The sequence below is a fragment of the Atopomonas hussainii genome (genome assembly GCF_900109735.1).
In the GTDB taxonomy this organism is placed as follows: domain Bacteria; phylum Pseudomonadota; class Gammaproteobacteria; order Pseudomonadales; family Pseudomonadaceae; genus Atopomonas; species Atopomonas hussainii.
The window spans coordinates 115,344-168,888 of sequence record NZ_FOAS01000008.1; the positions used below are offsets into that span (position 1 = coordinate 115,344).

61 protein-coding genes and 1 pseudogene (2 of these 62 only partly in view) are annotated in these 53,545 nt (G+C 58.1%); 29 read left to right on the forward strand and 33 right to left on the reverse strand.

Annotated elements, in window-relative coordinates; all coding sequences use genetic code 11:
- The 4 genes from BMX80_RS09340 to BMX80_RS09355 form a co-directional block, all read right to left on the reverse strand.
- Positions 1–122 carry the 5' portion of a hypothetical protein gene (locus tag BMX80_RS09340; RefSeq protein WP_074867524.1) on the reverse strand. The gene continues 61 nt to the left of window position 1, outside the view, so 122 of the gene's 183 nt are visible here — the first part of the coding sequence; the start codon lies at positions 120–122; its stop codon lies beyond the left edge, outside the window.
- Positions 119–616 carry a RadC family protein gene (radC, locus tag BMX80_RS09345; protein ID WP_074867527.1) on the reverse strand — a complete coding sequence of 166 codons (498 nt, stop codon included), beginning with the start codon at positions 614–616 and terminating at the stop codon, positions 119–121. Before radC ends, BMX80_RS09340 begins: the two co-directional genes overlap by 4 nt.
- The gene (locus BMX80_RS09350) at positions 588–1,526 is read right to left on the reverse strand and encodes a recombination directionality factor (protein ID WP_074867530.1); all 939 of its coding nucleotides are present in this window, start codon (positions 1,524–1,526) and stop codon (positions 588–590) included. Before BMX80_RS09350 ends, radC begins: the two co-directional genes overlap by 29 nt.
- A gap of 85 nt (positions 1,527–1,611) precedes the next feature.
- A complete protein-coding gene (locus BMX80_RS09355; RefSeq protein WP_074867533.1) occupies positions 1,612–2,616 on the reverse strand; it encodes a YqaJ viral recombinase family nuclease in 1,005 nt (334 codons plus the stop codon).
- 156 nt (positions 2,617–2,772) lie between these two features.
- Between BMX80_RS09355 and vapB the strand changes: the two genes are divergently transcribed.
- A complete protein-coding gene (gene vapB, locus BMX80_RS09360; protein WP_074867537.1) occupies positions 2,773–3,003 on the forward strand; it encodes a type II toxin-antitoxin system VapB family antitoxin in 231 nt (76 codons plus the stop codon).
- Positions 3,003–3,407, forward strand: a complete 405-nt coding sequence (gene vapC / locus BMX80_RS09365) for a type II toxin-antitoxin system tRNA(fMet)-specific endonuclease VapC (RefSeq protein WP_074867541.1) — start codon at positions 3,003–3,005, stop codon at positions 3,405–3,407. The genes vapB and vapC overlap by 1 nt, the downstream gene beginning before the upstream one ends.
- A 68-nt stretch (positions 3,408–3,475) precedes the next feature.
- Here the strand turns inward: vapC and BMX80_RS09370 are convergent, their stop codons facing one another.
- The 5 genes from BMX80_RS09370 to BMX80_RS09390 all read right to left on the reverse strand — a co-directional run bounded on the left by BMX80_RS09370 (position 3,476) and on the right by BMX80_RS09390 (position 9,155).
- Complete coding sequence (locus BMX80_RS09370) at positions 3,476–4,444, reverse strand: DUF932 domain-containing protein (protein ID WP_074867544.1); 969 nt, start codon at positions 4,442–4,444, stop codon at positions 3,476–3,478.
- Between the two features lie 101 nt (positions 4,445–4,545).
- Complete coding sequence (locus BMX80_RS09375; RefSeq protein WP_175474895.1) at positions 4,546–4,818, reverse strand: hypothetical protein; 273 nt, start codon at positions 4,816–4,818, stop codon at positions 4,546–4,548.
- A gap of 635 nt (positions 4,819–5,453) precedes the next feature.
- Positions 5,454–6,413: a viperin family antiviral radical SAM protein gene (locus BMX80_RS09380; RefSeq protein ID WP_074867550.1), complete on the reverse strand. Its 960-nt coding sequence runs from the start codon at positions 6,411–6,413 to the stop codon at positions 5,454–5,456.
- A gap of 120 nt (positions 6,414–6,533) precedes the next feature.
- Positions 6,534–8,663: a hypothetical protein gene (locus BMX80_RS09385; protein WP_074867553.1), complete on the reverse strand. Its 2,130-nt coding sequence runs from the start codon at positions 8,661–8,663 to the stop codon at positions 6,534–6,536.
- Between the two features lie 231 nt (positions 8,664–8,894).
- Complete coding sequence (locus tag BMX80_RS09390; protein ID WP_074867556.1) at positions 8,895–9,155, reverse strand: hypothetical protein; 261 nt, start codon at positions 9,153–9,155, stop codon at positions 8,895–8,897.
- Between BMX80_RS09390 and BMX80_RS09395 the strand changes: the two genes are divergently transcribed.
- Positions 9,154–9,411 carry a CopG family ribbon-helix-helix protein gene (locus BMX80_RS09395; RefSeq protein ID WP_074867559.1) on the forward strand — a complete coding sequence of 86 codons (258 nt, stop codon included), beginning with the start codon at positions 9,154–9,156 and terminating at the stop codon, positions 9,409–9,411. The two genes, BMX80_RS09390 and BMX80_RS09395, sit on opposite strands and share 2 nt — an antisense overlap.
- Positions 9,399–9,692: a type II toxin-antitoxin system RelE/ParE family toxin gene (locus BMX80_RS09400; RefSeq protein ID WP_074867561.1), complete on the forward strand. Its 294-nt coding sequence runs from the start codon at positions 9,399–9,401 to the stop codon at positions 9,690–9,692. The genes BMX80_RS09395 and BMX80_RS09400 overlap by 13 nt, the downstream gene beginning before the upstream one ends.
- Here BMX80_RS09400 and BMX80_RS09405 read toward each other — a convergent pair.
- The 6 genes from BMX80_RS09405 to BMX80_RS09430 all read right to left on the reverse strand — a co-directional run bounded on the left by BMX80_RS09405 (position 9,686) and on the right by BMX80_RS09430 (position 14,539).
- On the reverse strand, positions 9,686–11,095 hold the full coding sequence (locus tag BMX80_RS09405; protein WP_074867564.1) for a tyrosine-type recombinase/integrase: 1,410 nt from the start codon (positions 11,093–11,095) through the stop codon (positions 9,686–9,688). The two genes, BMX80_RS09400 and BMX80_RS09405, sit on opposite strands and share 7 nt — an antisense overlap.
- A 315-nt stretch (positions 11,096–11,410) precedes the next feature.
- On the reverse strand, positions 11,411–11,812 hold the full coding sequence (locus tag BMX80_RS09410) for a GFA family protein (protein WP_074867567.1): 402 nt from the start codon (positions 11,810–11,812) through the stop codon (positions 11,411–11,413).
- 20 nt (positions 11,813–11,832) lie between these two features.
- A complete protein-coding gene (locus tag BMX80_RS09415; RefSeq protein ID WP_074867569.1) occupies positions 11,833–12,969 on the reverse strand; it encodes a low temperature requirement protein A in 1,137 nt (378 codons plus the stop codon).
- A gap of 17 nt (positions 12,970–12,986) precedes the next feature.
- Complete coding sequence (locus tag BMX80_RS09420; protein ID WP_074867572.1) at positions 12,987–13,550, reverse strand: carboxymuconolactone decarboxylase family protein; 564 nt, start codon at positions 13,548–13,550, stop codon at positions 12,987–12,989.
- Positions 13,547–13,936: a cupin domain-containing protein gene (locus tag BMX80_RS09425; RefSeq protein WP_074867573.1), complete on the reverse strand. Its 390-nt coding sequence runs from the start codon at positions 13,934–13,936 to the stop codon at positions 13,547–13,549. Before BMX80_RS09425 ends, BMX80_RS09420 begins: the two co-directional genes overlap by 4 nt.
- 12 nt (positions 13,937–13,948) lie before the next feature.
- Positions 13,949–14,539, reverse strand: a complete 591-nt coding sequence (locus tag BMX80_RS09430; protein ID WP_074867576.1) for an NAD(P)H-dependent oxidoreductase — start codon at positions 14,537–14,539, stop codon at positions 13,949–13,951.
- 109 nt (positions 14,540–14,648) lie between these two features.
- Here BMX80_RS09430 and BMX80_RS09435 point away from each other — a divergent pair, with 109 nt between their 5' ends.
- Positions 14,649–15,023: a winged helix-turn-helix transcriptional regulator gene (locus tag BMX80_RS09435; protein ID WP_074867580.1), complete on the forward strand. Its 375-nt coding sequence runs from the start codon at positions 14,649–14,651 to the stop codon at positions 15,021–15,023.
- A gap of 65 nt (positions 15,024–15,088) precedes the next feature.
- Here the strand turns inward: BMX80_RS09435 and BMX80_RS09440 are convergent, their stop codons facing one another.
- Entirely contained in the window at positions 15,089–16,306 is a 1,218-nt protein-coding gene (locus BMX80_RS09440) for an MFS transporter (protein ID WP_074867583.1), read from the reverse strand.
- A 98-nt stretch (positions 16,307–16,404) separates the two neighbouring features.
- Here BMX80_RS09440 and BMX80_RS09445 point away from each other — a divergent pair.
- A pseudogene (locus BMX80_RS09445) lies at positions 16,405–17,313 on the forward strand (LysR substrate-binding domain-containing protein).
- Positions 17,314–17,387: 74 nt separating this feature from the next.
- On the opposite strand, the gene BMX80_RS09450 reads toward BMX80_RS09445, so the two are convergent.
- Positions 17,388–17,969 carry a TetR/AcrR family transcriptional regulator gene (locus BMX80_RS09450; protein ID WP_074867585.1) on the reverse strand — a complete coding sequence of 194 codons (582 nt, stop codon included), beginning with the start codon at positions 17,967–17,969 and terminating at the stop codon, positions 17,388–17,390.
- Between the two features lie 143 nt (positions 17,970–18,112).
- Here BMX80_RS09450 and BMX80_RS09455 point away from each other — a divergent pair, with 143 nt between their 5' ends.
- Positions 18,113–18,529, forward strand: coding sequence for a 4-oxalocrotonate tautomerase (locus BMX80_RS09455; protein WP_074867588.1), 417 nt, complete (start codon positions 18,113–18,115; stop codon positions 18,527–18,529).
- A gap of 150 nt (positions 18,530–18,679) precedes the next feature.
- Here the strand turns inward: BMX80_RS09455 and BMX80_RS09460 are convergent, their stop codons facing one another.
- From BMX80_RS09460 to BMX80_RS09470, 3 genes are all read right to left on the reverse strand, one after another.
- A complete protein-coding gene (locus BMX80_RS09460) occupies positions 18,680–19,729 on the reverse strand; it encodes an AraC family transcriptional regulator (RefSeq protein WP_074867590.1) in 1,050 nt (349 codons plus the stop codon).
- A 32-nt stretch (positions 19,730–19,761) separates the two neighbouring features.
- Complete coding sequence (locus BMX80_RS09465) at positions 19,762–20,622, reverse strand: enoyl-CoA hydratase-related protein (RefSeq protein WP_074867594.1); 861 nt, start codon at positions 20,620–20,622, stop codon at positions 19,762–19,764.
- Between the two features lie 225 nt (positions 20,623–20,847).
- Complete coding sequence (locus BMX80_RS09470) at positions 20,848–22,020, reverse strand: iron-containing alcohol dehydrogenase (protein ID WP_074867597.1); 1,173 nt, start codon at positions 22,018–22,020, stop codon at positions 20,848–20,850.
- A gap of 180 nt (positions 22,021–22,200) precedes the next feature.
- Here BMX80_RS09470 and BMX80_RS18005 point away from each other — a divergent pair, with 180 nt between their 5' ends.
- A complete protein-coding gene (locus BMX80_RS18005) occupies positions 22,201–22,323 on the forward strand; it encodes a hypothetical protein (protein WP_268875131.1) in 123 nt (40 codons plus the stop codon).
- 15 nt (positions 22,324–22,338) lie between these two features.
- Entirely contained in the window at positions 22,339–23,088 is a 750-nt protein-coding gene (locus BMX80_RS09475; protein WP_268875132.1) for an AraC family transcriptional regulator, read from the forward strand.
- Between the two features lie 5 nt (positions 23,089–23,093).
- Here BMX80_RS09475 and BMX80_RS09480 read toward each other — a convergent pair whose 3' ends face one another.
- Positions 23,094–24,083 (reverse strand): GlxA family transcriptional regulator, encoded by a 990-nt coding sequence (locus tag BMX80_RS09480; RefSeq protein ID WP_074867601.1) that lies wholly within the window; start codon positions 24,081–24,083, stop codon positions 23,094–23,096.
- A 159-nt stretch (positions 24,084–24,242) separates the two neighbouring features.
- Here BMX80_RS09480 and BMX80_RS09485 point away from each other — a divergent pair, with 159 nt between their 5' ends.
- The 3 genes from BMX80_RS09485 (at position 24,243) to BMX80_RS09495 (ending at position 26,556) form a co-directional block, all read left to right on the forward strand.
- Positions 24,243–25,433, forward strand: coding sequence for an aromatic ring-hydroxylating oxygenase subunit alpha (locus BMX80_RS09485; protein ID WP_074867604.1), 1,191 nt, complete (start codon positions 24,243–24,245; stop codon positions 25,431–25,433).
- A gap of 13 nt (positions 25,434–25,446) precedes the next feature.
- Entirely contained in the window at positions 25,447–25,614 is a 168-nt protein-coding gene (locus tag BMX80_RS09490) for a rubredoxin (RefSeq protein WP_074867607.1), read from the forward strand.
- Positions 25,615–25,773: 159 nt separating this feature from the next.
- Positions 25,774–26,556, forward strand: a complete 783-nt coding sequence (locus BMX80_RS09495; protein ID WP_074867610.1) for a thioesterase family protein — start codon at positions 25,774–25,776, stop codon at positions 26,554–26,556.
- 93 nt (positions 26,557–26,649) lie between these two features.
- Here BMX80_RS09495 and BMX80_RS09500 read toward each other — a convergent pair whose 3' ends face one another.
- Both BMX80_RS09500 and BMX80_RS09505 read right to left on the reverse strand, forming a co-directional pair.
- A complete protein-coding gene (locus tag BMX80_RS09500; protein WP_074867612.1) occupies positions 26,650–29,157 on the reverse strand; it encodes an ABC transporter permease in 2,508 nt (835 codons plus the stop codon).
- A gap of 1 nt (position 29,158) precedes the next feature.
- Entirely contained in the window at positions 29,159–29,842 is a 684-nt protein-coding gene (locus BMX80_RS09505; protein WP_074867615.1) for an ABC transporter ATP-binding protein, read from the reverse strand.
- An 11-nt stretch (positions 29,843–29,853) separates the two neighbouring features.
- Between BMX80_RS09505 and BMX80_RS09510 the strand changes: the two genes are divergently transcribed.
- From BMX80_RS09510 to scpB, 10 genes are all read left to right on the forward strand, one after another.
- A complete protein-coding gene (locus BMX80_RS09510; protein ID WP_074867618.1) occupies positions 29,854–30,474 on the forward strand; it encodes an arylesterase in 621 nt (206 codons plus the stop codon).
- Entirely contained in the window at positions 30,471–30,740 is a 270-nt protein-coding gene (locus BMX80_RS09515; RefSeq protein WP_074867621.1) for a hypothetical protein, read from the forward strand. Before BMX80_RS09510 ends, BMX80_RS09515 begins: the two co-directional genes overlap by 4 nt.
- A gap of 45 nt (positions 30,741–30,785) precedes the next feature.
- On the forward strand, positions 30,786–31,748 hold the full coding sequence (locus BMX80_RS09520; RefSeq protein ID WP_071872639.1) for a L,D-transpeptidase family protein: 963 nt from the start codon (positions 30,786–30,788) through the stop codon (positions 31,746–31,748).
- Positions 31,748–32,851, forward strand: a complete 1,104-nt coding sequence (locus BMX80_RS09525) for a substrate-binding periplasmic protein (RefSeq protein ID WP_074867624.1) — start codon at positions 31,748–31,750, stop codon at positions 32,849–32,851. Before BMX80_RS09520 ends, BMX80_RS09525 begins: the two co-directional genes overlap by 1 nt.
- Positions 32,852–32,853: 2 nt before the next feature.
- A complete protein-coding gene (locus BMX80_RS09530; protein ID WP_074867627.1) occupies positions 32,854–33,201 on the forward strand; it encodes a DUF4398 domain-containing protein in 348 nt (115 codons plus the stop codon).
- Positions 33,198–34,013 carry an OmpA family protein gene (locus tag BMX80_RS09535; protein WP_074867629.1) on the forward strand — a complete coding sequence of 272 codons (816 nt, stop codon included), beginning with the start codon at positions 33,198–33,200 and terminating at the stop codon, positions 34,011–34,013. The genes BMX80_RS09530 and BMX80_RS09535 overlap by 4 nt, the downstream gene beginning before the upstream one ends.
- 45 nt (positions 34,014–34,058) lie before the next feature.
- Entirely contained in the window at positions 34,059–34,685 is a 627-nt protein-coding gene (locus tag BMX80_RS09540) for an L-threonylcarbamoyladenylate synthase (RefSeq protein ID WP_071872643.1), read from the forward strand.
- A gap of 94 nt (positions 34,686–34,779) precedes the next feature.
- Positions 34,780–35,994, forward strand: a complete 1,215-nt coding sequence (locus BMX80_RS09545) for a tryptophan--tRNA ligase (RefSeq protein ID WP_071872644.1) — start codon at positions 34,780–34,782, stop codon at positions 35,992–35,994.
- Between the two features lie 8 nt (positions 35,995–36,002).
- Positions 36,003–36,824 (forward strand): segregation and condensation protein A, encoded by an 822-nt coding sequence (locus BMX80_RS09550; RefSeq protein WP_071872645.1) that lies wholly within the window; start codon positions 36,003–36,005, stop codon positions 36,822–36,824.
- Positions 36,824–37,609, forward strand: a complete 786-nt coding sequence (gene scpB / locus BMX80_RS09555; RefSeq protein WP_074867632.1) for an SMC-Scp complex subunit ScpB — start codon at positions 36,824–36,826, stop codon at positions 37,607–37,609. Before BMX80_RS09550 ends, scpB begins: the two co-directional genes overlap by 1 nt.
- A 2-nt stretch (positions 37,610–37,611) precedes the next feature.
- On the opposite strand, the gene BMX80_RS09560 is transcribed toward scpB, so the two are convergent.
- Together BMX80_RS09560 and BMX80_RS09565 are read right to left on the reverse strand one after the other, a co-directional pair.
- Positions 37,612–38,886 carry an alanine racemase gene (locus BMX80_RS09560; protein WP_074867635.1) on the reverse strand — a complete coding sequence of 425 codons (1,275 nt, stop codon included), beginning with the start codon at positions 38,884–38,886 and terminating at the stop codon, positions 37,612–37,614.
- On the reverse strand, positions 38,886–40,232 hold the full coding sequence (locus tag BMX80_RS09565; protein ID WP_083394290.1) for a D-arabinono-1,4-lactone oxidase: 1,347 nt from the start codon (positions 40,230–40,232) through the stop codon (positions 38,886–38,888). Before BMX80_RS09565 ends, BMX80_RS09560 begins: the two co-directional genes overlap by 1 nt.
- Positions 40,233–40,355: 123 nt before the next feature.
- On the opposite strand from BMX80_RS09565, the gene BMX80_RS09570 reads away from it, so the two are divergent.
- Together BMX80_RS09570 and BMX80_RS09575 are read left to right on the forward strand one after the other, a co-directional pair.
- Positions 40,356–41,018 (forward strand): TetR/AcrR family transcriptional regulator, encoded by a 663-nt coding sequence (locus BMX80_RS09570; RefSeq protein WP_074867638.1) that lies wholly within the window; start codon positions 40,356–40,358, stop codon positions 41,016–41,018.
- Positions 41,019–41,054: 36 nt separating this feature from the next.
- Positions 41,055–41,612 (forward strand): nitroreductase family protein, encoded by a 558-nt coding sequence (locus tag BMX80_RS09575; protein ID WP_074867641.1) that lies wholly within the window; start codon positions 41,055–41,057, stop codon positions 41,610–41,612.
- A gap of 51 nt (positions 41,613–41,663) precedes the next feature.
- Here BMX80_RS09575 and BMX80_RS09580 read toward each other — a convergent pair whose 3' ends face one another.
- The 6 genes from BMX80_RS09580 to BMX80_RS09605 form a co-directional block, all read right to left on the reverse strand.
- Entirely contained in the window at positions 41,664–42,974 is a 1,311-nt protein-coding gene (locus BMX80_RS09580) for a sensor histidine kinase (protein ID WP_074867644.1), read from the reverse strand.
- On the reverse strand, positions 42,974–43,291 hold the full coding sequence (locus BMX80_RS09585; RefSeq protein WP_074867647.1) for a hypothetical protein: 318 nt from the start codon (positions 43,289–43,291) through the stop codon (positions 42,974–42,976). Before BMX80_RS09585 ends, BMX80_RS09580 begins: the two co-directional genes overlap by 1 nt.
- Before the next feature lie 133 nt (positions 43,292–43,424).
- Complete coding sequence (locus BMX80_RS09590) at positions 43,425–44,114, reverse strand: response regulator transcription factor (RefSeq protein ID WP_074867650.1); 690 nt, start codon at positions 44,112–44,114, stop codon at positions 43,425–43,427.
- A 3-nt stretch (positions 44,115–44,117) separates the two neighbouring features.
- A complete protein-coding gene (locus tag BMX80_RS09595) occupies positions 44,118–44,561 on the reverse strand; it encodes an SH3 domain-containing protein (protein ID WP_074867652.1) in 444 nt (147 codons plus the stop codon).
- Between the two features lie 71 nt (positions 44,562–44,632).
- A complete protein-coding gene (locus tag BMX80_RS09600; protein ID WP_074867655.1) occupies positions 44,633–44,932 on the reverse strand; it encodes a YciI family protein in 300 nt (99 codons plus the stop codon).
- A gap of 1 nt (position 44,933) precedes the next feature.
- Positions 44,934–45,524 carry a septation protein A gene (locus tag BMX80_RS09605; RefSeq protein WP_071872655.1) on the reverse strand — a complete coding sequence of 197 codons (591 nt, stop codon included), beginning with the start codon at positions 45,522–45,524 and terminating at the stop codon, positions 44,934–44,936.
- 67 nt (positions 45,525–45,591) lie between these two features.
- Between BMX80_RS09605 and BMX80_RS09610 the strand changes: the two genes are divergently transcribed.
- Entirely contained in the window at positions 45,592–46,434 is an 843-nt protein-coding gene (locus BMX80_RS09610) for a PHP domain-containing protein (protein ID WP_074867658.1), read from the forward strand.
- Here the strand turns inward: BMX80_RS09610 and BMX80_RS09615 are convergent.
- Entirely contained in the window at positions 46,423–47,442 is a 1,020-nt protein-coding gene (locus BMX80_RS09615) for a lipase secretion chaperone (protein ID WP_074867661.1), read from the reverse strand. The two genes, BMX80_RS09610 and BMX80_RS09615, sit on opposite strands and share 12 nt — an antisense overlap.
- A 73-nt stretch (positions 47,443–47,515) precedes the next feature.
- Complete coding sequence (locus tag BMX80_RS09620) at positions 47,516–48,454, reverse strand: triacylglycerol lipase (protein ID WP_074867665.1); 939 nt, start codon at positions 48,452–48,454, stop codon at positions 47,516–47,518.
- Positions 48,455–49,189: 735 nt separating this feature from the next.
- Between BMX80_RS09620 and BMX80_RS09625 the strand changes: the two genes are divergently transcribed.
- The 4 genes from BMX80_RS09625 to BMX80_RS09640 all read left to right on the forward strand — a co-directional run.
- Positions 49,190–49,561 carry an MbcA/ParS/Xre antitoxin family protein gene (locus BMX80_RS09625; RefSeq protein ID WP_074867668.1) on the forward strand — a complete coding sequence of 124 codons (372 nt, stop codon included), beginning with the start codon at positions 49,190–49,192 and terminating at the stop codon, positions 49,559–49,561.
- Positions 49,562–49,565: 4 nt separating this feature from the next.
- Complete coding sequence (locus BMX80_RS09630; protein ID WP_074867671.1) at positions 49,566–50,324, forward strand: RES family NAD+ phosphorylase; 759 nt, start codon at positions 49,566–49,568, stop codon at positions 50,322–50,324.
- Between the two features lie 151 nt (positions 50,325–50,475).
- Positions 50,476–52,158: a ricin-type beta-trefoil lectin domain protein gene (locus BMX80_RS09635; RefSeq protein ID WP_074867674.1), complete on the forward strand. Its 1,683-nt coding sequence runs from the start codon at positions 50,476–50,478 to the stop codon at positions 52,156–52,158.
- 84 nt (positions 52,159–52,242) lie between these two features.
- A protein-coding gene (locus tag BMX80_RS09640) for a UDP-glucose dehydrogenase family protein (RefSeq protein WP_074867676.1) crosses the window boundary here: on the forward strand, positions 52,243–53,545 show its 5' portion. The gene runs 44 nt beyond the window's last position; only the first 1,303 of its 1,347 coding nucleotides appear in the window; its start codon is at positions 52,243–52,245; the stop codon falls past the right edge of the window.

The window sequence follows — 53,545 nt, forward strand, 5'->3', positions numbered from 1 at the left end:
ACTGCAAGCAATAGCAGCGGGAAGCGCAGCATGACTAACAGCAAGGCTATGACTGCACAGCATCCAACGAAGATGCCGATAGAGAGCACCGTGTTAATAAATAGCTGAACGAGTGCTTTCATAACTGCCCCTGTTCCGCCAACGACACACAACCCTCATGCCCGACCACGATGTGGTCGAGCGTGCGGATGTCTACCAGGCTCAGTGCTTCTTTGAGTTTGCGGGTTAGGGTGATGTCCGCTTGGCTGGGTTGTGGGTCGCCGGAGGGGTGGTTGTGTACCAAGATGACCGCAGCAGCGTTGTGCTCCAGTGCGGTTTTGACCACTTCGCGTGGGTAGACGCTGGCGGCATCTAGCGTGCCGCGAAATAGCTCAGTGAAGGCAATCACACGGTGCTTGCTGTCTACCATCAACAAGGCAAACACTTCGTGCGGGCAGTCAGCCAGCAGTGCTTGTAGATGACTAAACACCTCCTTGGGGCCTGACAGAATTCGGCCTTTACGCAGGCGTTTGCTGGCCAGTTGTTTGGCCATCAGCAGGATGTCGTCTTCGGTTACCGGAGACTCCACGACATAGCAGCCATGGCTATCACTGGCTTTGAGTTTGTGCAGTTTCATGGCGGTCTCCTTGCGTTGAGTTCGGGGTGAGTTTGTGGGCTTGTGCTTCCAATTTGGTTGCCAAACTGGGCTTTGCACTTTGGCTAATGGCGGTTGGTTGTGGGGCTTCCTCAGCGGGGTAGAACTCTTCGACGATGGCGCTGAGGTCTTCTTCGCTGTCTTCAAACGCGCCATTGGCAAAGCCTTGCTGCGCGGCGTTATCCAGTGCGGCCTGGTAAAAACCGCTGGCTTGGCGTTGAGCGTCTAGCTCGCTGGCTTGTTGCAGGGCTTCGGCCATGTCCATGCCGTTGCGGATGGTGAGGTCGACGTAAAAGATCGGCGAGCCATGACTCTGGCGGGTGGATTTGCCGCGCAGACGCAGTTCCAGCGGCAGGCAGGCCAAGCGGTTACCCGAGATGGCTTGGAAGTAATGCAGGCGCGCCGCCAAGGTGCGGATGCTGTTAAAGCCGGTGGTGCGGTAAACGAAGCTGCCCAACGGGTCTTCATCACCAATCACCACGTTGAGTCGGCCATAGGGCTTACAGGCGCCGCCTTTGGCCAAGGGGCAGGCATCCGGGGAGTGGCAGGGCAGCGCTTGAATGCCGTTTGCGGTCACGCGCTTGCAGGTTTCGCCATTGCCGACGCACAGTGGTCGTCCGGTTTGCCGGTCGAACAGGCTGTATTCGGCCCTGAAGTTCAGCTCCGGTTCGTTGAACAGTAAGCGCACGGGAATGCTGCGCAGTTTGTCATCAGGTTTGCTGCGAAGTTGGTCATTTAAGGGGTGGATCAGCCAGCTGTCTTTGGTCTGGATCTGTGAAGTGATGGTGAATTGGTCGTCTTTCTCAGGCAGGCGCTTGCCGTTCTTTTCGACCACTTTACCGATGGAAATACGCCCCAATACAGGTGGGGTGATGGACAGGCCTTTCAGCATGAGCGTGCTCCTATAACAAAAAAGCCAGCCACACGCGGGGCATGGCAGGCTTAGGGAGTGGTTTGTGGGAATGTTTGGCTGGCGCTCAGTTAACCAAGAAGCGCCGTGAGCCAGCTTTAACTAGCGGGTATTTGGCTTGCAGGTAGGGTTTGTCTTTGAGCATCTGCACGGTGTCTAAGCCGATGCTGTCTTTGGCTTTGCGCCAAGTGATGTGGCCGTGCGTGAAGTTGGCCCGGCTGGCATCGCCCATGGCTTGCTGCAATACCTGCTTCAACTCAGCTTCGCGTTGTTGCTTGTCGGCAATGATTTGGCGCAGGGCTTTAAGCTCGACGTAGGCTGCGGTTAGGCCTGCGTTTTGGCTTAGGTCTAACGCTTGGCCGTTGTCCTCTGGGTACAAGCAACGCAGCGCGGCATCGCTAGATGTGGAGCCATCCACCGGTGGTGGCGTGTCAGTTTCCACGTAATGCCAGAACTGGCGTTCCAGCTCGATAAGGCGGGCGATCATCTGCTCATCCCGCTCGATGCGATGAACCTCCAGCGTTTGCCCGCCGAGTAGCACCGCTACATCGGCCGCCTGCTTGCCGGTGACGGCGAGTTGGTGCATCACCTGCAGTTGCACGTACTCCGGCACACCGTCTTGCCATAAACGCGCGCCGTTGATGCCGGCGGTTTTGCATTCGAGGATTTGCACGTCGTCAGTGCCGATGACCTCCCGATCCAGATTAGCCAGCATCCAGGGCAACTCAGGATCAGGGTGCTGCAACACGGCATTTACCCGGCGTACCTTGTGGCCGATGCGTTTGCTGTAATGCCAAGCAACCACAGGCTCTAACACGGTGCCCCAGTACAGCGGGCTTTGTTCATCTTGAGGGTCGGCCTTGGGCAGGTCGGCATCACGACCGGTTTTCTCTAGCCACAACTCCAGTTGCGACTTGTAAGGGTTTAAGCCCACCGCAGCAGCGGCATCTGAACTGCCAATGCCTTGCTTACGAATGGCGAGCCAGTCTTCGCGGGGCAGCTCTTTGGTGCTGACCAAGCGCAGGGCGGGGCGGGGTTTACTGGGGTTAACAGGCTGTGACGTGGTTTTCATGCGGGATACCTATCGATGTGAAAACGCCCAACCAGCTCAAGGCTGGTCGGGCGCTTTGTGGGATTAAAGTGGTAGTGACTTGGTGGGATGTACTTGTGGTATATCCCTTTGTTTTACATGGGGATATACTGGCGGCATATCCCGTGGAGGTGTGAGATGGAACAAGGTGCAGTTTTTCAGAACAATCGCAGTCAAGCGGTGCGCTTGCCGAAAGCCGTTGCGTTACCTGAAGGGGTTAAACGGGTTGATGTGGTGGCTGTGGGCCGCACGCGGATCATTACCCCAGCCGGTGAAGCGTGGGATAGCTGGTTTGAGGGTGAGGGGGTTAGCGCTGATTTCATGGCTGAGCGTGAGCAGCCTGAGGATCAAGAGCGGGATGCGTTCTAATGCTCAAATACATGCTGGATACCAACATCTGCATTTTCACTATCAAGAACCGTCCTGCGCAGGTGCGGGAGGCTTTTAAGCGTCACTCAGGGCAGCTGTGCATCAGCACGGTCACCTTGATGGAGCTGATCTATGGAGCGGAAAAGTCATCGCAGCCAGAGCGCAATCTGGCCGATGTTGAGGGTTTTGCTGCGCGCCTTGAGGTGTTGCCTTACGACACTCAGGCCGCAGTGCACTCAGGGCAGCTGCGTGCTGAACTGGCCAAGCTGGGTAAGCCTATCGGCCCGTATGACCAAATGATCGCAGGTCATGCACGGGCGATGGGGCTGATTGTGGTCACTAACAATCTCCGCGAGTTTGAGCGGGTGCCCGGTTTGCGGGTGGAGGATTGGGTAAACGCCTGAGCGATACCCTGTTGTGCACTGCAACGCTTGAGCCCCCCGAGCAATCAGGGGGTTTGGTGTGATGGCTATTAAGCGACCAACTTTAAGGCATGATCCAAGGCACGTTGTTTGATCTGCGCCCCTTGGCCAAACCAGGCTGAGTCCATGCGGTACTCGTTGCTGCGTGCGCGGCGTTGATGGTCGACGTACTCAGTGACGGCATTCAGCAAGCCCCAAGCGGTGCCGTTGGCGGACTCCAGCTGACTGCCTAAGCCATTACCTTCATACAGCGCTTGCACTTTGCGCAGCGCCCGTTCGTTGGGTAGCTGCTCAGGCAGTTGCTGAGAATGGTTAACTTCGCACAACACGTTCATGAAATAGCCTAAGGCCTCGTGCCAATGCACCTTGCGCTCGGCCAGATGGCGCATGCGGTACATAAAGTCGTCCCATTGCGAGACGGCAATGCCCAGCTGACGCTTCACGGCTTTAGGTTCGAACTTGGTGTTATGCGGCACCTTGACCGCATGGCTGACACCGTCTAGCGCAATGCTCAGCGTGTTGTTACACACCACCCGCACCGTGGTCGGCGTGGCGGTAGTGGCTAGCGTGCCGTCGCAAGAAGTGGCCAGTAGCAGATAACCATTTACCTGATCATTACCCTTGAGCGCTGCGCCTTGTCCGGTACGCGCCAGCGCCCAGAACTTACGGCCACCTTTGAGCACACCAGCGGTTTCCAGCTCATAGCCAGAGGCCTGAGTGAGATCGCGGTAAAACTCCAACACATCACGCGGCTGCACTGTGTGATAGCGCTGCGAGACCACCGACAGTGGGGCTTTGGTATCCGAACGGTAGAGCACTTTCTGCCCGGGAAACGAATGAATACTGCCCAAGTGACCAACAGAGTCAGCCTTGAAGTGCACAGGGCTTTCCAGAATCTGCCAATCCATACCGGCTTCACGCTGCCAGATTTCGATGGGTTGTTTGCGAGTGAGTTGATTACCCAGACCGTGCCACGGCGTTGCGCCAGCATAGGCCATGGTTTCGACAAGATGTGCCATGAGATTCAATCCTTTAAGTGCACGCCGGCATACAGCGCTGCGTAAAGCGCAGCACCGGCGGGTTAATGTGTGAAGTGAAAGCAGGGACGAGTGGGTGCCGATTAGCTCGGCAAGTTGAAGCGATGGCCGCAGGTAAGGCAGAGGTTGTTGGCGAGTACGTGCCGATCTAACGACTCGCCCAGTTGTGCGCCAAGCGCACAGCCGCCAACACCACCGGCAAGGCCGCCGAGAATCGCCCCCGACAACGTGCCCAGCGGCACGCCAATCGGGCCTGCTAAAGCGCCAATGGCGCCACCAGCCTTACCGCCGGCAAGCGCAGCACTAACACCGCGCGCAGCACCGCCAACGGTACCAATCGCGGCGCCAGCCTTCATGGCTTGATGGAAACACGCCACTCTGCGCGAGTGACAACGCGGACACTGCAATGACATAAGAAAACCTCTTGGGTGTGGATGTCATAGCAGTGATATGTGGCTGATATTTTTTTGAATCGGATGGCTGCTTTTCAGCTGCGTAATCCCGAATGAGACGGGCAGAAATCAGCCAGAAGCAGCCGATGGCGACAGATAAAAATTGCCCAGAAACGGCCCCTCAAGGGTGTCTACGAATCTAGAGCGATTCAGCCTCTAACGCATGGTTTAAAAGAAGAGCCCATCGGCAACATATTGGAAGTATGCAGCCACAAGCTGCCCTGTTCGGTCGGTGCTGATGGCTGAGTCGGGACAAAACTCTGGAATGCTGCCTGGCGGACGCTGGTAAGAAGCCTGCGCCCGCCCAGCGACATGTTACATCTGGCTCTTGGTTACTCCAGTACAGTTGTGGGTAGACAGAACAGTTTGCTTGAATCGCTGCAAACTACGGCGGCCACTTGGTGAAATAGAAACGGTGATGGGCCGCCTGAGAGAGGGGTGAGTCAACTTGCCGTGTTTGCCGCCACGTTGATAACCCCACCCGTGTCGCAGCAGGCACCGTATGACGAAGTCGAAGTCTTTGTCAGAGCAGTACTTCCTCATGATGCCTCCCCCGGTGCTGTTGTGTAACGGGAGCGAAAGCCGGCCGGGTTGAAGCGCATTTCGGAAAAGGCTTCGGCGGCACCGGAAGGTAAAATCGGTCGGCTGTAGAGGTAGCTTCCTTTCCCAGCAGCTTGGTTTTGGAAGAAACGGCCATATGGGTCGACCATAAGGTACGACTCACACATGTCGCTGTTGTCCTCGACGCACTGGATTGATCGGAAAGCGCTATGTCTTTCCACAAAGGCTGCAAAGGCCTCGTCGCTAACGGCAAGGGTGGCATCAACTATTGGTAGCATCCGCAGTACCTTCCAGCGCTCTGGGCGAACCCGTGTGATTAGTCCGCTCAAGTCTTCGCCGGCATTTAAGGCATTGACGACGGTATTAATCTTGATCTTGAGTGCGGGGTTAACTTGACGAGCAAAGTCTAGGTTCGCGGTCAGCTCATTTAGACTCAGCCGTTGCCCGCTTCTTTCTAACCGTCCTATTGCAAGGTTGGTCCCAGAGTGCGTGGAGTCTAGGCTGACACCTAAGTAGGTCAGTTGCGGTGCAAGCTGCTTTATAACGTCAGATGTCAACCTTGAAGCATTGCTGATAAGTGAAACCTCGAACCCTACTTGTTTGGCCGCGTGGGTGATGTCGAGCAGGCGCTCTCCGAGTATCGATGGCTCTCCGCCAGCCAGATTCAGGCGCAGAGTGCGCCATGAGAGGGCATCACGCAGAGGATTACTGGTGTTTGTCGGCTGAAAATACCGGAACAACTCCGCCAGCAATTGCTGGCTGCGGTCGCGATCGTGAAATAGCTCGCGAGGACAGGGGTGGTCCGTCCATTTCGCATAGCAGTATTGGCAGCGGTAATTGCAGGCCTCCGTCACGTGCCAGTTGATGGTCAGAGCGTCAACGTGGACGGGAGCTGCTTTTACAGGGCTGATGGGGAAAATCAAATTATCTTTGGACATGCGTCAACTCCTTGGCGACCGCAGTCGTGCGGTCGGTAAAAGGTTCTGCATGGCGGACGCGAGGCGTCAGAGCAGGAGCATCAGGCTCCAGTACACCGTGACTGTTCTTGTTGCGGGTGATTACGGATTACGCATCATATTGCGACGTGTCTTGAGGGCTCCCTCTGGGTCTATGGGAAGATCAAGTGCGCGCCGCTGACTCATTAGTAGCCACCATTCAGCGGCGATCAGCCCACGCTTGAAGTCCTGAACGCTTTTTTTACTTTTGGTTTCTCGGCGCACGGCGCGATAAGCCTCTTTCGCGACATCGCGGACGCTCTCATCAGGGTCGAACTGCCGGGTAAAAAAGACGGTTTTATGCGCCTTACCGTTAGGGTCAAGGCCGATTTCCAGCAGCGCCTTCAAATATCCTTGACGCCAGATAGCCGATTGCTCGGTCACCTGGCCATCGGCGTACCGTTCATCTTCGGGCTTCTTTTCGCCTTTGCGCAGGCGCAGGCGGCTAAGGCAAAAATCGATAAGATCAAGGGCGAATGACTGGTAGATCGCCTGCTCAGCTGCTTCACATTCCTGCCGATCAACATAAGGCGTACCGTTGAGTTTTTTTGCGCATAAGTTCCTAGCTTGCTCACTCAGTGGGCTGTACCAACTGACAGCCTTGTCGCTGTAAAGCGAGCTGAAGCGTGATAGTGACTTGTCGGCGAAGGGCACGTACGACGAGCGCATAAGCATCAGGCGATGTCGAAGTGCTTTCCGCGGGTCTAGATGCGATAGCCTGCTCAACAGTGCAACGAGTTGGTTGTTCAGATCAGGCTCTGCCGCATTCGACAGTCGGCCGCGCAGCAGTCCGAGGCTCTTGTCGATGTAAGGCAGGACTACTTCGTCATCCAGTCTGTCAATAGCGGCAACAGTCCACTGCGGGGTGAGAGCTAACGGAAATTCGGAGTCGTGGATCAACTTTTCGAGCAGGCTGTTCCACCATCGATATGCTGCCTCATTGGGCAGCCAAAGCCAGCAGGATAGAACGGCCAATGCATCTTTAACGCCCAAGGCATGGATCTCGGCTTCCAACTTGGCTTTCCATCTGGCCGAATAGTCTGATGCCCACCACTTTCTGCTGCTCTTTAGGGACGAGTTCTGTCCGCTTTGTAGTGTTGCTATTACATGGCTGGCAGATTGCTTAGCCCAAGCCTCGGCTTTGTCGGAAGAGAGCATGGAGAGTAGCCTGCGAAGGTGCTGCTGCTCGGCTACATCCTCCTCACCGCTTGGCAGCTGAGTGATTCGCCCCGAGACACAGTTATCAAGCTGTTTAGCCCAGTCAGCAAGCTGTTCTTCATCTGCATTGGTGAGATCCATGTGGATCGCTAGCGTTTCTTTTAGCTGCCGCTCCAAGTTGTTGAGCCAATTTGTCGCAGACTCGCACAGGGCCTTTACATCACTGTCGCCTGAACGTAGCGCCTTTAGGTCAGACCGCAGTGATTCCAACTCGGTATCTAGATTATGAAAAACACCTTTGTCCGGATTATGGAGTCTGCCGGCAGCAGCATCGGATTTAACCCAAGCCTCCAGAAACCTGACCCTCTGAAGCCATTGGTGTGCTGCAGGTGTTGGCGGGCCAGCATGCCGCTGTGTTGACGCAACTGAAAGCAGAGCTTTGGTATCAGGGCTGAAAATTGATCCCAACTCAGTCGGGATTTGCTGCTCGTCGTGTGACCACGCAGGCAAGCACGACCAGAGCACTTGCACCCTTTCCCTTTCACCTTCTGCGATAAGCGCTGGGTCATCGAATACTGCGCTGTGGAGAAAGTACTCGTTTCCGTACAGTGCGGTTATGAACCAACCATACTGTGAGCAGGGTTTGAGCTTTTTAAACAGCTTGTAAGGGGAGTGCGGAAAGAAGGTTTGGGCTACGTCTTTGGCAAATTCGAGCGTTTCTAAGGTGCGTCCAGTGACATATTTATGTATGAGGGCGCATAGCTGCTCGCGCAGGCGCCCTGCCAGCGGGCCGGATGAGATTACGGCAGCGGCTTGGTCCTCCGTCGTCGCTTGGCTTCGAGCAAGGTCCAGCGCCTCTTCCAGTCTGTTAGCGGAGCTGAATACGTACTGCCAGGTGGTGGCGAAGTGGTTAGTTAGTAATGAGCGGAGTTGCCCTGCGATTTCATATTCGTCAAGGGCTTGGATAAAACGCTCGGAGGGGGCGGCTTTTTCGTCAAGGTCGTACTTGCCGAATCCGGCATCAATTCTGCACATGGTTTTCTCCCAGTATCAGGATTAGGTTTCATGAGGTACGCACCAGATTGGATTCTGGCCTGCAGTTGAAACCTCCCGTGCAGCAGAGGGGAGCGGATGGGTGATTAGCCCGTGAGCATCAAGCTCGGTAGCCGACTGCAGTAATGCGTAGAGCGAAATTAGATGGGCTCGTATCTTTAGTCAAGCATTGATCCAAAGGACGCCAGCTCGCATAACTGGCTACAGCCCTAGCTATTTTTCTCCTGACCGACAGGCGGTAAGCCACGTAAAGGATATGTCGCCCATTGTTTTGAGCATCGACTGACGGCTACGCATAGCGCTATGTTTGGTTTGCTGGTAGGCCGGGTAGGCCGACACGCGCCAGGCCGATAGCGATGCCGGAAGGGTGGTAACGCCGTACACCCACAAAATGTCCGCGACGGTGCTCTCAAACAGATACAGCTCAACAGCAATGGCAAAGGTAATACCTTTTAAAAAAAGAGAGCTAAACATGGCCACTTCTATCAAGATTGATGGCGATCTGAAAAGTCGCATTCAGCATTTGGCCAGCCAGCGCCAGCGCTCATCCCACTGTGTCATGCGTGAGGCGATTATCCAGTACGTCGAGCGTGAGGAGGCCCGTGAGAGCTTCAAACAAGAAGCGCTGGCATCTTGTGCAGCGTACCAGGAAACCGGCCAGGAGGCTCGTAGCTGGCTTGGTAGCTGGGGGACAGGCGCTGAGGCAGAGCTACCCAAGTGCCACGACTGATCGTCACTGAAGGCGCGGCGAAAGGTTTGGAACGTTGCCGGCGATTCCTCTCTGATAAAGATCCGCAGGTCGCGCGCCGTGCTGCACAGGCAATCGAGCACCAATTCGCTCGATTGGAGGAAAGCCCGGAAGTAGGGCGTCCATTTCCAGATCTGCCGGAGCTGCGTGAGCTCATCATCGAGTTTGGTGAATCAGATTACGTCGCGCTGTACCGCTATGAACGCGTAGATGACACCGCCTATGTTTTGGCCTTTCGTCATCAAAAAGAAGCTGGCTACTGAGGTTGGCCAGCAGCTGTCGGGCTCCCGGAAAGAATCGACTCTAACTTTTCTCCCAACAAGCTCCAGGCTTCGGTTTTTTCCTTGGCGTAATCGTGATGCAGGTAATGCCTACGTACCTTCGAGCCGCCCAGCAGATGGTTCTGGCAGCGGTCGATTATTTCCAGCGTTACACCCAGCTCTTGCATCATGGTCGCACCGGTGCGGCGCAGGTCATGCGGGGTCCATTCACCCTTGGTTCCCTTGTTCAGTACCAGTGAGTCGTCATGATGCCGACCGGCCAGTGGCTTGCTGCGGTTCTTGAATCGACACTGGCGGTCTCCGATGAGTTTGCTGACAGTCTTGGTGTCAACGTGGCTTCGACCATCCTTGCTGGGGAAGCAGAACGGCGTATCGCCGGTTTCTTTTTGCAGGCGTTTGAACTGCGCAACCGAAAACGCTGACAGGAACACGTGGTGATCCTGGCGCTTGCCTTTATGCCCTTTGGTGGCCTCGGCCGGGATGAACCAGGTGCCTTTCTCCAGATCCAAGAAGCGCCATTCGGCTTTAAGCAGCTCGCCGATTCGGCAGAGGGTGCTCAGACAAATCCACAGCGCGCACTGGACGCGCGTGTTGACCGGGCGAATGCCTGAGTACTTCTGGCCAGCAGGAAGCTCTTCGTAGTCTTTCTCCAGGCGTTCGAGGATGTCACTCAGTTCTCGAATCTCGTCAGGGGAGAGCAGTCGATCCCTCTGTTCTTCGTAGTCATGGTCGAGCAACTTGTTGACGTCTATTAGGTCGGCAGGATTGCCGTCAGCCATCAGGCCACGCCAAGGTTTGCGTTTCTCGGCCCAGCGCAGCATCTGGCCGATGTCTTTGCTGCGGATGACAACGGTGCGATTAAGGCCACGAGATTTGACCGACCGCAGGACAGCGAGCAGATCCTTTTCAGTAAGGTTGCGCAGCGGCTTCTTGCCAATCAGCGGCAGGACGTCCTTCTTGAAGCTGCGGATCAGCTCTGCATTGCCGTCCTGGCGGGAGACACCGTCGCTTATCCACGCATCAAACAGATCGGACACTGTCTTGTTTTCTGCGGCTTCACGCTCTGCTTCAGCAATTGTGGTGGCGATTGCCGCTTGCGCCTCGATCCGTGCTGCTTTGGCGGCAAGGGTAGGGTGCAGACCTTTGGTGACGAGTACCCGGGCTTCGTCCCGTTCAGACCGAATTTGCGCCAAGCTTTTCTTCGGCCAACTACCCAAGCGCTTCCTGGTCCGCGCTCCATCCAGCTTGAATTCATAGCTGAACTGCACCGTGATTCCGCGAACCCCGGCGCGCACCTCGGCAACCAATCCTCCATCCTCACGGAAGACCTTGCCGTCATCTTGGGCTGTCAGTGCCTCTAATTGCTTAATCGTTACCTTGGACACTCTCTACCCCTAGTACAATTCCTCGCGCCCGAATTTTGTGCCACTTTTGTGCCACCGAATTGCATAGCTGGTGGTGGACGTCATTGGACGCGGGTGGATGTAAGATTACTCTGTAAGCCCCGTATTTACTAGGTTTTAGCCTGTCCACTAGTGTCCGATAGGATCTATGGAGGTTCACTATATAAGCGCATGGGGTGCAAGGGGTCGAGTGTTCGAATCACTCCGTCCCGACCAAAACTCAAAAACCAGTCACTGAAAGGTGACTGGTTTTTTTACGCCTTGTGTTTTTGAGGGGATAATTTTCGCGTCGGTTGTCTAGCGCTTAGGCAAATTGTCGGCAATATCGATCACGCGACGGTCGTAGAAGAAGTGCGCATTGGCTCCAAAACCGGCAGGCAGGGTGTCGTTATGACACTTTTTGAACAGCTGCTGTGAGATCAATTTCCAACCCATCGCGTTGGTGTTGTACAGCACCTCGCCGCAGTGTTTGCAGAAGATGCGTTGCATGCGCTTGTGCGGGTGTTGAAAACTCACCACTTGATCGGCGCCTTGGCTGATGTGTAGCTGTTCGGCCTCCCACGCCAGTACCGAGTGATAGGGCACTTGCAGGAGTTCGCGGCAGTCTTCGCAGTGACAGTAGGCGTGTACGCGCGGTGGCCCTTGCATGGTCACGGTGACGGCTTGGCAGTCGCAGTGCACGTGGTATTGATCGCTCATGGTGTCCTCCAAAACTCAGATTAATGCTCGCTGAGAGAGTCGCTGACATCAACTGACAAGATGCGTTTAAAGGTCAGTGCGACATACACCAACATGCCGAGCATCATGCCGAACAGTGAATACTCAACTCGGGGAAGAAAGCTGCTGGCTACTGTGATGCCCACACAGACTGAGGTGTTGCTGACAATCGCCCGTCGCCATGGGGCAAAGGCGTACCAATACGGCACCTGCTTACCCAGATAGAACAGGCATAGCCCCGTGACACCGAGCAAGCTAAAGGTGGCGTGATCAAGATCGCCCAAAATGGCGTGGCGAATCATGTTGGCCAGCAGTAATAGGCCCATGCACAAAAACAGCTGCGAGAAGATCAGCACATTGCCATTGGTGAGGCGCTTGGCGCGTTCTAGCAGCGGAAAGCTGTCGAAGTAGATCCACCAAATTGCGCCAATCAGCAGAAAGCCGGTGACAGCGGAGCCGGCGTCGAAGGCATCCCATTGGGCGTGGTCGAGCGAGGCCACCATGGCAATCACTGACTCGCCCAAAATGATGATCGCCAACAGGCCGATGCGCTCGACCAAATGGCGGCGGTCGATGGGCAGTAAATCCAATTGCCGCCGCTGGCTGACTTGCCACAGCACATCAATGGCAAGGCCTAAATAGAACACGGCATAGCGCAGTGGCCCGTCGAGCAGCGCGGCGCTGGCGCTGACCGCACCCCCTAAGGCAATGGCCAAGGTGATGGTGCGTAGCAGCGGGCGTTGCTCGCTGTGACGGCGGTAGGCTAAGCCATACAGCAAGGCCAGCAGCAGGCGGATGGCTCCGTACAGCATGACAAACAGGCCAAAGCCATCGCTTAGGCTGTCTTCGACGGCGGTCGATAGCATCACCAGCAAAGCCATGATGATGAGGCTAATCAGGCGGTGCTCGCGGCTGTCTTGATCGAAGCGGTTGGCGTACACCGTGTGGGTCATCCAAATCCACCACACGGGGATGAACACCAGCGGAAAACGCAGCAATTGCGCCGCGCTTAAGTGGCCATCGTGGGTGTGCGCTAAGTCGTGGGTGATGACGCCAATCACGGCGACAAACACCAGATCAAAGAACAGCTCAAGCCATGTCGCGTGGCGTTCTTTGGCGTGGTAGAGGCTGCTGGTCATGCTGGCTCCGGCAGGGGTTAGCGTTGGCTGGGATGCGTCCAGGCGTAGGCTTTAAACGCGGCATCCGGCTCGGTATGGGCTAGGGCATTGGTGAAGTTGGAGATCAACTTGGCGGCTAGGCCGGTGAGCACTTCCAGCGCTTGGCGTTTGCTGTAGCCGGCGTCTAAAAAGGCCTGCAAGCCGTCATCGCCGATATGCCCACGGTTGTCCAACAGGGCTTTGCTGAAGTCGTGCAGCGCTTGTAGCTTGGCGTCCGGTAAGGGCGTGCCTTCGCGCAGGGCGGTGATCACCGCCTCGGGCATTTTCGCCGCGTGCATCATCCACGTGTGGCCCGGCACGCAGTAGTGACAGTTGTTCTCGAAGTTGGCGGTCATAAACACCACTTGCTGCTCTAAGGGCGTGAGCGTGGTGTTCTTCATAAACAGCCCGAAGGTGGTGTTGTAGGCCTCGTAAGTGGCCGGTGCTTCAGCCAACACTTTGTGCAGGTTGGGCAGCATGCCAAAGCTCTTTTGTGATTGCGCGAGCAGTGACTTGGAGCCCTCAGGGGCGCTGTCTTGGTCGTGGTAGGTAAATAAACTCATGGGAACCTCTTTACGTCGCGTAGGGCTTTTTCTTCAACAATGATGGCCACCACCTCGCGGTCGCCGCTGTTGCGCACTTGGTGCTGCCAAGCGCCGTGCCACATCACATGGCCATCGGGCACATCGGCAACAATCGTTTGGCCGCCGTCTTCCTGAATGGTTAATTGCCCGCCTTGTTGGAAGTACACGGTTTCGTTGCCGTGCCGGTGCGGTCGGTCGGCTTCGCCGGGCTTCAGCACCATCTTCAGTACCAGCACCTGTGCATTCTCCAGCAGCACTTGGTAGTGCTCGGGGGAGGCGATGTGTGCCGGTGGTAGCGGGTTTTCGGCATGGCTAAGAGGCGATAACAGGCACAGGCTGATCGCCGCCAATAAAGCTGCACGCATGGTGGCTGCTCCTTACACCGTGAAGTGGGTGGCAAGGTGGGTTTTAAAGCGCTCTAGATCACCTTCGAAGTCGGCATTCTTCATCACGTCGAAGCAGGCAAAGGTAGGCAGCGGCTGCATGCCGAAGAAGCGGAAGTTCATGTGCATCGGCAGCCATAGGTCGTCGACGCTTTTGCCTTGGAAGAGATACTCGGCGGGGTCGTTAAAGGCTTCGGCTGGGGCGTTGAAGGTCAGCGAGAGCATGTAGCGCTTGCCCTCTAGCGTGCCGCCAGCGCCGTAGTTTTTCTTCGGCGCATTGTGATGGCGGCCATCGCCGTGGCACAGTGCGCCGCCCATGCCGGCGGTGTACACCTCGTCCATGTACTTCTTGAATGTCCATGGCACGCCCATCCAGTTCACAGGGCTTTGCAGAATGATCACGTCGGCCCATTGGTGATTGGCCAGCTCCTGCTCGACATCCCAGTCGTCGTCGGTGTGCACGATGCGGGTGTCGTGGTAGCCGGCGCGCAGCAGCTCATCGGCCATCTCGACTAGGGCGGCATTCAGGCGGCCTTCTGAGAAAGGGTATTTATGGTGGGCGTTGATAATCAGCACATTGCTCATGGGGTTCTCCAGGTGACTTCGCTGAGTGGTCAATGTTGGTGTGCTGGTATATTATTTTCACCTGAAAACCCCGTTCAATTAGTTTACTTTTAGTAACCTGGTATAAAAGATGAGTGAAAAGGGAAAAACCACTGTGGAAACAGATGGTTACGGGCGTAAAAAAACCATCAATGCGTGCTACGAACCCTGCTCGATTGAAAAGGGCATGCGGGTGATCGGTGGTAAGTGGACGGGCTCCATCATCTTTCACTTAAAAGACGGCCCAGTGCGTTTCAATGACCTCAACCGCATGCTGGGCGGCGCGAGCAAGAAAATCATCGACCAGCGCCTGAAAGAGCTCGAAGGTCGCGGCATGGTGCTGCGCACGGTGATTAGCGACCGCCCGGTGGCCGTTACCTACGAACTCACCGAGTTTGGCCGCAGCGCGCTCAAGGTGTTGGATGACCTGCGGGTGTGGTCAGAAAAGCACAACGTGCAGGCCTGAAATTATCAGCAGTTAACGACTAGGCCGAGCGCAACTTGTTCGGCCTAGTCGTTTCAGGTGTTGCCTTATGCCGCAGTGGTCGGCGCGGCGTTAGCGACGGGTGACAGGCTCGAGGTAACGTCTTGGCTGCGGCGATCTAGCTGGCCACTCCAGAAGGTCAGCGCCAGTGCGCCGAGCACCACCAACGCACCGATCCACGCAGTGTGAATCAAGCCGATGTCGGCAACGATCTGCCCACCTAACCATGCACCACCGGCGATGCCGAGGTTGAAGGCGGCGATATTCAGCCCTGAGGCCACCTCTACCGCTTGCGGGCTGAAGTGCTCGGCTTGGCGCACTACGTAAAGCTGCAGACCCGGCACGTTGCCGAAGGCCACTGCGCCCCACAGCAGCACCGTGCCTAGCGCCAACCACGGGTTGCTGGCGGTGACGCTGAGCAGCAACAGTACGCCGGCGAGTAGGGCGAAGATCAGCTTCAGCGCGCTGATGGGACCGCGTTGATCGGCCAGCTTGCCGCCCCAAATATTGCCCACTGCGACTGACACGCCGTAGACCAGCAGCACCAAGCTCACCGAGCCGGCACTAAAGCCGCTGATGTCCTGCAGGATGGGCGCGAGAAAGGTGAATGCTGTGAAGGTACCGCCGTAACCCAGCGCAGTCATCGCATACACCAACAGCAGGCGAGGCTGCTTGAGCACCGCCAGTTGGGTCAGCAGCGAGGCCGGCGGGCTGTGCTGGATGTTACGCGGCACGAACAGCAGGCTGCCGATAAAGGCGATCACGCCCAGCGCCGACACCGCAAGGAAGGTCTCGCGCCAGCCAAAGTGCTGGCCGATAAAGGTGCCCAGCGGCACACCCGTGACCAGCGCCACGGTCAGCCCGGTGAACATAATGGCAATCGCGCTGGCGGCTTTTTCTTTCGGCACCAAGCTGGTGGCGATGGTCGAGCCGATGGAGAAGAACACCCCATGCGCCAGGCCGGTGACGATGCGCGCGATGATCAGCGACTCATAGCCCGGCGCCTGCCACGCCAGCAGGTTGCCGGCGGTGAACAGCAGCATCAGGCCGAGCAATAGCAGTTTGCGCGGCATCTTGCCGGTCAGGGCGGTGAGTAGCGGCGCGCCAACGGCAACGCCGAGCGCATAGAGGCTGACCAACAGGCCAGCGGAAGGGATATCGACGCCTAAATCGGCGGCAATGGTGGGAATTAGGCCAACGATCACGAACTCGGTCGTGCCGATGGCAAAAGCGCTGAGGGTCAGCGCCAATAAGGCAATAGGCATTGGATAGCTCCGCAGAGATTGATGGCGCGCAGTATCCGCGGCAGACTCATGCGGAAAAACCAGTAAAAATGCCAAAGACTTTTGACTGCGGAGCAATAATGAAAACCAGCCTTGAAGAGATGCTCGCTTTTGTGACGGTGGTAGACAGCGGCTCGATCAGCGCCGCTGCCGAACAGCTGCAGCAGACTGCCTCCGGGGTGAGTCGGGCGCTCAGTCGGTTGGAAGAAAAGCTCGCGGTAACTTTGCTGCGCCGTACAACAAGGCGTCTTGAACTGACCGAAGAAGGCGAGGTTTTTCTCGCCCGCGCCCGGCGCATTCTCGACAGCGTGGAAGAGGCCGAAGAACAAATGGCCCTGCGTCGCCAAGTGCCGGTGGGGCGCTTGCGGGTGAACACTGCCTAGCCGTTTATGCTGCACGTGATCGTGCCGCTGATCGGCGAGTTTCGCGCCCGTTATCCACAAATTGAGTTGGAGCTTAACAGCGACGACCGCTTTATCGACCTGCTAGAGCGGCGCACAGACTTGGCTATTCGTATTGGCGTATTGCCCGACTCCAGCCTGCACGCGCGGCCCTTGTGCGCCAGCCGTCGGCGGGTGCTGGCTAGCTCCGCCTACCTGCAGCGCTACGGTATGCCTGCCACAGTAGATGCACTGGCCGAGCACAGCCTGATTGGTTTTACCGAACCAGAGAGCCTTAACGAATGGCCACTGCGCCACGCCCAAGGCGAGCGTTGGAAAATCAGCCCAACCCTGCGCGCCTCCAGCGGCGATACCCATCGCGCGCTAGCCTTGGCCGGGCAAGGCTTAGTCTGCCTGTCGGACTTCATGTGCGGTGCCGACCTAGCCAAAGGCGACTTGGTTGAAGTGCTGGCCGAGCAGCGCACGGAGCTTCTTCAGCCGATCAACGCCGTGTACTACCGCAACAGCGCCTTAGCCTCGCGGATTACCTGTTTTCTGGATTTTTTGAGTGAGCAGATGGGCAATAAATCGGCTGATACTGTTCATTGAACGGGCAAAGAGCTGGGGTGGCTCGGGACAGAGCAAGCTTAATGCGCTGCGAGTCAAGGCCTGTACCGGCTTATCTATTTGCAGTGGTGCGCTTTTGTTAGCAGTGCGCGCTCTGCTGCTGCCGCGATGCTTTCGGCCACTAATGGGTCTACTACCGCACGACAGAGCGTTACGGCTCCAATCAGTGTGGATAAGGCAAGCATGGCCTCGCTGACATCGCTAGGGGCATGATCCGATGTGGGCCCGGCGACGATCAACGCAGCAACATCGAGCAGTTCCGCTTCAAATGCGGCACGTGCATTGGCATCTGAGCGGGCTACTTCCGCGGCAAGGCTCTGTAGTGCACAGCTTTCTGCGAGTGCACATTGACGCTTCTCCCCTAAGTAGAAGCGCACGAATTCAGGCCACCAAGCGCGTTGATGCTGATCTTGGAAGTGGCGCACTCCATCTTTGAGTTCAGTCAGACCTCGGGCGACGGACTCGCAAAATGCCGCCGCTTTAGACTCAAAGTGGGTATAGAAGGCGCCGGAGGTAACCCCTGCTTCCTTTGCTAAGCCGTCCACCCCTATGCCACCGAAGCCCGCTTGACGAAAACCACGGCCAGCCGCTTCAAGAATTCGTTGACGTGTTTGTTGCTTTCGTTCGGCTCGAGACACGCACACCTCCGGATTAAGTTTTTAGTTGGGGAAAAATGCGCTTGGCAAGATAACGATCGCTATGTAAATTCAGATAGCGATCGTTATCTTTTGTTTGTCGTGGTCGCAGATGCGACATCAACCAAGCTTACAGGAGTATTCAAATGCCTCTGACCCTGACCCTTACTGAAGGCGTTCTGCCTAAAGGCAGTGAAAAAAACGCATTCGCCCAGCTGTCCGACGCCATGTTGAAGTGGCATGGCCTGACCGGCAATAAGGTCATGACGCCCAACGTCGTTGGCTCCATTAATGTTTTGACCGCAGAAAACACCTTCTCTGGCTCTGCCGAGGCTCCAGTCGCTTTCATCGAGTGGAAGGTACCTGCTTTTGCCTTTGCCAATCGCGACATACAGGTTGGCTACATAGAGGAGGCAACCAACATTATCCATGAGCTATCTGGTGGCCAGCTGCCCAAGGAAAGCATCTGGGTCAACATTGTGCATGCCGTAGACGGTGCGTGGGGTATCGCTGGCCAGGCTATGACCAATGAGCAACTTGGCGAGGCTCTCGCCAAGGGATGAGGCGCTAGATTGGCAGCGGTGATCCCGCTGCCAATTTAGGTAATGCGCCTGCGACTCAGGTATCGCCTTTCTTATCGTCTGGCCCGCTGGAGGGGGGGCCGCGTATGGCTCGGTTTGTGGGAGGGCGCGTTAGGCTTGGTGCCTAGCGCGTTATTCCGCAGTGCCTTGCAGCGGGCCAGGCTTGCCACGCCGATAGTTAGACGGTGCAAACCCTGTCCACTTACTGAACGCCTTGTGAAACGAGCTGGCCTCGGCAAAGCCAACACGGGCGGCGATGTCACTGAGGGTGAGTTGTTCGTTGGTCAGTAACGATAGGCTCAGGTCGCGCTTTAGCGCATCGCGAATGTCTTGAAAGCGGGTTTCTTCGCGCTTGAGTTTGCGCCACAGCAGGTTGGCTGACAGGTTGAGTTCGTTGGCGACTTGTTCGGCCGATAGCCATTCGCGCTGGCAATGCAGCAGAAGCAGTTTGCGCACCGCATGGGTAAAGGGCGCTGGGCGGTGATTGATCAGCATCATGCGTTGGCTGTCGCGCACCATGACTTCGACCTGTGCTTGGGTAGTGGCGCAGGGCACCTGCAGCACGCCACGGGCAAAGTGCAGCTCGTTGTAAGGGCTGGCGTAGTGCAGCGGGCCACCGAACAGGTAGTACAAATGCGGGTGCAGGTGGTTCTTTGCAAAGGTGAAATGCACGGCCTCGGGCTGGATCACTTCGCCAATCAGCCAGTGAATCAGTCGCAGCACCACTATCAGCAAGCTTTGGTGAATAAAGCGGTAGTCGAAGAGCTGGGTCTGCCGCAAGTGCAGACGTATCACGGTGTGCTCGGTGTGCTCTAACACCTCAAGGTGAAACTGGTCGCTGAACAGTTTGTAGAAGCGGTTTAGCTGGGTGATAGCTTGCGCGGCGTTAGTGCAGGCGACCAGTTGCGTGGCAAACACGGCAAAGGCTTTTTGCGGTACGGGCCGGTCGAGAAAGCCGAGAAAGCTGTCGTCGAGTTGCTGGATAATCAGGCGCAGCAAGCGGCTGTAATCGACCACCGACACCCGATTGCCGGGTGTCAGTGGTTGCACATGGGCGAGCCCAGCCTGGGTTAGCAGCTGCGTGACATCGGCGCCGCGGGCTGGGCAAGCCTGCAGGGCGTCGAAGACAAATTCCACCGGAATGGTGGGGGCCAGAAACTGGCTGGCGGCGCTGTTGTGCATGCCAGCAGGCTAAGGGCGCAAGGCGGGCGCGATCAATCCATTTCTGCGCGCACAATGCCGGGGGTGCGCGCTTGGCCGCGAATGCGGTCGGGGTGGTCGCGCTCGTTGAACTTGCGTAAGCCCTCGAGCATTTCCGCTTGGTCGCTGGGCGAGCTAAGTACGCGGTTAAAACATTCGGCTTCGATACGCAGGCCTTCGCGCAGAGGCTCGCCAAAGCCGCGAATCGCTGCTTCTTTGTCGTTGCGAATCGCCGCTTGCGGCAGGCTGGCGATGAACGCGGCTAGCTCCAGTGCGCGGTTTAGCCCTTGGCCTTTGGCGACCACTTCGTTGGCTAGACCAATGCGGTAGGCCTCGGCGGCGTCGATTACCTTGCCGGTGAGGATCAGCTCCATGGCGCGGCCCATGCCGACGATGCGCGGCAAGCGCTGCGTGCCGCCATCGGCCAGGCCGATATTCCAGCGCCGGCAGGTGACGCCAAACGAGGCGTGTTCTTCGACGATACGCAGGTCGGCAAAGCAGGCCCACTCCAACCCGCCGGCGTAGGCTAAACCGTTAACCGCGGCGATCACCGGCTTGTAAATGTCGGTCCAACGGCTGGGGCCGAGGCAGCCCGGCGCTTCGCCACGGTTGTGACGGGCGATCTCTTCGGCGCTGGTGGGAATCGGTGGGTTACCGCCGAATGCGGCCTTCAGGTCGCCACCGGCACAAAAGGCGCTGTCACCGGCGCCGGTCAGCACTGCCACTTTGGCGCTGGGGTCGACACGAAACTGGTCGAAGGCGTGGCACAGCTCGTCATGTGCCAATCGATCGATGCAGTTTTTTACCTCGGGGCGGTTGAAGGTGATCACGCGCACCGCGCCGTGGCTTTCGTAGCGAATGTGTTGGTAGTTCATGGCCTGTCTCCAGAGAGGGAGACATCAGCCTAGGGGGCAGGGCAGCGGCGCAGAATGGTCGCAGATTGCTGGCAGCCTGTTAAAAAATTGCCGGCACACAGCTAAGGAAGCCCTGATTTACTGCCTGCACGACTCAATCACTGCGTTATGCGGAGCTTGAGTCGTTCGCCGATTAAATCAGTGCTTCCCTAAAGTCATGTGCCGGCGCTTTGTTTAAAAAGCGAGTTACAGAGCCATTTCCAGCACTTGGCGGGAAACCTCCAGCGTCACATCGCCACGCTCAGATAGCGCGACCATGCCGTGCTTTTCCAGTGCTTGCAGTACGCGCTCGACGCCTTGCTGGTCGATGCCGTGGGCCGACAGGCGGGTGGCAATACCGAGGCTGTTGAAGAAGGCCTCGGTGTTGGCGATGGCCGCGTCGATGCGCGCCTCGTCACCGCCTTCGGTGATGCCCCACACGCGCTCGGCGTATTGCAGCAGCTTCTCGCGCTTGGGTTCGCGGCGCACGCGCCACATCGACGGCAGCACCACCGCCAGGCTCTGCGCGTGGTCGACGCCGAACAGCGCGGTCAGCTCGTGGCCAAGCATGTGCACACTCCAGTCGTGCGGTACGCCCGAGCCGATCAGGCCGTTCAGGGCCATGGTGGCGCTCCATACCAGGTTCGAACGCGCGGCGTAGTTGCTCGGCTCATCGACGGTGGTTTTGCCGATTTCCAGCAAGGTTTGCAGAATGCCCTCGGCGGTGCGGTCTTGGAAATGCGCGCCAGTGGGGTAGGTGACGTACTGCTCGACCACATGCACAAAGGCATCCACCACGCCGTTGGCGACTTGGATGGCCGGCAGGGTGTAGGTCAGCTCAGGGTCGAGAATCGAGAACTTGGGGAAGGTCAGCGGGCTGTACACCGGCAGCTTGTCTTCGCCACGGCTGATCACCGCGAAGCAGTTCATTTCCGAGCCGGTGGCCGGCAGCGTAGCCACGGTGCCCAGGGCAATCGCGTTATTCACCGGCACCGGGTTAAAGCCGTGAATCAGCAGCTGCTCTTCTTGGCCTTGGTAGTCGGCATTAGCTGCGGCGAGGGCGATGAACTTGGTGGCATCCATCACCGAGCCGCCACCGACGGCGAGCAAGAAGTCGATCTGCTCGGCGCGCACGCGCTCCACCGCTTGCATGGCGGTGGCGAACTTGGGGTTGGACTCAATACCGCCAAATTCGCTAACGCTACGCGCTGATTTGGCCAGCTCGGCCTTCACTTGCGCGAGCACGCCGTTACGCACCACGCTGCCGCCGCCGTAGGTGATCAGCACCTTGGCGTTTTTCGGCACTAGGCTATCCAGCTGGCTGAGCTGGCCCTGACCAAAGACGATTTGCGTGGGGTTGTAGAAGTTGAAATTCAGCATGGCTTTACCCTCGGTTGTGGCAGGGACTCACGGAGAGTCGATGGGCTGCATTGTGGGTAAAAGAGCTGGCGGGGCGAACGCCCATTTCTGGCTAAAGTTTGCCTAAAGCTACTCGCAGGTGTAGGTGGTTGCATTTAACTGCTAGATTTGTTGCCTAATCCTGTTTGGTGGTAATCGCCCATGCAATCGTTAGCGGCTTTGATGCAGGCACTCAACCTGCCGGATGGCTTCTCCGAAACTGGCCTTGAAGGCGTGCGTTTCTTTGCCTCGCGTCAGGCTATTGCGCGTACGCCGCTGGTCTAAAACCCCGGCATCTGCATTGTGGTGCAGGGCACTAAGGTGGGTTATTTGGGCGGTAAACAGTTTGTTTATGACGCTAATTCATACCTGCTGGTGTCGGCCACTTTGCCGTTTGAATGCGAAACCTTCGCCAGCCCGGAAAGCCCTTTGCTCGGCCTGTATATCGACATCGACCTGCCACAACTCAATGTGCTGATCAACGAGCTGGGCAGCGCAGCGATGACAGCCGATGAAGCCGAGCAAGCCATGCCGTCTGCCATTGCCCCTGTGCCGCTGGAGGCCGACATGCTCGATGCCATCGCGCGGTTGATTCGTTGTCTCGGTGATGCTCACGAGCGGCGCATTCTGGGCCCAGGGTTGCTGCGCGAGATTCTCTTTCGCGCTCTGCAAGGCGGCCAAGCCACCGCGTTGTACGCACTGGCCGCGCATAACGGCCACTTCGCCCGCGTGGCCCGCGCGCTGCAGCTGATTCAGCACGACTACGCGCAGCACTTGGATGTTGAGCAGCTGGCGCGCCAAGCCAACATGAGCACCTCGGCATTTCACCGCGCCTTTAAAGAAGTGACCGACGACTCGCCACTGCAATACCTGAAGAAAATCCGCCTAAGCAAAGCGCGCGACTTTATCGTCCAGCAGGGTATGAAAGCCTACGTGGCGGCCGATCAGGTGGGCTACGAAAGCGCCTCGCAATTTAGTCGCGAGTTCAAGCGTTACTTCGGGCATAGCCCTGCGCAGTTGATGCGCGATAGTCAGCAGGAGCGGGTTTAAAACCGCTACTTGCTGCTCGGCAGCGCCTGGCGGTACTCGCGCGGTGTTTGCGCGAAGGCCTGTTTGAAGTTGCGGCAGAACACCGTGGCCGAGGCGAAGCCGGCTTGCTCGGCGATTTGCTGAATCTGTAGGTCGGTGGATTGCAGCAGGCGCCGGGCGATTTCTAGGCGCTGCTTGCTCAGGTAGTGCATCGGCGTTAAGCCCGTGGCGCTGACAAAGCGCCGCGACAGGGTGCGAGGGGTGACGTTGAACTGCCAGGCCAGCTCGTCGAGCGACAGTTCTTGGGCAAAGTTCAGGCGAATCTTGTCGCGTGCGGCATCGACCAGCGTGTCGTTGCAGCTGGGTTCGAGAAACACCGGCAGCGGTGCGTCTTTGTCGCGGATGGTGAAGTAGTGCGAGGCAAACTCTGCGGCGCGATCACCGAGAAAGCGCTGAATCAGCAATAGCAGGGCATCGAAGGTGGCCGGCGTGGTGGCGGTGGTAATGATCTGGTTCGATTCAAGCATCTGCAGTTTGGGGCTGACTTTTACCGCCGGATAACGCTGGCGAAACAGGTTGGCCGAGGCCCAATGGATGGTCGCCTCGCGGCCATCGAGGATGCCGGCCTCGGCAAGAAACCACACCCCGGTTACCAGCCCGACCACCACAGAGCCTTGCGCATGTTGCTGGCTAAGCCAAGCCAGCGCCGGTTTGGCGCGCTCTAGGCTGTCCATCGACAAGCCCCATACTGAGGGCACCACCACCGCATCGAAACGCTTCTGCCCGGCAGCGCTGGCGAAATATTCGGTATCGAAACGCAGCCCGGAGAAACCGCTGACCTTGGCCCGCGTGCAGCGCAGCAAGGTGGTGTTGAAGCCGCGAAACTCGCTGCTCTGGAACAATTTGGGGGTCAGGGTCATGCCGTGGAACACCTCCACCATGCTGCTGATGGTGCTGCTCCAAAACTGATCGGGGATCAGGTAGGCGATCTCAAGGGCGCGCTGTTGGCTGTGCATCCGGGTTGCTCTGTGTGGCGATGCTTTTGTCTATATCCGTTGAGAATACGTCACTTATGGTTGATTTTGGTTGATTTTGCCTTGCTAGAGTGAACGCCACTGACAGCAACACAGCGCCGCAAGCCACGCAGGCTGACGGCCTAAAACGAGGACCCGAGCATGGACCGAGCCACCGAGATTCGCCTGATCAAAGACGTGCTGGCGCTGAAAGCCCGCGGCGAAACCCAGTACCACGACACAGTGCAAACCCACAGCACCGAGCGCTATATCTCGGCACAGTGGTTTGCCCGCGAAAAATCGCAGATCTTTCGTGCTCAGCCATTGGCCATTGGTGCGGCCAATGAGGTGCCCAACCCGGGGGATTACTTGGCGTTGGACTGGCTCGACGGCGTGTCACTGCTCATGGTGCGCGGTGAAGACAACCAAGTGCGCGTGTTCGCCAATGCCTGTCGGCACCGCAATGCACGCTTGGTGGCTAACGGTGAGAGTGGCTGCAAAAAGAAATTCGTCTGCCCCTATCACGCTTGGACTTACGGCTCCCAAGGCAACTTGGTAGGGGCGCCGGACTTCGAGCGCGGCTTTCCCAGTTTGGATAAACAAAATCTAGGGCTGATCGAGTTTCCTAGTCGCGTGATTGGCGGCATCGTCTTTGTGCATCTGAATCGCCAACTACAGGTGCCGCACGACTTACTGGCCGAGGAAATGCTCAGCGATATGCGTTACCTCGACATGGAAAACCAGCAGGTCTACAAGCGACGCAGCTATGTGGTCAAAGCCAACTGGAAGATTCTTCTCGAAGGCGGCATCGAGGCTTATCACTTTAACGTGGCGCACAAAAACACCTTGGCGCCGTTCTTCCTCGGTAACTTGTCGACGTGGCAAAGCTTTGGCGGCCTGTATATGCGCATGATTCTGCCGAAGAAGCCCATCCTTGAGGCGCCCAATCTGCCTGAGGTGCAGTGGGATATGCGCAAGATGGCCAACCTCATCTACATCCTGTCGCCCACCGTGTTGTTGCTCGCCCAGCCGGACAACATCTCGCTGATCCGCATGGTGCCGCTGAAAGCCGGGGAGACGCGCATCGAAGAAGTACTGCTGGTCGATGGTCCCAAAGACGGCGGCGACGAGTGGTCGGCCGACGAGCTGAAGATGCACGAAACCAACCATAACCTAGTTAACAAGATCCTCATGGAGGACTGGGTGCTGGGCGAAACCATTCAGACCAATATGCACAGCGGGGTGGTGAGTGAAATCCACTTCGGCCGCTTTGAGTCGGCGTTGACCTGGCTGCATGACGAGTACGAGCGCGTTATGGATATCAACCCGACGATGATCGCCCGGCAGGCCTAAGCAGGAGGGCAGCATGAAGCAGTGGCAATGTGTGGTGTGCGGCATCATCTATGACGAAGCCAAAGGCTGGCCGGAAGAGGGGATTGCACCGGGCACCGCCTGGGCCGATGTGCCGGATGATTGGTTGTGCCCAGATTGTGGCGTCGGCAAGGCCGATTTTGTCATGCATGAACTGGATTAATTGCAGGGGGCAAAAATGCCATCTGGCGCGACAGATGGCATTTTTGCCGTTTATAACGCTGATTGAGGCCTTGGTATTGGCCGCTATGCATCAAGGTGATGTTAGGCGCGGTATCTGGGGTATGCTCCGCAGCTCTTTATAGGGTGTATAGGTTGTTCAATGCAGTCGTATTTGCAGCAGATTACTGATGGTCAGCGCGTGCTAACGCTGGATGATTCTTGGCTTCAAGGCCGAGCCACCTTTGGTGGTTTAGTCGCGGCGCTGGGGTTTCAGGCGATGCGCGTGTTGGTCAGTGCCGATAAGCCCGCGCGGGCGGTGCAAATTGCTTTTGTTGGGCCGGTGGCCCCCGGCGAGGTTGAGCTTAAGCCGCTGATTTTGCGTGAGGGCAAGTCGGTGGTGCAGGCGCAGTGCCATGTGATGCAGGGCGATGCGGTGATGGCCGTGGTGCTGGCCAGTTTTGGCGCTGCGCGGGATAGCAGCTTGCAGGTGGCTGCCGAGCCGATGCCCGCGATGCCGTCGTTGGCCGAGGCCCAAGAGTTGCCGTATATCGCCGGTGTGGTGCCGACGTTTGTGCAGCACTTTCAGATGAGCTGGGCGGTGGGCGGTTTTCCGTTCAGCGCTAACCCGAGTCGGGAAATGGGCGGTTGGGTGAAGTTTCGTCAAGCGCCCGCGCAGTTGGACGAAGCGCATGTGCTGGCGATGGTCGATGCGTGGCCGCCGTCGGTTTTGCCAATGTTGAAAACCCCAGCCGCTGCTAGCTCGTTGACCTGGGCGGTGGAGTTTGTTCAGCCCCTAGCGCCTATCGCCGGTGATCAACCGTGTGCCTATCTGGCGCAGAGCGAACAGGCCAGCGAGGGCTACGCTAACGCGGCGGCTAAGTTGTGGTCGGCCGATGGCCGCTTGCTGGCGCTTAGCAGGCAAAGCATTACCGTGTTTGCTTGATATCAGGCCTGGCGCAAATAGAAAGCACCGCAAACTAGTAGAAAATGCAAAAGGCGTCTTGCCGCATGGGCGGAAGGCGCCTTTTTTATTCGCTTAACTCAGCTCGCGCAGCACGCTGAGCGGGCTGTGCGCCGTCACTTGGCGGGTCAGCCAGCTGCCGCTGAGGCTAATCACCAGCGCGCCGAGTAGCACCAATAGCAATAGCTCTGGGTGCGGCGTCCATGGCAGGTTGAGCAGGTGCTGATACAGCAGCACGCTGATCAGTTCGCAGCCGATTGCCGCCAGCAAACCGGCCAAGCCACCTTGCAAGGCGAACTCTTGCCAGCGTGCTTGGCGCAGCAGGCGACTGGGGGCGCCTAAGGTGCGCAGAATCGCGCCTTGTTGCAGGCGTTCATCCAAGGTGCTGAGTAGCCCGGCCAGCAGCACGGTGATGCCAGCCAGTAATACCAGACTCAACACCAGCTCTACCGCGAGGGTGACCTGCGCCAGAATGCTGCGCAGTTGATTCAGCAGTGCCTCGACGGGCAGCAAGGTGATGGCGGCAAAGTCGCGGTTAAGACTGAGCAAGTCTTGCAGCTTGTCTGGCGGCGCGTGAAAGCTGGTCAGGTAGGTGAAGGGCACTTCGCTCAGCGTGCCGGGGGCGAAGATCATATAGAAGTTGGGCTGTAAGCTGCCCCAGTCCAGCTCGCGCAGGCTGCTGATCTGCGTGTTGATGGTGCGCCCGCCAATGCTAAAGGTCAGTTGGTCGCCGAGTTTTAAGCGCAAACGCTTCGCCAGCCGGCTTTCCACCGAGACGCCAGGCAGCTCGCCGGCCTCCGGGTTTAGTTGGTCCCACCAATGGCCATCCACTAGGCGATTACCCGGCGGCAGTTGTGCCGACCACGTAAGACTCAAGTCGCGTTGCAGGGCGTTATCACCGGGCTCGTCTTTGCTCACGCTGTCGCGCACCGACACTTGGTTAATGGCGATCAGGCGCCCGGGCGTTACCGGGTAAAGGGTTGGCGCCGCGCCGCTTAATCGCGTCACGGCGTTGCTAAAGGCCTCGGCCTGATCGGGCAGCACATTTAACGCAAAGTGATTGGGCGCATCCTTGGGTAGCTGGGCTTGCCACGTGCTGAGTAGCTCGTTACGCAGCAACAGCACCAGGCCCATGGCCATTAAGATCAAAGCAAAGGCGAGTATTTGCCCCGCCGCAGCCACCGGTTGCCGGAGCATTTGCCCAAGGCTTAAGCGCCAAGCCAGCGTTACCCGCGCAAGCCAGCGGCGCAGGTGCTTCAGCGCCAACAGTACGCCTACGCCCAGCACCACCAGCAGGCACAACATGCCGGCCAGCAAGCTGAGGGTGAGGGTTAGGTCGAGGCTCAGGCGCCACATCAGTAAGCCCAGTGCGGCAATGGCCGAGCCATAAATCAGCCATGCCGAAGGCGGCAGCGGTTGCAAGTCGCGGCGCAACACGCGCAGCGGCGGCACGCGGCCAAGCGCCAGTAACGGCGGCAAGCTAAAGCCGGCCAGTGCAATCAAGCCGGTGGCAATGGCGGTGAGCGCCGGTTGCCAGCCGGCTTGCGGCAGTTCGGCCGGTAACAGGTTGCCCAGCGCTGCAATCAAGCCATTGTGCAGTAGCCAGCCCAACAGGGCGCCTAAGGTGCTCGCTAATAAGCCCAGTGCGGTTAATTGCAGGCAGAACAGCAGCAAGGTATCGCGGCGATTAAGCCCCAAACAGCGAATCAGCGCGGCTTCATCATAACGACGCAGGGCAAAGCGCGCGGCGGCCAAGGCGACCGCCACACCACACAGCAACAGCGCCGCCAAGCTGGCCAGATTGAGGTAACGCTCGGCGCGTTGCAGCGCGCTGCCCACTTGCTGATTGCCTTGGCGGGTATCCAGCCATTGCTGATGCGCTGCCAGATAGGCTTGTTGTTCGCGTTGATAGGCTTGCAGCTGGCTGGCCTGCCCGCGCCACAAATCACGGTAGCGCAAGCGACTGCCGGGCTGGATCAGGCCGCTGTCTTTAACATCCGCCAAGTTCATCATCAGGCGTGGTGACAGGCTGTAGAAGTCGCCGGCGCGATCGGGCTCGTAACTCAACAGGCGAGTGACCTTGAGGCTCAAAAGGCCGACTTCTAGCTGATCACCCAGTTTTGCGCCGAGCGCATGTAGCAAGCGGGCTTCGGCCCAAGCCTCACCCGGGGCTGGGCCTTGGCTGGCGATCTGCTCGCTACTGCCGGGCTGCTCGCGGTAGCGCAATTCGCCGCGCAGTGGGTAGTGCTCGTTGACCGCCTTGATGCTGGATAGCTGCAGGCCGTTGGCGCCGCCAATCACGCTGGCAAACTCCAGCGTTTGCGCATGCGCCAGGCCCAGCTCAAGGCCAGCATCGATTTGGCTTTGCGTGGCTGGTGCGGTGCCGCTAAGCACTAAATCGGCACCTAAAAACTCTGCTGCGCGATACACCATGCCGGCGGCGAGGCGGGCATTTAAATAGCCAATCGCCGAGCTGGTCATTACCGCAATCAATAGCGCGGCGAGCAAAACCTGTAGCTCGCTGGCGCGAATCTCGCGCAGCAACAGGCGCAGGCTGAGGCGTAGAAGGGCGAATAGGGGCATCTCACACCTCCGCGACTTGGCTGCCGGCCTCTAAATGCAGGTGTTGATTGCAGCGCTCGGCCAACCGTTGCTCGTGGGTGACCAGCACTAAGGTGGTGCCGGCCTCGGCATTTAAGCTGAACAGTAAGTCGATGATGCGTGCGCCGGTTTGGCTATCCAGATTGCCGGTGGGCTCATCGGCAAACAGAATTGCCGGCGTACTGGCAAAGGCGCGCGCTAAGGCCACACGCTGCTGCTCGCCACCAGAAAGCTGACGCGGGTAATGGCGCAGGCGTGCCTGCAAGCCCACGCGTTCGAGCAAGTGCGCGGCTTGCTGCTCGGCCTCTTTGCTACCAAGCCCGGCGAGCTCCAGCGGCAGCATGACGTTCTCTTGCGCAGTCAGGCTGGGCAGCAGCTGAAACGACTGAAAGACAAAGCCCACCATCTGCGCACGTAGCTCGGCGCGTTGGTCTTCATTGAGCTCGGTGAGGTTTTTTCCGGCCATTAAAACTGAGCCGCTGCTGGGCAAGTCCAAGCCGGCCAGTAAGCCCAATAAAGTCGACTTGCCCGAGCCTGAGCTACCAACAATGGCCAAGCTGTCGCCACGCGCTAGGGTTAGGCTGACATTGTTGAGGATGTGCAGTTCGGCTTCCTCGGTGCGGACCACTTTGCTAAGGTTGCGCGCGATTAACAGACTATCGCTCATGGGTAATCCTTATGGCTGTTCGCTTCTTAGGCCTGCTGTTGTGCCTCTCTATTTGGCTGGCTCCGGTGCAGGCGGCTACGTTACTGGTCGTGGGGGATAGTATCAGCGCTGGTTTTGGGGTGGAAATTGACCGTGGCTGGGTGACTTTGTTGCAGCAACGGCTTAACGAGCAACAGCGTGACGTGCAGGTGGTGAACGCCTCCATCAGCGGCGATACCAGTAGCGGTGCGCTCGCTCGATTGCCGGCGTTATTGGCCGAGTTCAAGCCACAATGGGTGGTGATCGAAATCGGTGGCAATGATGGCTTACGTGGCCAGCCGCCAGCATTACTGCAGCAAAACCTTGAGCGTATGGTCGAGCTGACCCGTGCCGCTGGTGCCACGCCAGTATTGCTCGGCATGCAGCTACCGCCCAACTATGGGCCGCGTTACACCCAGGCTTTTGCCGAAAGCTTTGTGCTGGCCGCCAAGGCGCAAGACGTGCCTTTGTTGCCGTTCTTTTTGCAGGACGTGGCCACTAACTCGGCGCTGATGCTCGGTGATGGCATTCATCCCAATACGGCAGCGCAACCTCAGTTGCTCGACAACGCTTGGCCACTCTTAGCGCCTTTGCTTGACGCAGCCACGCAGTGAAGGCCGCGTTACTGCAGGGCTACCGGGTTCTGCTCAATGATGAACAACTGGATATCTTTGCCTGCACGCGCGGGCATTGGCATTTGCTGCAAGCGCAGCTGGCATTAGATACGCCGGTGGACCAAACCCTGTGCGGCACCTTGCTGCCGTCGGCGCCACGCTGGCGCGAGCTGCGCGCCGACGATTTAACTGCTGTCGAGTTGTGCGCAGCCTGCAAAAAGAAACTGCCGGGGCGGCGTGTCAGGGCGTTATCGGCGACGAAATGACAATGCTACAATCGCCGCAACTTTCACTTTTCTTGAGACCTTGTGATGCGTCTTAGCCGTACCTGGCTGGCTTTGGCCAGCTCACTCTTGTCCAGCGTGGTTGTTGCTGTTGAATATCCGTTGCCGCCCGAAGGTGAAGACATCATCGGCGAAGTGCAGGTGATTACCGCCCGCCATGAAGACACCTTCGCTGATTTGGGCGACACCTACAGCATTGGCTACTACGAGATGGAAGCCGCCAACCCGGGCGTGGATGCTTGGCTGCCTAAAGAAGGCACGCAGATCACCCTGCCGACGCGCTATATCCTGCCTTCTGGCCCGCGTGAAGGGGTGGTGATCAACCTCGCCGAATACCGTCTGTATTACTTCCCGAAGGGTAAAAACGTGGTGCACACCTGGGCGGTGGGCATCGGTCGTGAAGGCTGGAGTTCGCCCGTGTCGACCACCACGATTGTGAGCAAAACTGCTAACCCGGGTTGGTCGCCGCCTAAGTCGATTCTTAAAGAGCACGCCGAAAACGGTGATCCGCTGCCGGCTTATGTGCCGCCGGGGCCGAATAACCCGCTGGGCACGCGCAAAATGAACTTAGGTATTGGCAGTGGCTCGTACCTGATCCACGGCACCAGCAAGAAATTCGGCATTGGTATGCGTGTCAGCCATGGCTGCTTCCGCATGCAGAATCAGGACGTCGAGCGCTTCTTCGCCATGGTGCCGGTGGGCACCAAAGTGCGCATCATCAACGAACCGTACAAGTTCGGTCGCAGCAACGGCAAGGTCTACTTAGAAGCCCATGCGCCGATTGATGACAACGGCCAGCCGTCGATCGTCGACCGTCATGCGGCAGTGATCAACACCCTGATCAAACGTGATGACTTGGTTGGCCAAGTGAACTTGGATTGGGACGTGATTCGCGCCATCGTGGCCGATGAACAAGGCCTGCCGGTAGCGATTGCTGAGCCGGGCGAGCAGGTCAGTCAGGTGGCCAGCGAACCGCTGGAGACCTTCTAATGCGATGGCTTTTTAGCGCATCACTGCTGCTTGTGCCGTTTTGTGTGCAAGCGGCCGAGCCTGTTAAGCAATGCCGTATGCTCATGGGCGCGGCTGCTTTGCAGGCACCGCTGTTATGGCAGGACGCCGCCAAGCCGAAGCGTTTGCACGGCTTGGTACGCGAAGTGCGTGATGCGCTGAAAAGCGATTTGCAGGTCGATATTAAGCTGCACACCGACACGGCAGAATCAGTCGCCATGGTGGAAGCCGCCACAGGCCGTAGCGATCTGTTGTTTGGCGTGCGCCGTGACCGCGAGCAACTGGGCCAGTTCGACATTATCGAGCCCGAGCTGCTGCGTTTGTCGTACCGCATCTGGATGTTGCCGCAGCAAGTGCTGGTCGAGCCTGAGCTGCCGCCAGAAGTCGCCGACGATATTCACGTTGCGCAGGATGAGCCAACAGCGCCGGCAGAGGTTGCCGATGCCCCGTCAGCAGAGCCTACAGTTGAAGAGCCGCAAGTCGCCGAAGCCTCGGCCGAGGCTGTTAACGCCGAACCTGTGTACAAACAGGTCAAGCCAAAAATCAAAGACTGGCGTGATCTGCGCGATCTTAAAGGCGTGATTCCTAAAGGCAGTACAGTGGGCGATGAGTTCGACCGCTTTGCCAAGAGCAAGCTGACCCTCAAAGAGGTCGACAGCACGCTGCATGCCCTCAAATTGCTGGATGCCGGTGAGGCGGATTACGCCGTGCTGGAATACAACAGCGTGCTGTTGGCCGATAGCCAGTTTGCCGCCGCACAAGCCAAGCCACTGCCGGTAGGGCCGGTGATTCATCGGGAAGGCTTGTACTTAGGCGTGTCGCACAACTCAGCCTGTAATAGCAGTGATTTGCGCGCCGCCTTGGCGCAAAAGCTCTATGACTGGCAACAAAACGGCACCTTGCAAGGCTTGCGCAAAGACGCTCGTGCCTTGTGGCAGCTGCAGTTTGGTCTTGCCGAACCAGCATCGGTTAACCCTGCACCCAGCCCCGCAGCCAAAACGGCCGTAGTGCCGGCTGCTGTCGTGGCCGAGCCGGTGGACGCCAAGCCGTTATCCCCCGTGGCTGGCGAACTGATTGAGGATTAACCATGCGTAGCTTGTTAGTGCTGGGGCTGGCCGCTCTCTTGGCGGCTTGCAGTAGCTCACCACAGCCAGCAGCACAATTGGCGTTGAGCGAGGCCGCCGTGGCACAGGCGCAATCGGTGGGCAGCACCGCAGAAGACGCAGCACTGCAACAAGCCATTCGCAAGCTTGAGCTGGCGCATGCCGCCAATGCGCAGGGCGATTATTACAACGCGCGTTTACTCGCTGAGCAGGCCGAGCTAGACGCACGGCAAGCCGAGGCGCAAGCCTTGGTGGTTAAGCAGCAGGCAGTCAATGCGCGTATCCAACAGCGCATCGATGCGTTGCGCTCCAGCTTGGAGCAGCAGCCATGATGCGTCTCTCCGTGTTGGCCATCGTTGGCTTGTTGGCCGGTTGTGCGCAAAGCCCTTGGCAGGACCAAAGCCAGCGACTGGGCGACTTGTTAGCCCAGCAGCAAGCTGCCTTGCTAGAGCTAGAGCGCAACCCGCAAGCGCTGCAAGAGGCGCCGCGCGATGTGGTGCGGGCCAACGAGGCCTTACTGCGCGCCACGCAGTTGGCTGGGCATATCGGCAGTGAAACCGAGGCCCGGCACTTTGCTTACTTAAGCCAGCGTTATCACGATATTGCCCTGAGCAAAGCCGAATTGGCGGCCTTGGCCCGTCAGCAAGATCAACTGGAGCGTGAGCGTGGCCAGCTACATGTCAGCTTGCGTGCTGCGCGCTTGTCCAGCTGGCAAAGTGATGCCCTCGACGCCGCTTTAACGGCGCGCATGCAGGCTTTGGGCGCCGAGCAAACCGAGCGCGGCTGGTTGCTGACCTTAGATGTTCGCAGCCTCGATGAGCACGGACGTTTACAGCGCAGCGCCGAGCGCAGCCTGCAGCAGCTGGCCAAGTTTCTGCAATTAAACCCGCAGCGTCGTTTACGCATTGCTGGGCATAGCGATGACCAAGGGCAAGGTGAGACTCAGCGCCTGAAGGCCAATCGTTATGCGCGACAAGTGGCGGATTGGCTGCTGGCCGAAGGGCTCGATAGCAGCCGCCTGCAAGTGCTGAGCTATGCTGGGGATAAGCCACGCGTCGAAAATCGCTCGGCAGCTGGTAGGCAGCTCAACCAACGCGTTGAGTTGCTGTTGTCCGATGCACATGGGCAACTACCGGCCCGCTAAGTGGAAGTCGTGCGCTGACACGCGTCAGTTAACAGGGAGTCACGCATGAGCCAGTATTTTCATATTCACCCCGACAACCCGCAGCCGCGCTTGATCAAGCACGCGCTGGAGATCATCCATGGCGGCGGGGTGATCGCTTACCCAACGGACTCGTCCTATGCGCTGGGTTGCCATATGGGCGATAAAGCGGCGATTGAGCGCATTCGGCGCATTCGCCAGCTGGATGACAAGCACAATTTCACCTTAGTGTGCGCCGATTTATCCGTGCTTGGCCTGTATGCCCGCGTGGATAACAGCACCTTCCGCTTGCTGAAAGCCCATACGCCGGGGCCGTACACCTTTATTTTGAATGCCAGCCGCGAAGTGCCGCGCATGCTGCTGCACCCCAAGCGGCGCACCATTGGCTTGCGTGTGCCGGGCAACCCGATTGCCCAGGCGTTGTTGGCCCAGCTGGGCGAACCGCTGATGAGTGTGACCCTGCAAATGCCCGGCGATGACTTGCCGTTGTTTGACCCAGAAGTGATTCGCGAACGCCTCGAAAAGCATATTGATTTAGTGATTGATGGCGGTCATGGCGGTGTTGCAGCGTCCACGGTAGTTAGTCTGTTAGACGAGCGTAGCGAAGTGCTGCGCGTCGGCTGTGGCGATCCCGCGCCGTTTCAGTTGGATTAGTGCCGGTTTAGCGCTTGTTACGGGCGATGACCCAGACCGCCTGCGTGGCTATAATCCCCCGTTCATTATTTGGCTGTTCCCCAAGGAGCCCCGTTTGAGTTCCGTCGACTCGCAACGACGCGTGCTGTCCGGCATGCGCCCCACTGGCCGTTTACATCTGGGCCACTATCACGGTGTATTGAAGAACTGGGTGCGCTTGCAGCACGAGTACGAGTGCTTCTTCTTTATCGCCGACTGGCATGCGTTGACCACCGGTTACGATGAAGTCACCACCATCAGCCAAAGCGCGTGGGAATTGGCCGTCGATTGGCTCGCCGCAGGGGTTAGCCCAAGCTCAGCGAATATCTTTATCCAGTCGCAAGTGCCCGAGCACGCCGAACTGCACCTGTTGCTGTCGATGGTCTGCCCGCTGGGCTGGCTGGAGCGCATGCCGACCTTTAAAGAGCAGCAAGAAAAACTCAGCCACAAAGACCTGAATACCTACGGCTTCTTGGGCTATCCGCTGCTGCAAACTGCCGACATCCTGATCTACCGCGCGGGTTTAGTGCCGGTTGGTGCCGACCAAGTGCCGCACATCGAGTTCTCCCGCGAAGTGGCGCGTCGCTTTAATCACCTGTACGGCAAAGAGCCGGGTTTTGAAGAAAAAGCCGAGCAGGCGATTCAGAAGATGGGCAAAAAGGCCGCCAAGCTGTTTAACAACTTGCGCCGCGCCTACAACGAACAAGGTGATGAAGAAGCGCTGGAAACCGCCCGCGCGCTGCTCAAAGAACAGCAAAACATCACCATCGGCGACAAAGAGCGCCTGTTTGGCTACCTCGAAGGCGGCGGCAAGGTGATTCTGCCGGAGCCGCAATCGCTGCTTACCGAAGCCTCGAAAATGCCCGGTCTCGACGGCGCCAAGATGTCGAAGTCGTACGGCAACACTATTTCGTTGCGCGACACCACCGACGAAGTGGCCGACAAGATTAAGCGTATGCCCACCGACCCAGCACGGGTGCGCCGCACCGATCCGGGTGATCCGGCAAAGTGCCCGGTGTATCAGCTGCATGAGGTGTACTCCGATGCCGGCACGCGTGATTGGGTGCAGCAAGGCTGTAAGAGTGCCGGTATTGGCTGCTTAGATTGCAAAAAGCCAATCATCGACGCCATTCAGGCCGAGCTGAAACCGATGCAAGAGCGCGCTGCGGACTACGAAAGTAGCCCGGATTTAGTGCGCAGCATCTTGGCCGATGGCGCCGAGAAAGCCCGCGAAACCGCACGTGAAACCTTGGTGGATGTGCGCCACGCCATGGGCCTGAACTACAGGTAATTACGCGTATGAGTCAGAGCGAACCGCAGCCGAGCACTGCCGCCAACGCGCAGCAAGAGCTGCCGTTCGCTCTGGTCTATGGCCAGCAGGTCACCGAGATTCCGCAAGACCTGTACATCCCGCCGGATGCCTTGGAGGTGTTTCTTGAGGCTTTCGAGGGCCCGCTCGATTTGCTGCTGTATCTGATCCGTAAACAGAACATCGACATCCTCGATATTCCCGTGGCGGAAATCACTAAGCAGTACATGACCTACGTCGAGCTGATGAAAAGCGTGCGCTTGGAATTAGCCGCCGAATATCTGGTCATGGCCGCGATGCTGGCAGAGATCAAATCGCGCATGCTGCTGCCGCGCAGTAGCGAAGTGGATGACGAAGAAGACGACCCGCGTGCCGAGTTGATCCGTCGCCTGCAAGAGTACGAGCGCTACAAACAAGCCGCCGAAGACCTCGACGAGTTGCCGCGCGTTGGCCGCGACACCCACGTGCCCAGTGTGGCCGCGCCAGATGCCCGTGCCCGTAAGTTGTTGCCGGAAGTGAACATGCAAGAACTGATGCTCGCTCTGGCTGAAGTACTGCACCGCGCCGATATGTTTGAAAGCCATCAAGTGACTCGCGAAGCACTGTCGACCCGCGAGCGCATGAGCCAAATTCTCGAGCGCTTAAAAGGTGCGGGTTTCGTGCCGTTTGCTGCGCTATTTCGCGCCGAAGAGGGCCGCCTAGGCGTAGTGGTGACCTTTATGGCGCTGCTGGAGCTGGTTAAAGAATCGCTGGTCGAGCTGGTGCAAAACGAAGGCTTTGCCCCCATCCATGCGCGTGCGCGGAGCGAATAATGAACCTGAATGACACCGCCACGCTGGCCAGCTTGCTCGAAGCCTTTTTGCTCGCCAGCGGCAAAGCCATGTCGCTTGAGCGCTTAAGCGAGCTGTTTGAAGAAGGCGAGCGGCCGGACACTAAGCAACTGAAAGCCGCGCTGGCGCATCTGGATAAAAGCTGCAAAAAGCGTGCGTTTGAGCTGAAAGAAGTGGCCAGCGGTTATCGCCTGCAGATTCGCGACGAGTTCTCGCCGTGGGTTGGTCGCTTGTGGGAAGAAAAGCCGCAGCGTTATTCGCGCGCCATGCTGGAAACCTTGGCCTTGATTGCCTATCGCCAGCCGATTACTCGTGGCGAGATCGAAGATATTCGCGGCGTGACGGTGAACAGCCAAATCATCAAAACCCTGATGGAGCGCGACTGGATTCGCGTGGTGGGCTATCGCGATGTGCCGGGCAAGCCGGCCATGTTGGCCACCACTAAAGGCTTTTTGGATTACTTCAATTTAAAGAGCCTCGACCAGCTGCCGACCTTGGCGGAAATCCGCGAACTGGAGCTTGAGCCCGAGCTGCCGCTTGAAGAAGGCTTAGCGGCGCAAGTGAGTGTCGACGATGACGACGAGCCGGCGGTTGAACATAAGCCGGCGACCAAAGACTTCCGCTCGCTATTGGCTGAACTGGATGCCATGGAAACTGGCCTGAAAACCGACTTCGACGACCTGCGTGATGAAGAGGGCGAAGAAGGCGCTGATGGTTCGGGTAATCAAGACGACGCAGGCGGCGCTAAGCCGTCCGAGCAGCCTTAGCCTTACACAGTTTCATGCAGAATCGGCCAGCGCGCGACCAATTCCCCGTCGCGTATTGCGAGCAAATCACCAAACTGCAAAAACACCGCCTCGCTTTGCCGTGGGCGCAAGAACAGATGATCGTTAACGGCTAGCTGGCAACTCGCGGCAGCGGTGTAGAGCATCTGGTTGCTAGAGTGGCCGTATAAGCCATTGCTGCGCACGCCGTGCGGTGCCCATGGCTCGGCCAGCCAGTGGCCGCCGTAAATAAAGTGCGCACGGGCAAGGTTAGGGTTCCAGCTACGCATGGCGCCGCTTAAGCCTTCGATGCCCGGTATTTGCGTGCCGTCGAGGCTTTTCAGAATAGGGCTGGCGATAAAGGCGGCGGGCTTAAAACCGCTGAGGGTGTCTAAGTCAAAGTCGCTGGGTTTCACCAAACATGAGCCGGCGGATAAGTCATTACACGGGCTGTTATCGCGGTGCAGGGCAATGGTCGGCGAGCCGGCGCCGTTTAACAGCAAGGGCTGGCTCTGTAGCTCGGGCATTTCAGCCAGCAAGGCGCTGAGCACTTGCTGATAAAAGCCGCAGGCCTTGGCATAGCTTTGCTCGCGGCTTTCTAAAATAGCGGGGATTTTGCCCACATGCGCGTCGTAGCCCATCAAGCCGCACAGCTGTAGGTGCTCGGGGTGTTGTTTAAACAGGGTAATAAAGGCCGGTAACTCAGCCAGACTGGCAATGCCGCCACGGTGCAGGCCGACATCCACTTCGAGCGCGACGCGCAGGCGGGTTTGTTGCGCCTTGGCGATTTGCGCGTATTCGACCAACCGCGCTGGGGTGTCGATCAGCCAAGTCAGTTGTTCAGCCGGGTTGAACTGGCTGCGCAGCGGCGTGGCATAAAAGCGCGCACAGGCCGCAGCGGGCATAGGTTTGCCGAGCAAAATATTGCTGTCGGCAAAGCGCTCGGCGCTCTGGCGTAAAAACGGCCAGTGAAAGCTCATCAGCGCGCGGCTGTCGAGCTTGTCCATCACATACGCCAGTAAGTCGGGGCTGGGCAGCGACTTCTCGACTAAGCGTAAGGTAGCGCCGGGTTTGCGCAGTTGTTGCAGGGCCTGAATGTTGCTGTCCAGCAAATCGAGGTCGATCACCAGCTGCGGGCGGCCTTCGCCCAGTTGTTGCAGCTGTGTGTTCAGTGCGGCGAAGTAGGGCGAGTAGGGCGCACCGTTGTTGCTGGGTTTTAACCATGCCGCACCGGCTAAGCCTGCGGCGCCTAGGCCGAGTAAAAAGTGCCGGCGCTGCATCACACCACCCCCAGCAAGTTGCGCAGGTAAGGAGTGAGGAACTTGCCCTGCGGGTCGAGCGCTTCGCGCACGGTGAGGAAGTCTTTCCAGTGCGGGTACAGTGGCGCGAGTTCTTTGCTGGTTAAGCTATGCCACTTGCCCCAATGCGGGCGCCCGCCGTACTTGCGCAGGATCGGCTCGGCCAAGGCAAACAGTGCTTGGTAGTCCTGCTGCGCATATTGGTGAATGGAGATCGACACACAGTCTTGGCCAAAGAAGGGGCTGAGCCACAGCTCATCGGCCTGCACAAAGCGAAACTCCAGCGGGAAGAACACTTGGATATCGCTGTTGCGCATGGCCTCGGTGAGCTCGTTAAAGCAAGCAAAGCCTTGCTCTAGCGGAATCTGATACTCCATTTCGTTAAAGGCCACAGTGCGTGGCGAGGGGAAGATCTGCCACGACGGCCCCACGCGAGTGCTTTCCTCGACAAACACGCCGACCAGTTTTTGCAGTGTGCTGTTAAGCCATGGCAGTTTTTGCGCGGTGTCGGCAACGAACTCCAGCAGGGCGTTTTCATCAATGCTGCTGGTCAGCGGCGGGGTGTCGGGCTCGTCGGTGAGCATCTGGCGTTTGATGATGGCTTTGCCGCCATCGACAAAACCCCAGAACTCCACGTGGCGGTGCTGTAAACGCTCGGCAGCCACAGTGCTCACGGCTTCTTCAAGGCTGCACACTTGCACGGTTTCTTTGAGCTTATACAGCGGCTCATTCTGCAAGGTGATTTGCGTCATCACGCCTAAACAACCGAGCCCCACTTGGGCCGCGCGGAAGATTTCCGGGTGCGCGCTTGTTGAACACTCGAGCGGTAGTCCTTCGGCAGTGAACAGGCGGATTTTCTCCACATTGGCCGACAAGCACTTCAGTTGCCCGCCTGTGCCATGGGTGGCGGTGCTGATCGTGCCGCCGAGCGACTGCACATTGATATCCGGTTCGTTAATCAGCGACTGGCCCAACTTGGCAGACTCGCTGCTGACTTGCGCCAAGCGCGAACCGGCCCAAAAGGTTGCTTGGTGTTGCGCGGTATCGTGCGCGACTAGGCCGTTCATGGGCTCTAGCGACAGCAGCGTATCGCTGCTGGGCACCAAAGCGCTGAAGGAGTGTGAGCCGCCAACCACGCGTAGGTTTTTCGCTTGGCGCAGGGCATCGCTAATCTGCTCTTCGCTTTGCGCGTAGATAATCTGTTGGGGGTTGGCGTGCTGGTTGCCCGACCAGTTGCGCCAGGTATTGCTCAAGCTCGGTAGGCTGTAAGCACCTGCCGAAAGCGCGGTGAGGCCTTGCAGCAGGTGGCGGCGTGTCAGTGCTGGCATTGTTGTTGTTCTCCCTGAATAAGCTGACTATGTGTCAGGTTATGCTTTGCGCACGCGGGAAACAAGCAAACTTGCGGTCGGTAAGGCATCATGTACGCCCCCACTCATTGCCGAAGGATTGCTATGGGTCAGCAAGAAAGCCTAGAAGTGAGCGCCGGTCTGCGGATTAACCCGCGCCAGCAGCGTGCTCACGAAAAAATTGAGCGCATTTTGGATGCCCTCGCCAGTTTGCTGCACAGCCAGGATGCCGCAGCACTGAGCATGGCGGCGATTGCCCGCGAAGCCGGCATGCCGCCGCCGACGCTGTATCACTATTTTCCCGATAAGCTCGCCGTGCTCATGGCCTTGGCTGAGCGCACCATGCAGCGCGTGGATAGCCAAGCCGAAGCGGCGCTGGCGCCGTTTAGGCTTTCAGGCGGGCATGATGTTGATTGCGCGGCCTTAGTAGCGTCGATTTATCAGGCCTACCGCACCGAACCGGGCTATGTGCAAGTGCTGCGTGCCTGTAATAGCTCGCAAGAGCTTAAGCAGATAGCCGAGCAATCCAATCAGCGCATGGCCGATGTGCTGGTGCAAGTGTTTGCCAGCAGCCTGCCGGAAGCGGCGCAAGTGGGCGTGCGGCGCATTGCCTTGATGATGGCGCAAAGCTGCCAAGTACACCTCGACATGGCCTTAAGCCAAACCGACGACGGCGAGGCAGCGGCGATTGTGCAAGAAGCCGGCAACATGATTGAGGTGCTATACCAGCACTATCGCGTGGCTTATTTGGGCAGTGCCGCGCGCTGAGTTGTTACAATCGCGCCCCTTTTGCCGGAGACCGTTATGGACGCCCTGACTGCGCTAACTACCCGTCGCTCATCTGCCAAGCTGTGTGCGCCGGCGCCGGATGCCCAAGCTATGGCGCATATTGTCAGCGCCATGCTGCGCGCGCCGGATCATGCCTTGCTGCGCCCGTGGCGTTATTTGCAGGTTGAAGGCGAAGGGCTTAGCGCATTGGGTGAAGTGTTTGTGCAGGCCATGCTTAAACGTGACCCGCAATTAACCCCCGAGGCACAAGCGCGTTATCGCAATATGCCGCTGCGCGCACCACTGATGCTGATCGGCATTTTAAGCCCCGTTGAGCACCCCAAAGTGCCCGTGCATGAGCAGTTGCTGTCGGCTGGCTGCGGCTTGCATGCAGCGTTACTCACTGCACATGCATTGGGTTTTGGCGGTATTTGGCGCACCGGCGATTTGGCCGAAGATGCCCACGTAAAACAAGCCTTAGGCTTGGCTGCACACGAGCAAATCGTCGGCTTTTTGTACTTAGGCAGTGTGGATGGCGAGATGCGCGACAAACCCCAGCCAGAGGCGGCCGCGCACGTGCGTCAGTGGCCTTGATTTGCGCTGCGCGCCATCTCGCCGGCTGTGCTGCTGATAAACCAATATCCCCTACGTTGGCAGTTGCAGGGTGGCGATAAAGCCGCCTTCGGGGGGGTTGGCCAATAGCAACTGCCCGTCATGCCGCTCGGCGATGCGCCGACAAATAGCTAAGCCCAAACCGTAGCCGTCATTGCCTTGATTGGCGGCGCGGGTGAATGGCTGGCCGAGTTTGTCGAGCAGCTCAGCCGGGCAGCCGGGGCCGTGATCGCGCACGCTGAGCAGTAGCTGAGCGCCATCTTGTTGGCAGCTCACATCAATGGCACTGCCTTCAGGGGCAAAGCGCAGGGCGTTGCGCAGTAGGTTGTCCAGCGCGCGTTCCAGCAATTCTGGCCAGCCATTGAGCTGTGCATGGCTGGGGTGAAAGTGCACGGCCACGCAGCTGTCTTGATAGCGCTCGGCCAAGCTGCGCCACAGCTGGCTGATGCTCACGCGCTGTTTGGCGCCAAGCGGGGCGTCGGGGCGGGCCAGTTCGAGAATTTCGCCAATCAGCAAGTCCAGACGATCGCACTCGCGGGTAATGCGCTGGTTGAGCAATTGCTGTTGTGGATCATCGGCGTGCTTGTCTTGCAGTGCCAATAACACCCGTAGACGTGCCAAGGGTGAGCGTAACTCATGCGATACATCGCGCAGCAGCTGACGTTGATTGCTCAACGAGCTTTGCAGGTGCTTGCCCATGGCTGAGAAGTCGCGGGCCAGTGCGCCCAGTTCATCACCGCGTTGGCTGATTTGCGCTAGGTCAGCGGGTTCGAAGCGACTCTCGCTGAGCTCTTGCGCGGCGCGCTGTAAACGTTTGAGCGGACGGGTTAAATACAAGCTGAGCGGCAAGCTGACCAACACTAAAGCGCCCAGTACACACAGCGCCAACAGGCTACGGCCAAGCCAAGTATCGCCCAGCCACTGATGCAGCGCAGGGCGCGGCAAGCGGTAAATAAACAGGTATTCCTCACCGCTGGCGGCGAGCACCGTTTGCGTTAGCTTAACGGGGCGCGGTGCCTTGCCTTCGCGTTCTTTATGTAACTGCTTAAACAGCTGCTCGACGCGGGGCGGCAGGCCGTTGGTTAGCAGGCTGCCGCGCTCGTCATAGACTTGTACAAACAGTTGGAAGCGACGTCGGTAGTCTTGCAGCAGCTGCCGATTGGCGGCGTGGTCTTGCGCCTCATGGCGGTCTATCCACTGGCTGGCAAAGTCTTTCAGTGCCGGGTGAAAGTGGAATAGCCAGCGCTCTTCAAGACTTAAACGCGACACGCCAAAGGTGAAGCTGGCCACCAGAGCGGTGGCCAACATCAGACTGGCAAGAATCTTCCAGAACAGTGAGCGCATTATTCGTCGCTGTCGCGCTCGGCTTTACGCTCTTCGCGCTTGGCTTTGCGTTCTTCCATTTTTTGCATGCGCTCTTCGTGCTTGGCGTCGAACTTGGCGCGCTGCTCATCGTCGAGCACATTGCGGATCTCTAAGCGGGTGGCTTCCATGTGCTTTTTCATGATGTTGCGAATTTCGCCGCGCTGCTCGTCGCTTAAGTTCAGGTCTTTGGCCATGTCGCGCATGTGGTCGCGCTTGCCTTCAAACTTGCCTTCGCTGGCGATGGCGAGGGTGGGCAGCAGAACAGCAATCGACAGGGCGGTGAGCATCTTTTTCATGGTGATATTCCTTGTAACGGTTAGATGAGCCTTGCGGCTGCCGGTGTCTTACCGGTTGAGTTCAGTATGCCGAGGGCAAGGTTAAGTGCCGTTAGCCAAGGTAAAGATTAGGTAAAGATGGGTAAGCTGCGGGTCAGGCAAGGTAGCGGTAGCCGCGCCCACGCACGGCTTGCAGGCGTGGTTGGCCGTCGGCGCTGGGGCCGAGCTTTTTGCGCAAGTTACTGATGTGCACATCGAGACTGCGGTCATAGGGCAGCAGGCGTTTGCCGAGCACCTGCTGGCTTAAATCTTCTTTGCTGATTACCGCGCCGGGCTCTTGCAAGAGCGCCGCCAGCAGGTCGCTTTCGGTGGGGGTGAGTTCGACTTCCTGCTCGCGCACTAAGGCCAAACCGCGTTTTGTCAGCAGGGTTAAGTCACCCACGCTGGGATTGGCTGTTGCAGCGGGCTCAAGCGCGGCTTGGCTGCGGCGCAAGATGGCTTTTAAGCGCGCCGATAGCTCGCGTGGGTCGCAGGGTTTGGGCAGGTAGTCATCGGCGCCAAGCTCTAGGCCAAGAATGCGGTCTAGTGGCTCGCCACGTGCAGACAGCATGATCACCGGGGTGTTGTGCTGGCGCTGGCGTAAGGTTTTCAGCAGCTCTAGGCCATTGCCGTCGGGCAGCATGACATCCAGCACCAGCACTTCTGGGCTTAACCCTTCGCTTAACGCCGCTAACGCGGCTTGGCAGCTGTGCCGCGCTTGTACGACAAAGCCATCGTGCTGCAACCACGTGCTGAGTAGCTCACACAGCTCTTGGTCGTCATCGACCAGCAGCACCTGCGTCATGGGTTAGTTAAGCCAAGCGTTTTTGGTCGCTTTGCCGCCGCTACGCAGCATCATGCCCAACAGCAGACTGAGCACTACGGTCAGCGCGCCCAGGGCGTACCAGGTTTGCTGGGTGTTCAGCAGGGCGTTGTCTTTGGGCTCCAGGCTTTGTTCGCTAAGGCGTTGGCGCAGGCGCTCGTTATCGTGCTTAAGGCGTTTGACCTGTTGCTGTAGGGCATCCAGCTCGGCACTGGGAACGGCGCTTTGCTGGCTCATTTGCGCTTCTAAGGTGCTGCGTTCTTGCTCGCTGGCCGCGAGTTGCTCTTGCAGTTGGCCAAGGCTGCTTTGCAATTGTTGCACTTGCTGACTGAGTCGCGCGGTTTCGTTGGGGCTTTCTGCGCTTGGCTCTTCGGCCAAGGCGGGGGTGATGCTAAACGCCAGTAGGGTGCTAAGCAGCAGTGGACGCATGCGCTGTTCCTTTTTTCTTGTTTGTCAGCGTTTAAAAAAGAGGCGCTGATCAGTGCAGCGCCTCCTGAAGATTAGGGCAATACAGCCTTGAAAGGCTTCACCTGTACATCGGCGTAAACACCGGCCGCCACATAAGGGTCGGCTTTGGCCCAGGCTTGTGCCTCTTCTAAGGAAGCAAACTCAGCCACCACTAAACTGCCGGTAAAACCTGCGGGGCCCGGGTCGTTGCTATCAATGGCTGGATGGGGGCCAGCGAGCAGCAAGCGGCCAGCGTCTTTCAGCGCGTGTAAGCGCTCAAGGTGCGCAGGGCGCGCGGCCATGCGTTTTTCCAGAGAGTTTTCAACGTCGGTAGCGATAATGGCGTAGTGCATGTCATTCCTTAGTGGCGTTGGCTTCTTCTTGCGGCATGTGGCGGCTTAGGTAAATACCTTGCGCGACCATAAACAGCAGGGTTAAGCCGAGGCTGCCGAAGACTTTAAAGTCGACCCAAATATCGTGGAAGGTAAAGGCGACCACCAAGTTAGCGGTGCCGGTAAATAAGAAGAAGCCCACCCAGGCGAGGTTTAAGCGCTTCCAGACCTGCGCTGGTAGGCTGATGGCATGCTCCAGCATGCGTTGAATCAGCACTTTGTCGCCAATCACATGGCTGCCCAAGAAGGCCGCCGCAAACAGCCAGTTAACCACCGGGGCTTTCCACTTCAGGAAGGTTTCACTGTGGAACAGTAAGGTCAGGCTGCCGAACAACAAGCAGGCAAGCAAGGTTAGCCATTGGCCTTTTTCTAAGTGGCGCTGCTTGATGAACAGCGCACCGTAGACCACCAGCGATGAGCCGATCAGCACTGCAGTAGCGCTGTAAATGCCGCCAAATTCAAAGGCATAGCCTGCGAACTCAAGGCTGCGCGGGTCGAGCTTGTAGGTGATAAAAAACAGGATCAGGGGGATAAAATCGATCAGTTGTTTCATGCAGAGACTGTCAAAATAGGGCTTTGCGGCATAATAACAGACTCCCTTTGCCCTGCCAGAGCTAGCTATGTTGGTTGATTTGCATTGTCACAGTACCGCCTCCGATGGCGCGCTAAACCCAGAAGCGTTGGCGGCTCGGGCCAAAGAGCAGGGCGTTGAGGCGATTGCGCTGACCGATCACGACACCCTTGATGGCTTAGCGGCAATGCAAACGGCCTGTGCTGAACAGGGCGTGCGCTGGGTCAGCGGTGTGGAGCTTTCTGCCAACTGGAATGGCGTTACTGTGCATGTGTTGGGCTACGGCTTTGCCTTAGATGCCCCAGCCTTGCTGGCTCACGCAGAAATGCTGCGCGAAGGGCGTTGGCAGCGCGCTGAAGAAATCGGCAAGCGCTTAGCCCGCAAGGGCATGCCCGATGCCTTAGCGGGCGCGCAGGCGCTGCAACAAGCGCAAGGGGAAAGCCGTAATGCGCCAGCACGGCCGCACTTTGCTGACTTTTTAGTTCAGCAAGGCTATGTCAAAGACCGCTCGGAAGCGTTTCGTAAGTGGCTGGGCGCCGGCAAGATTGGCGATGTTAAACAGCATTGGCCGGAACTGGCTGACGCGGTTGGCGTGCTGCGCAAGGCGGGCGCGTGGGCCAGCCTCGCTCATCCGATGCACTATGAACTGACGCGCACCAAGCGCTATCGCTTAATCAGTGCGTTTGTCGAGGCGGGCGGGCAAGCGTTGGAAGTGGTCAACGGTCGCCAAGAAGACACGCAAATCGGTCAGTTGGCGATCCAGTGCCGTGAGATGGGTTTGCTGGCCAGCGCCGGTAGTGATTTTCATGGGCCTAGCCCGTGGAGTGAGCTGGGCCGTATGAAACCTGTCCCGCAGGATTTACGCCTGCTGGCTGAACGCTTACTGAGCTGACTGGCGTTGCTCGCGCAGATTAAGCGCTGCCTCTAAACGCAGTTGCTCATTCGCGCTAAAAGACTGCTCGGCGAGAGCGTTGATTTGCGCGGTTTTATCCGCTGCGGATAACCCTTGGCTCTGTTCAATGCTGGCGCGCGCCGTGGCAAACGCGGTTAAACGCTGTTGCCAGTCACTGCGAGCTTGCTCTAGCTGCTCAAGGCGCGCCGTGGCTTGTGGGCCAACCATTTGTAAGCGCAGTTGGCGTACCGCTTGGGCATTAGCGCCGGCATCGCGCAGTGCTTGGGTTTGGCTGCGTAAGTCTTGGTGCAGTTGCACGCTGAGTAAATCCTGCACTTCTTCCGGCTGCTGCTCGCGCAGTGCTTCAACGGCTTCGGTTTTGCTCTGCGCGCTAAGGCTAGCGTCGGCCAAGATGCTTAAGCGTTGCAGAGTAAAGTCTTGATACAGCTGTTCAAGGCCAAACAGGGCTTGTTGTTCTTCGCGGCTAAACCATTGACTGCGCAGGCGCTGCAGCTCGGCCTCGCGAGCATGCAGAGCGCTGATGTCGGTCACACGCGGGAAGTTTTTCTCCAGCTCCGCCAAGGCGCCTTTATACGCTAAGTATTGATTGAGTAAGGCGTTGGCTTGCCCTAGGGCTGGGTCGCGCAGCTGCGCGGCGAGGTAATCGCGCAGGCGCTGAATGCTGGCGCTTAACGGCTCTTCACCTTGAGTGCTGAGAAAGTAGTCAAACAGCCGGCGCAGGTCTTCACTGATCTGCAGATTACCTTGGGCGTCGACACGCAACTGCCCATCGACCTCAGTGCCGCGTAACGAGGCAATCGATTGCTGCGTGCTGGGCATGGCGGCGCTTGGTTCAGGGGTTTGCGTGGTGAAGCCGCTACTCAGCGGGTTTGGTAAGGATGGCGGCTGTGCCGATAGGCTTGGTTGAGAGGGTTGGTTAAGTAATACCGCCAAGGCAATGCCCATGGCGACCATCGCAATCACAGTCAACAGCAGTGTGCGGCGCATAGATTCTCGCTAATCACAGGGCATCAAGCCGGCAACACAGAGGCGCGTCGCCGGCTATCAGCCGGGTTGTTACTTATAGGCCGGCATTCTTCAGGCGGTTGGCCTGCTGGCGGTATACCGTCACGGGGTCGGTTTCAAACAGGCTGGTTAAGCCTAGGGTTTGGTTCACCTCGTCGAGGTGGTTCATGTTGTAGTTGTCGCGAATCACTTGGCCCAAGTGCGAGCTGCAGCGGCCGACTAGGCCATCGTTTGGCTCGTTAAAGGTCAAGCTGGTGGCGAACAAGAAGGCGTCGCTGATATCCAGCAAGTTGGTGGCTACACCGGTGCCACTCCACGAGTAATAACGCACGCCATTAACGCTGTAAGCGCCTTCACCGCAGGCTGAAGTGGGCACGCCTTGCGGGTACTTGGCGTTAAACGCCGCAGCGCCCGCGCTGTTCAGTGACTCCAAGCTGCCTAAGGCATTCTGCGTGCCGGTGCTGCCGCCAGAGAGGAAGTTAATCAGCGCGCCTAAGCCATTGACGATACCGGCCAGCAAGGTTTCGGCGGCTGAGCCGGCGGGCACTTGGCGAATAAAGTCGGCAGCGGCTGAGCCTTTATGCGGCGAGCCGACGCTGGTTACTGAGGCGACTAAATCTGGGCGCACGGCGGCAACATAGCGAATGGTCGGGCCGCCATGGCTGTGACCGATCAAATTCACTTTGCCTTTGCCACTGATGGCGACGATGTCTTCGACTTGCTCAAGCAGCTCTTCGCCACGGGCTTCGGAGGTGTCGAGCTGGCTGACTTGGGTGACATACACGCTGGCGCCGTCGCGCTTCAAGGCGCTGGGAATGCCGTACCAATAATCGACACCCAAAATGCTGTCGAAACCCAGCATGCCGTGGGTGAGCACAATTGGATATTTGGTTTTGGTGTAGCTGGAAGAACCGAACCACCACGCTTGGCTGGTGGCGGGCAAGGTGAGGGCGGCAACACTGGCCGCTAACACTAGGGGACGCATTTTCTTCATGGGCTGCCTCAGTGAGTTTTTTGTTGTGGTGGCATCAACGCAGTGCTGATCCGTCAGTCTTGAGCCACGGGCATCCAGAAACGCACCATGATTGGGCAATTAACATGCCATGCGTATTTTTGGGGCGGCCTTGTGTTCTGTGCGGCTAGCCTTGTTGCTCGGCTGTCGCTAGCGCTGCGCACTGTTACAGGAATGCCCACGCTGGCGTGAATAGCCTGCGTTTTGGCGCTTATGGATTGCGAGGCGTGCGCATGCCATCGGCTTGCCGGGCATTAATTGCTTGCGTGCCAATCATAAGGTTGGGCTTTGCCCGCTGCGCCGCTCTGCATTGATGGCTGGAACAGGCCGCGTTGCGCGGCAGTTTGCGCAGATGCAGCGCTGGGCTGTTGCGCAGTGTTACCCAGTCACCCAGCCGGCCTGTCACAGCGGTTGAGGATGTGTTGCTGTGCCTAAGGATAGGGGGTTGTTACAGGCTGTGTTAGGCAAACTTTTGCGCAAAGGCTTGCAATACTGCGAATACTGTATATAAATACAGTTAACGAGTAAGGAGGGCATCATCATGGTATTTGCAGGGCTCACAGTAGAAGCGGTGTTGGTTTTACTTGGCTTAATGCCGCTATTCGCTTGGCTTGCCTACGGTGATGTAGCGCGCTGACGGCGTTTTGATAACGGCCCTTGTTGTGTATTTGCATCATTTTTGTATTATGAAGATGTTAATGCACAAGAGGGCATGCCGTGAGCGCACAACAGCACGCCGCACCTGATGCGGATGTAGTACTGGCCAAAGCCGTTTTAAACATGCGCGAAGCGCTGGGGCTTAGCCAACAAGAACTGGCGGACATCTTAGGCGTGCACCGCACGGCCTTAACCCGCATGCAGCAGAACCATGTACTGCGCCACGACAGCAAAACAGGCGAGTTGGCGTTGCTGATGATTCGCGTCTATCGCAGCTTGTTTGCGCTGTTTGGCGGGCAGCACAGTGATATGCAGCATTTCTTGCGCACGCCGAATAACCACTTGCTCGGCGTGCCGTTGCTGCAGATGCAACAGGTGCAAGGTTTAGTGCGGGTGGTGGATTATCTCGACGCCATTCGTGGCAAGGTGTAAGCGCATGACCACAGGGATTTGGCAGGCGAGCCAAGGTGTGGCGCATATCCAGCGTATTCAAGGCAAGTTATGCCGCATGGTGGAAAGCCAGCAGCAGATCGCCACCATGGCGTTGGTCGATAGCCTAGAAGAACAAGCGCTGTTGGAAGAGCTGCTGGAATCCAGCAAGCCGCCGCTGCCAGAGGCCGCCGGTGAGCTGCACTATCTGCTGAAGAGCCCGTTTCGTTATCCACCGTTAAAGTGGGGCTCGCGCTTTGGCCGCACCCACGAGCCCAGCCTGTTTTATGGTGCCTTGAGTGTAGAAACCGCGCTGGCCGAAACCGCCTATTACCGTTTGCTGTTTTGGCAGGGCATGCAGGTAGCGCCACCCAGTGGTTTGATTCGTTCGGAGCACTGCTCGTTCGAGGTGCGCTATATCACGGCGCAAGGGGTGCGCTTGCAGCAGCCACCGTTCGATCAGTGGCTAGATGTACTCACCGATACGCACAACTACCGTGCCTGTCAGGCGTTAGGCAGTGAGATGCGCGAGGCAGGGGTGCAAGCCTTCGAATATCGCTCGGCGCGCTGCCCGCGGCAGGGGTTGAACGTGGCGCTGTTCACCCCGCAAGCCTTTCGTGAGGTGCGTCCACGGCGCATGATGCCGTGGCTGTGTGAAACCAGTGAGGGCTCGGTAGCGTTTAAGAAGGCCCATGAAATCGCCGAACCTATGCGCTTTCCCCGCGAGCTTTTTGCCCACGATGGGCGCTTGCCATTGCCGGCTTAAGTCACCCGGCGGCTGGCCTATCCAAGGATGGGTTTGCCGCTTAATTAGCGTGCCTGTCCGTATTGCACAAGCTGACTGATCGTCAATTTTCTACGCTCCCCAAGCACCCATAACAACAATCGGCGTTTTAGCGCCAAGGGGAGTCACCACTATGCCTCGTGTTTCAACCTATGCCGCCGCGCTCGGCGGGGCCTTTATGTGCGCTAGTCTAGCCGCGCAGGCCAGCAGTCAAGTCGATAGCTATCAGCAAACCTGGGAGCACAAAGCGCTCAGCTACCAGCGCACGCTCGATTTGGGCAGCCCGCTGGGGCAAGCGAGCTTTTTGCACTCGCATAACGCCTATAACAGTAAGCACTACCAAAATGCCGGTAGTTATTGGGACCCCAACCACGAGCTGAGCTTAGGTGAGCAGTTAGATTTAGGCATGCGTGGCATTGAGTTGGATGTGCACTACACCCTAGGTAATGCCTTTAAAAAAGAACTGCTGTTGTGTCATGGGCAGGGCAACCATCTGGGTTGCAGCCCGTTTGATCGGCGCTTTAAAGATGGCATCGCGGAAATCAGCAGCTGGCTGCGCCAAGAGCGCAACCGTGGCGAAGTGGTGATTCTGTACATTGAAGATCACATGGATGGTCAATACGACCGCGCTTTGGCTGAACTGAATGCCCAGCTTGGCGACCTGATTTACCAGCCCGGCAGCTGTCAAAGCCTGCCCATGCAGCTCACCCGTGCCGACGTGTTAAACGCCCACAAACAAGTGCTAATCATGGGTGGCAATTGCAGTCACGCCGGCTGGGCGGCCACGGTGTACAACTACGGCTATCCCACCGATAACGATACGTTTCAGGCGTATCCGGCCTGCCGCACCGCGAAGTACGACACGGCGTATATCCAAAACAATATCGTGCGTATTTATGAAGATCGCACCAGCCTAAGCGCCAGCTTTGGTAGCCCGCCGCCGGTCATCGATGCACGGCGCATGGCCGATTTGACCCAATGCGGCATCGGCATGATTGGCTTAGATATGCTCAAACCCTATGACAACCGATTAGCCGCACATATCTGGAGTTGGGCGGTGAACGAGCCGAACGACTGGGGCGGCAACGAGGACTGCGCCCAGCAGCGCGCTGATGGCCGCTTCAACGATGTGTCGTGCCTTGCGCAAGCGCCGTTTGCCTGTCGCGCCGATAACGGTGGCTGGAAAATCACCGCCAGCGCCGGCGTTTGGTCGCAAGGCGAGGCGGTGTGTAAAGCCGAGTTTGGCGCGCAATATCGCTTCGCGGTGCCGAAAAACGGCTATCAAAACACCCAGCTGATGCAGAGCAAATACAACCAAGGCTACGAGGGTGTGGTGTGGTTGGCGTATAGCGACACCGCCCGTGAAGGGCACTGGCAACCCAATGATCAGCCGGTGATTAAGCCCATGCCCAGGCCTGAGCCTGTGTACCGCAAGTTGAAAAACGGCAAAGGCTATTGCCTAGACCTTGAAGGCCGCCGCACCAGCAATGGCACAGAAATCCATCAGTGGAGCTGCCATGGTGCCGATAGCCAGCAGTGGTATCAGGATGACCAAGGGCGCTTACGCAGCAAAATGGCGCCGGATAAGTGCGTGGATGTGAGCGGCAGTGGCACCGGCAAAGGTACGCGAGTAGTGCTGTGGAGTTGCCACGACGGCGCCAACCAGCGCTGGACGCGCGGCAGCAATAACTCGTTCCGTCCGGCGCATGCGCAAAGCATGGCGTTGGATATTAAAGACCCGTTCTGGGGCCGTGGGCAGCGCGCGCATTTGTGGAACTACCACGGCGGCAGCTCGCAGCAGTGGGTTTGGGAGTAAGCGTCATCCATTGTTCATGCTTCTGACATGTCGCTGTCGTGTCTGGCTCGTGGAATCGAGTCAGACACGACAGAGGACATATCAATGCGCTTAACTGTGGTTGGAGCAGGCTATGTAGGGCTGGTCAGCGCATGCTGTTTGGCCGAAATGGGCAATCAGGTGTGCTTGCTGGAGCACAATCCGGCGCGTTTGCAGGCCTTGCAGCAAGGCCGTGTGCCCATTTACGAGCCGGGGTTGGAAGCCCTGTTGCAGCAAGTGCTCAATCGCCAGTTGCAGGTCACCGGTAATGTCTCGTTGGCGCTGAACGAGCCGGAACTGATTTTGGTGGCCGTTGGCACGCCTAGCCAAGCCGATGGCAATGTGGATTTAAGCCAGCTCTGGCAACTGGCCGAAGCGGTGCAGGAGCACCTGCGTCACCCGACGGTGTTGGTGCTTAAATCTACCGTGGCGGTCGGCACGGGCGATGCCTTACAAGCATGGTTCGAGCAGCGCGCGATCCCCGTGCAGGTGGTGAATAACCCCGAGTTTCTTAAAGAGGGTGCGGCGCTGGAAGATTTCCGCCGCCCGCAGCGCATCTTGATCGGTGCCGAAGACGCAGCCGCTGCCGCCATCGTCGAGCGGCTCTATGTGCCCTTTACGCGCAATCAAGCGCGAGTGTTGCACATGCGCCGTCGCGAGGCGGAGTTCAGCAAATACGCCGCCAATGCTTTTCTCGCCAGCCGCATCTCGTTTATGAACGAATTGGCCGAGCTAGCCGAGCACGTGCAGGTGGATATCGAGGCGGTGCGCCAAGGCATTGGCTCCGATCAGCGCATTGGCCGGCACTTTATCTATGCCGGTTGTGGCTACGGCGGTTCGTGTTTCCCGAAAGATTTACGCGCGCTGAGCCACTTAGGCCGCAGCCAAGGTTTGCCGCTGCCGTTACTCAGCGCTATCGAGCAGCGCAACGAGCGGCAAAAGCAGCGCCTAATCGACAAGCTTGAAGCCTTGTTAGGCAGCCATTGGTACGGCAAGCGTGTGGCTCTCTGGGGGCTGGCCTTTAAGCCGGACACCGACGATATCCGTGAAGCGCCGGCGCTGGTGTTATTGCGTGCTTTGTTGGCCCGCGGTGCGACAGTGCAGGCACACGACCCAGCGGCAATGCCGGCAGTCGCCGAGCGTTTTCCCGAGGCTGTGGCCAGCGGCCAACTGCAGTTGTGCAACGAGCCTTATGCGGCGCTAGAGAATGCTCACGCGCTGTGCCTGCTTACTGAGTGGAAGCTGTTTCGTGAGCCTGACTGGCTGCGGGTTATGCAGTTGCTGGCCGAGCCGCGCGTGCTGGACGGGCGAAATCAGTACGATCCGGGGCAATTGGCCACTATGGGCTTCGTTTATCTGGGCATTGGCC

What these genes read in the sequence shown, in the direction of transcription:
- BMX80_RS09350 (WP_074867530.1), bottom strand. Translation starts at nt 1,526, where the DNA reads ATGCTGAAAGGCCTGTCCATCACCCCACCTGTATTGGGGCGTATTTCC.
- BMX80_RS09395 (WP_074867559.1), top strand. Translation starts at nt 9,154, where the DNA reads ATGGCCACTTCTATCAAGATTGATGGCGATCTGAAAAGTCGCATTCAG.
- BMX80_RS09455 (WP_074867588.1), top strand. Translation starts at nt 18,113, where the DNA reads ATGCCTCTGACCCTGACCCTTACTGAAGGCGTTCTGCCTAAAGGCAGT.
- BMX80_RS09495 (WP_074867610.1), top strand. Translation starts at nt 25,774, where the DNA reads ATGCAGTCGTATTTGCAGCAGATTACTGATGGTCAGCGCGTGCTAACG.
- BMX80_RS09510 (WP_074867618.1), top strand. Translation starts at nt 29,854, where the DNA reads ATGGCTGTTCGCTTCTTAGGCCTGCTGTTGTGCCTCTCTATTTGGCTG.
- BMX80_RS09595 (WP_074867652.1), bottom strand. Translation starts at nt 44,561, where the DNA reads ATGCGTCCACTGCTGCTTAGCACCCTACTGGCGTTTAGCATCACCCCC.
- BMX80_RS09485 (WP_074867604.1), top strand. Translation starts at nt 24,243, where the DNA reads ATGGACCGAGCCACCGAGATTCGCCTGATCAAAGACGTGCTGGCGCTG.
- BMX80_RS09440 (WP_074867583.1), bottom strand. Translation starts at nt 16,306, where the DNA reads ATGCCTATTGCCTTATTGGCGCTGACCCTCAGCGCTTTTGCCATCGGC.
- BMX80_RS09380 (WP_074867550.1), bottom strand. Translation starts at nt 6,413, where the DNA reads ATGTCCAAAGATAATTTGATTTTCCCCATCAGCCCTGTAAAAGCAGCT.
- BMX80_RS09525 (WP_074867624.1), top strand. Translation starts at nt 31,748, where the DNA reads ATGCGATGGCTTTTTAGCGCATCACTGCTGCTTGTGCCGTTTTGTGTG.
- BMX80_RS09565 (WP_083394290.1), bottom strand. Translation starts at nt 40,232, where the DNA reads ATGCCAGCACTGACACGCCGCCACCTGCTGCAAGGCCTCACCGCGCTT.
- BMX80_RS09520 (WP_071872639.1), top strand. Translation starts at nt 30,786, where the DNA reads ATGCGTCTTAGCCGTACCTGGCTGGCTTTGGCCAGCTCACTCTTGTCC.
- BMX80_RS09490 (WP_074867607.1), top strand. Translation starts at nt 25,447, where the DNA reads ATGAAGCAGTGGCAATGTGTGGTGTGCGGCATCATCTATGACGAAGCC.
- radC (WP_074867527.1), bottom strand. Translation starts at nt 616, where the DNA reads ATGAAACTGCACAAACTCAAAGCCAGTGATAGCCATGGCTGCTATGTC.
- BMX80_RS09415 (WP_074867569.1), bottom strand. Translation starts at nt 12,969, where the DNA reads ATGACCAGCAGCCTCTACCACGCCAAAGAACGCCACGCGACATGGCTT.
- BMX80_RS09375 (WP_175474895.1), bottom strand. Translation starts at nt 4,818, where the DNA reads ATGAAGGCTGGCGCCGCGATTGGTACCGTTGGCGGTGCTGCGCGCGGT.
- BMX80_RS09435 (WP_074867580.1), top strand. Translation starts at nt 14,649, where the DNA reads ATGAGTGAAAAGGGAAAAACCACTGTGGAAACAGATGGTTACGGGCGT.
- vapC (WP_074867541.1), top strand. Translation starts at nt 3,003, where the DNA reads ATGCTCAAATACATGCTGGATACCAACATCTGCATTTTCACTATCAAG.
- BMX80_RS09460 (WP_074867590.1), bottom strand. Translation starts at nt 19,729, where the DNA reads ATGCACAACAGCGCCGCCAGCCAGTTTCTGGCCCCCACCATTCCGGTG.
- BMX80_RS09610 (WP_074867658.1), top strand. Translation starts at nt 45,592, where the DNA reads ATGTTGGTTGATTTGCATTGTCACAGTACCGCCTCCGATGGCGCGCTA.
- BMX80_RS09540 (WP_071872643.1), top strand. Translation starts at nt 34,059, where the DNA reads ATGAGCCAGTATTTTCATATTCACCCCGACAACCCGCAGCCGCGCTTG.
- BMX80_RS09500 (WP_074867612.1), bottom strand. Translation starts at nt 29,157, where the DNA reads ATGCCCCTATTCGCCCTTCTACGCCTCAGCCTGCGCCTGTTGCTGCGC.
- BMX80_RS09480 (WP_074867601.1), bottom strand. Translation starts at nt 24,083, where the DNA reads ATGCACAGCCAACAGCGCGCCCTTGAGATCGCCTACCTGATCCCCGAT.
- BMX80_RS09585 (WP_074867647.1), bottom strand. Translation starts at nt 43,291, where the DNA reads ATGAAAAAGATGCTCACCGCCCTGTCGATTGCTGTTCTGCTGCCCACC.
- BMX80_RS09410 (WP_074867567.1), bottom strand. Translation starts at nt 11,812, where the DNA reads ATGAGCGATCAATACCACGTGCACTGCGACTGCCAAGCCGTCACCGTG.
- BMX80_RS09425 (WP_074867573.1), bottom strand. Translation starts at nt 13,936, where the DNA reads ATGCGTGCAGCTTTATTGGCGGCGATCAGCCTGTGCCTGTTATCGCCT.
- BMX80_RS09505 (WP_074867615.1), bottom strand. Translation starts at nt 29,842, where the DNA reads ATGAGCGATAGTCTGTTAATCGCGCGCAACCTTAGCAAAGTGGTCCGC.
- BMX80_RS09470 (WP_074867597.1), bottom strand. Translation starts at nt 22,020, where the DNA reads ATGCTGAATTTCAACTTCTACAACCCCACGCAAATCGTCTTTGGTCAG.
- BMX80_RS09355 (WP_074867533.1), bottom strand. Translation starts at nt 2,616, where the DNA reads ATGAAAACCACGTCACAGCCTGTTAACCCCAGTAAACCCCGCCCCGCC.
- BMX80_RS09590 (WP_074867650.1), bottom strand. Translation starts at nt 44,114, where the DNA reads ATGACGCAGGTGCTGCTGGTCGATGACGACCAAGAGCTGTGTGAGCTA.
- BMX80_RS09535 (WP_074867629.1), top strand. Translation starts at nt 33,198, where the DNA reads ATGATGCGTCTCTCCGTGTTGGCCATCGTTGGCTTGTTGGCCGGTTGT.
- BMX80_RS09420 (WP_074867572.1), bottom strand. Translation starts at nt 13,550, where the DNA reads ATGAGTTTATTTACCTACCACGACCAAGACAGCGCCCCTGAGGGCTCC.
- BMX80_RS09600 (WP_074867655.1), bottom strand. Translation starts at nt 44,932, where the DNA reads ATGCACTACGCCATTATCGCTACCGACGTTGAAAACTCTCTGGAAAAA.
- scpB (WP_074867632.1), top strand. Translation starts at nt 36,824, where the DNA reads ATGAACCTGAATGACACCGCCACGCTGGCCAGCTTGCTCGAAGCCTTT.
- BMX80_RS18005 (WP_268875131.1), top strand. Translation starts at nt 22,201, where the DNA reads ATGCAATCGTTAGCGGCTTTGATGCAGGCACTCAACCTGCCGGATGGC.
- BMX80_RS09575 (WP_074867641.1), top strand. Translation starts at nt 41,055, where the DNA reads ATGGACGCCCTGACTGCGCTAACTACCCGTCGCTCATCTGCCAAGCTG.
- BMX80_RS09570 (WP_074867638.1), top strand. Translation starts at nt 40,356, where the DNA reads ATGGGTCAGCAAGAAAGCCTAGAAGTGAGCGCCGGTCTGCGGATTAAC.
- BMX80_RS09390 (WP_074867556.1), bottom strand. Translation starts at nt 9,155, where the DNA reads ATGTTTAGCTCTCTTTTTTTAAAAGGTATTACCTTTGCCATTGCTGTT.
- BMX80_RS09580 (WP_074867644.1), bottom strand. Translation starts at nt 42,974, where the DNA reads ATGCGCTCACTGTTCTGGAAGATTCTTGCCAGTCTGATGTTGGCCACC.
- BMX80_RS09370 (WP_074867544.1), bottom strand. Translation starts at nt 4,444, where the DNA reads ATGGCACATCTTGTCGAAACCATGGCCTATGCTGGCGCAACGCCGTGG.
- BMX80_RS09430 (WP_074867576.1), bottom strand. Translation starts at nt 14,539, where the DNA reads ATGAGCAATGTGCTGATTATCAACGCCCACCATAAATACCCTTTCTCA.
- BMX80_RS09635 (WP_074867674.1), top strand. Translation starts at nt 50,476, where the DNA reads ATGCCTCGTGTTTCAACCTATGCCGCCGCGCTCGGCGGGGCCTTTATG.
- BMX80_RS09615 (WP_074867661.1), bottom strand. Translation starts at nt 47,442, where the DNA reads ATGCGCCGCACACTGCTGTTGACTGTGATTGCGATGGTCGCCATGGGC.
- BMX80_RS09605 (WP_071872655.1), bottom strand. Translation starts at nt 45,524, where the DNA reads ATGAAACAACTGATCGATTTTATCCCCCTGATCCTGTTTTTTATCACC.
- BMX80_RS09560 (WP_074867635.1), bottom strand. Translation starts at nt 38,886, where the DNA reads ATGCAGCGCCGGCACTTTTTACTCGGCCTAGGCGCCGCAGGCTTAGCC.
- BMX80_RS09530 (WP_074867627.1), top strand. Translation starts at nt 32,854, where the DNA reads ATGCGTAGCTTGTTAGTGCTGGGGCTGGCCGCTCTCTTGGCGGCTTGC.
- BMX80_RS09385 (WP_074867553.1), bottom strand. Translation starts at nt 8,663, where the DNA reads ATGTGCAGAATTGATGCCGGATTCGGCAAGTACGACCTTGACGAAAAA.
- BMX80_RS09630 (WP_074867671.1), top strand. Translation starts at nt 49,566, where the DNA reads ATGACCACAGGGATTTGGCAGGCGAGCCAAGGTGTGGCGCATATCCAG.
- BMX80_RS09550 (WP_071872645.1), top strand. Translation starts at nt 36,003, where the DNA reads ATGAGTCAGAGCGAACCGCAGCCGAGCACTGCCGCCAACGCGCAGCAA.
- BMX80_RS09620 (WP_074867665.1), bottom strand. Translation starts at nt 48,454, where the DNA reads ATGAAGAAAATGCGTCCCCTAGTGTTAGCGGCCAGTGTTGCCGCCCTC.
- BMX80_RS09465 (WP_074867594.1), bottom strand. Translation starts at nt 20,622, where the DNA reads ATGAACTACCAACACATTCGCTACGAAAGCCACGGCGCGGTGCGCGTG.
- vapB (WP_074867537.1), top strand. Translation starts at nt 2,773, where the DNA reads ATGGAACAAGGTGCAGTTTTTCAGAACAATCGCAGTCAAGCGGTGCGC.